The sequence below is a fragment of the Nocardia sp. NPDC127526 genome, assembly GCF_042672265.1.
Lineage (GTDB): Bacteria > Actinomycetota > Actinomycetes > Mycobacteriales > Mycobacteriaceae > Nocardia.
Genome location: NZ_JBHXVO010000002.1, coordinates 599,813 through 646,397, shown reverse-complemented (window position 1 = coordinate 646,397; position 46,585 = coordinate 599,813). Strand labels below are relative to the sequence as shown.

General features: G+C 68.8%; 44 protein-coding genes (1 of these 44 only partly in view). 33 read left to right on the top strand and 11 right to left on the bottom strand.

The window, feature by feature from the left end:
* Positions 1–1,721, top strand: a 1,721-nt coding sequence (locus tag ACFVIV_RS06115) for an ATP-binding protein (protein WP_379193676.1), incomplete at its 5' end; no start/stop codon positions are given.
* A gap of 114 nt (positions 1,722–1,835) precedes the next feature.
* Here ACFVIV_RS06115 and ACFVIV_RS06110 read toward each other — a convergent pair.
* Positions 1,836–2,720: an alpha/beta fold hydrolase gene (locus ACFVIV_RS06110; RefSeq protein ID WP_379193675.1), complete on the bottom strand. Its 885-nt coding sequence runs from the start codon at positions 2,718–2,720 to the stop codon at positions 1,836–1,838.
* 58 nt (positions 2,721–2,778) lie between these two features.
* Positions 2,779–3,888: a mechanosensitive ion channel family protein gene (locus tag ACFVIV_RS06105; RefSeq protein WP_379193674.1), complete on the bottom strand. Its 1,110-nt coding sequence runs from the start codon at positions 3,886–3,888 to the stop codon at positions 2,779–2,781.
* A gap of 322 nt (positions 3,889–4,210) precedes the next feature.
* On the opposite strand from ACFVIV_RS06105, the gene pyrR reads away from it, so the two are divergent.
* The 9 genes from pyrR to ACFVIV_RS06060 all read left to right on the top strand — a co-directional run bounded on the left by pyrR (position 4,211) and on the right by ACFVIV_RS06060 (position 14,529).
* The gene (gene pyrR / locus ACFVIV_RS06100) at positions 4,211–4,849 is read left to right on the top strand and encodes a bifunctional pyr operon transcriptional regulator/uracil phosphoribosyltransferase PyrR (RefSeq protein WP_379193673.1); all 639 of its coding nucleotides are present in this window, start codon (positions 4,211–4,213) and stop codon (positions 4,847–4,849) included.
* Positions 4,846–5,811, top strand: coding sequence for an aspartate carbamoyltransferase catalytic subunit (locus ACFVIV_RS06095; RefSeq protein ID WP_379193672.1), 966 nt, complete (start codon positions 4,846–4,848; stop codon positions 5,809–5,811). The genes pyrR and ACFVIV_RS06095 overlap by 4 nt, the downstream gene beginning before the upstream one ends.
* Complete coding sequence (locus tag ACFVIV_RS06090) at positions 5,808–7,136, top strand: dihydroorotase (RefSeq protein WP_379193671.1); 1,329 nt, start codon at positions 5,808–5,810, stop codon at positions 7,134–7,136. The genes ACFVIV_RS06095 and ACFVIV_RS06090 overlap by 4 nt, the downstream gene beginning before the upstream one ends.
* A complete protein-coding gene (locus ACFVIV_RS06085) occupies positions 7,137–7,637 on the top strand; it encodes a transporter (RefSeq protein WP_379193670.1) in 501 nt (166 codons plus the stop codon). It begins immediately after the preceding gene.
* The gene (carA, locus tag ACFVIV_RS06080; RefSeq protein WP_379193669.1) at positions 7,634–8,749 is read left to right on the top strand and encodes a glutamine-hydrolyzing carbamoyl-phosphate synthase small subunit; all 1,116 of its coding nucleotides are present in this window, start codon (positions 7,634–7,636) and stop codon (positions 8,747–8,749) included. The genes ACFVIV_RS06085 and carA overlap by 4 nt, the downstream gene beginning before the upstream one ends.
* Positions 8,749–12,090, top strand: coding sequence for a carbamoyl-phosphate synthase large subunit (gene carB / locus ACFVIV_RS06075; RefSeq protein WP_379193668.1), 3,342 nt, complete (start codon positions 8,749–8,751; stop codon positions 12,088–12,090). The genes carA and carB overlap by 1 nt, the downstream gene beginning before the upstream one ends.
* Positions 12,091–12,094: 4 nt before the next feature.
* Positions 12,095–12,919 (top strand): orotidine-5'-phosphate decarboxylase, encoded by an 825-nt coding sequence (gene pyrF, locus ACFVIV_RS06070; protein ID WP_379193667.1) that lies wholly within the window; start codon positions 12,095–12,097, stop codon positions 12,917–12,919.
* 80 nt (positions 12,920–12,999) lie between these two features.
* Positions 13,000–13,629: a LysE family translocator gene (locus tag ACFVIV_RS06065; RefSeq protein WP_379193666.1), complete on the top strand. Its 630-nt coding sequence runs from the start codon at positions 13,000–13,002 to the stop codon at positions 13,627–13,629.
* Between the two features lie 57 nt (positions 13,630–13,686).
* Positions 13,687–14,529 (top strand): patatin-like phospholipase family protein, encoded by an 843-nt coding sequence (locus ACFVIV_RS06060; RefSeq protein WP_379193665.1) that lies wholly within the window; start codon positions 13,687–13,689, stop codon positions 14,527–14,529.
* Positions 14,530–14,540: 11 nt separating this feature from the next.
* Here ACFVIV_RS06060 and ACFVIV_RS06055 read toward each other — a convergent pair whose 3' ends face one another.
* The gene (locus ACFVIV_RS06055) at positions 14,541–15,179 is read right to left on the bottom strand and encodes a class I SAM-dependent methyltransferase (protein ID WP_379193664.1); all 639 of its coding nucleotides are present in this window, start codon (positions 15,177–15,179) and stop codon (positions 14,541–14,543) included.
* A 902-nt stretch (positions 15,180–16,081) separates the two neighbouring features.
* On the opposite strand from ACFVIV_RS06055, the gene mihF reads away from it, so the two are divergent.
* The 7 genes from mihF (at position 16,082) to ACFVIV_RS06020 (ending at position 24,509) form a co-directional block, all read left to right on the top strand.
* On the top strand, positions 16,082–16,405 hold the full coding sequence (mihF, locus tag ACFVIV_RS06050; RefSeq protein ID WP_033086940.1) for an integration host factor, actinobacterial type: 324 nt from the start codon (positions 16,082–16,084) through the stop codon (positions 16,403–16,405).
* A 7-nt stretch (positions 16,406–16,412) separates the two neighbouring features.
* Positions 16,413–16,994, top strand: coding sequence for a guanylate kinase (gene gmk, locus ACFVIV_RS06045; protein ID WP_379193663.1), 582 nt, complete (start codon positions 16,413–16,415; stop codon positions 16,992–16,994).
* A 122-nt stretch (positions 16,995–17,116) separates the two neighbouring features.
* The gene (rpoZ, locus tag ACFVIV_RS06040) at positions 17,117–17,383 is read left to right on the top strand and encodes a DNA-directed RNA polymerase subunit omega (RefSeq protein WP_029924434.1); all 267 of its coding nucleotides are present in this window, start codon (positions 17,117–17,119) and stop codon (positions 17,381–17,383) included.
* A 70-nt stretch (positions 17,384–17,453) separates the two neighbouring features.
* Positions 17,454–18,674, top strand: a complete 1,221-nt coding sequence (gene coaBC / locus ACFVIV_RS06035; protein ID WP_379193662.1) for a bifunctional phosphopantothenoylcysteine decarboxylase/phosphopantothenate--cysteine ligase CoaBC — start codon at positions 17,454–17,456, stop codon at positions 18,672–18,674.
* Between the two features lie 232 nt (positions 18,675–18,906).
* Positions 18,907–20,121 (top strand): methionine adenosyltransferase, encoded by a 1,215-nt coding sequence (metK, locus tag ACFVIV_RS06030; RefSeq protein ID WP_379193661.1) that lies wholly within the window; start codon positions 18,907–18,909, stop codon positions 20,119–20,121.
* The gene (locus ACFVIV_RS06025; RefSeq protein ID WP_379193660.1) at positions 20,122–23,010 is read left to right on the top strand and encodes a hypothetical protein; all 2,889 of its coding nucleotides are present in this window, start codon (positions 20,122–20,124) and stop codon (positions 23,008–23,010) included.
* A 68-nt stretch (positions 23,011–23,078) separates the two neighbouring features.
* Complete coding sequence (locus ACFVIV_RS06020) at positions 23,079–24,509, top strand: carotenoid oxygenase family protein (protein ID WP_379193659.1); 1,431 nt, start codon at positions 23,079–23,081, stop codon at positions 24,507–24,509.
* Positions 24,510–24,518: 9 nt separating this feature from the next.
* Here the strand turns inward: ACFVIV_RS06020 and ACFVIV_RS06015 are convergent, their stop codons facing one another.
* Positions 24,519–25,358: an NAD(P)H-binding protein gene (locus tag ACFVIV_RS06015; protein WP_379193658.1), complete on the bottom strand. Its 840-nt coding sequence runs from the start codon at positions 25,356–25,358 to the stop codon at positions 24,519–24,521.
* Positions 25,359–25,436: 78 nt separating this feature from the next.
* Between ACFVIV_RS06015 and ACFVIV_RS06010 the strand changes: the two genes are divergently transcribed.
* Positions 25,437–26,024 (top strand): TetR/AcrR family transcriptional regulator, encoded by a 588-nt coding sequence (locus ACFVIV_RS06010; protein ID WP_379193657.1) that lies wholly within the window; start codon positions 25,437–25,439, stop codon positions 26,022–26,024.
* Here ACFVIV_RS06010 and ACFVIV_RS06005 read toward each other — a convergent pair.
* Positions 26,015–26,815 carry an ABC transporter ATP-binding protein gene (locus ACFVIV_RS06005; protein WP_379193656.1) on the bottom strand — a complete coding sequence of 267 codons (801 nt, stop codon included), beginning with the start codon at positions 26,813–26,815 and terminating at the stop codon, positions 26,015–26,017. The genes ACFVIV_RS06010 and ACFVIV_RS06005 overlap by 10 nt on opposite strands.
* Before the next feature lie 86 nt (positions 26,816–26,901).
* On the opposite strand from ACFVIV_RS06005, the gene ACFVIV_RS06000 reads away from it, so the two are divergent.
* The 6 genes from ACFVIV_RS06000 to fmt all read left to right on the top strand — a co-directional run bounded on the left by ACFVIV_RS06000 (position 26,902) and on the right by fmt (position 32,124).
* Positions 26,902–27,597, top strand: coding sequence for an HAD family hydrolase (locus ACFVIV_RS06000; RefSeq protein WP_379193655.1), 696 nt, complete (start codon positions 26,902–26,904; stop codon positions 27,595–27,597).
* 115 nt (positions 27,598–27,712) lie between these two features.
* Complete coding sequence (locus ACFVIV_RS05995; protein ID WP_379193702.1) at positions 27,713–28,408, top strand: PadR family transcriptional regulator; 696 nt, start codon at positions 27,713–27,715, stop codon at positions 28,406–28,408.
* Positions 28,409–28,468: 60 nt separating this feature from the next.
* Positions 28,469–29,479, top strand: a complete 1,011-nt coding sequence (locus ACFVIV_RS05990) for a lipase family alpha/beta hydrolase (RefSeq protein ID WP_379193654.1) — start codon at positions 28,469–28,471, stop codon at positions 29,477–29,479.
* A gap of 210 nt (positions 29,480–29,689) precedes the next feature.
* Positions 29,690–30,598 (top strand): lipase family alpha/beta hydrolase, encoded by a 909-nt coding sequence (locus ACFVIV_RS05985; protein ID WP_379193653.1) that lies wholly within the window; start codon positions 29,690–29,692, stop codon positions 30,596–30,598.
* A 36-nt stretch (positions 30,599–30,634) separates the two neighbouring features.
* The gene (gene def, locus ACFVIV_RS05980) at positions 30,635–31,201 is read left to right on the top strand and encodes a peptide deformylase (RefSeq protein ID WP_379193652.1); all 567 of its coding nucleotides are present in this window, start codon (positions 30,635–30,637) and stop codon (positions 31,199–31,201) included.
* On the top strand, positions 31,201–32,124 hold the full coding sequence (gene fmt, locus ACFVIV_RS05975; RefSeq protein WP_379193651.1) for a methionyl-tRNA formyltransferase: 924 nt from the start codon (positions 31,201–31,203) through the stop codon (positions 32,122–32,124). Before def ends, fmt begins: the two co-directional genes overlap by 1 nt.
* Before the next feature lie 503 nt (positions 32,125–32,627).
* Here fmt and ACFVIV_RS05970 read toward each other — a convergent pair.
* Positions 32,628–32,900, bottom strand: a complete 273-nt coding sequence (locus ACFVIV_RS05970) for a hypothetical protein (RefSeq protein ID WP_379193650.1) — start codon at positions 32,898–32,900, stop codon at positions 32,628–32,630.
* Between the two features lie 12 nt (positions 32,901–32,912).
* On the opposite strand from ACFVIV_RS05970, the gene ACFVIV_RS05965 reads away from it, so the two are divergent.
* Both ACFVIV_RS05965 and ACFVIV_RS05960 read left to right on the top strand, forming a co-directional pair.
* Positions 32,913–34,241 (top strand): RsmB/NOP family class I SAM-dependent RNA methyltransferase, encoded by a 1,329-nt coding sequence (locus ACFVIV_RS05965; RefSeq protein WP_379193649.1) that lies wholly within the window; start codon positions 32,913–32,915, stop codon positions 34,239–34,241.
* A 519-nt stretch (positions 34,242–34,760) separates the two neighbouring features.
* Complete coding sequence (locus tag ACFVIV_RS05960; protein ID WP_379193648.1) at positions 34,761–35,294, top strand: DUF6817 domain-containing protein; 534 nt, start codon at positions 34,761–34,763, stop codon at positions 35,292–35,294.
* A 9-nt stretch (positions 35,295–35,303) separates the two neighbouring features.
* On the opposite strand, the gene ACFVIV_RS05955 is transcribed toward ACFVIV_RS05960, so the two are convergent.
* Both ACFVIV_RS05955 and ACFVIV_RS05950 read right to left on the bottom strand, forming a co-directional pair.
* Complete coding sequence (locus tag ACFVIV_RS05955; RefSeq protein WP_379193701.1) at positions 35,304–36,095, bottom strand: SigB/SigF/SigG family RNA polymerase sigma factor; 792 nt, start codon at positions 36,093–36,095, stop codon at positions 35,304–35,306.
* A 164-nt stretch (positions 36,096–36,259) separates the two neighbouring features.
* The gene (locus ACFVIV_RS05950; RefSeq protein ID WP_379193647.1) at positions 36,260–36,682 is read right to left on the bottom strand and encodes an anti-sigma factor; all 423 of its coding nucleotides are present in this window, start codon (positions 36,680–36,682) and stop codon (positions 36,260–36,262) included.
* A 136-nt stretch (positions 36,683–36,818) separates the two neighbouring features.
* Here ACFVIV_RS05950 and rpe point away from each other — a divergent pair, with 136 nt between their 5' ends.
* Positions 36,819–37,487 carry a ribulose-phosphate 3-epimerase gene (rpe, locus tag ACFVIV_RS05945; RefSeq protein WP_379193700.1) on the top strand — a complete coding sequence of 223 codons (669 nt, stop codon included), beginning with the start codon at positions 36,819–36,821 and terminating at the stop codon, positions 37,485–37,487.
* A gap of 60 nt (positions 37,488–37,547) precedes the next feature.
* On the opposite strand, the gene ACFVIV_RS05940 is transcribed toward rpe, so the two are convergent.
* A complete protein-coding gene (locus ACFVIV_RS05940; protein ID WP_379193646.1) occupies positions 37,548–37,994 on the bottom strand; it encodes a hypothetical protein in 447 nt (148 codons plus the stop codon).
* Between the two features lie 420 nt (positions 37,995–38,414).
* On the opposite strand from ACFVIV_RS05940, the gene ACFVIV_RS05935 reads away from it, so the two are divergent.
* From ACFVIV_RS05935 to ACFVIV_RS05920, 4 genes are all read left to right on the top strand, one after another.
* Positions 38,415–39,044, top strand: a complete 630-nt coding sequence (locus ACFVIV_RS05935) for a riboflavin synthase (RefSeq protein WP_379193645.1) — start codon at positions 38,415–38,417, stop codon at positions 39,042–39,044.
* Between the two features lie 85 nt (positions 39,045–39,129).
* Positions 39,130–40,389, top strand: coding sequence for a bifunctional 3,4-dihydroxy-2-butanone-4-phosphate synthase/GTP cyclohydrolase II (locus tag ACFVIV_RS05930; protein ID WP_379193644.1), 1,260 nt, complete (start codon positions 39,130–39,132; stop codon positions 40,387–40,389).
* A gap of 40 nt (positions 40,390–40,429) precedes the next feature.
* Positions 40,430–40,909: a 6,7-dimethyl-8-ribityllumazine synthase gene (gene ribH / locus ACFVIV_RS05925; RefSeq protein WP_379193643.1), complete on the top strand. Its 480-nt coding sequence runs from the start codon at positions 40,430–40,432 to the stop codon at positions 40,907–40,909.
* A 1-nt stretch (position 40,910) separates the two neighbouring features.
* On the top strand, positions 40,911–41,546 hold the full coding sequence (locus ACFVIV_RS05920) for a PH domain-containing protein (protein ID WP_379193642.1): 636 nt from the start codon (positions 40,911–40,913) through the stop codon (positions 41,544–41,546).
* Between the two features lie 3 nt (positions 41,547–41,549).
* Here the strand turns inward: ACFVIV_RS05920 and ACFVIV_RS05915 are convergent, their stop codons facing one another.
* Positions 41,550–42,680 carry an erythromycin esterase family protein gene (locus ACFVIV_RS05915; protein ID WP_379193641.1) on the bottom strand — a complete coding sequence of 377 codons (1,131 nt, stop codon included), beginning with the start codon at positions 42,678–42,680 and terminating at the stop codon, positions 41,550–41,552.
* 81 nt (positions 42,681–42,761) lie between these two features.
* Between ACFVIV_RS05915 and ACFVIV_RS05910 the strand changes: the two genes are divergently transcribed.
* Positions 42,762–43,520, top strand: coding sequence for a TioE family transcriptional regulator (locus ACFVIV_RS05910; RefSeq protein WP_379193640.1), 759 nt, complete (start codon positions 42,762–42,764; stop codon positions 43,518–43,520).
* Between the two features lie 383 nt (positions 43,521–43,903).
* On the opposite strand, the gene ACFVIV_RS05905 is transcribed toward ACFVIV_RS05910, so the two are convergent.
* Positions 43,904–45,874, bottom strand: coding sequence for a gamma-glutamyltransferase family protein (locus ACFVIV_RS05905; RefSeq protein WP_379193639.1), 1,971 nt, complete (start codon positions 45,872–45,874; stop codon positions 43,904–43,906).
* 253 nt (positions 45,875–46,127) lie between these two features.
* On the opposite strand from ACFVIV_RS05905, the gene ACFVIV_RS05900 reads away from it, so the two are divergent.
* Positions 46,128–46,585, top strand: partial view of an amino acid permease gene (locus tag ACFVIV_RS05900; RefSeq protein ID WP_379193638.1) — the 5' end (the start) only. 1,012 nt of this gene lie beyond the right edge of the window; 458 of the gene's 1,470 nt are visible here — the first part of the coding sequence; its start codon is at positions 46,128–46,130; the stop codon falls past the right edge of the window.

Sequence of the window (46,585 nt, the reverse complement as noted above, 5' to 3'; positions counted from 1 at the left end):
GCACCATGTCCCTCGAACAGCTCGCCAATGGCCTCGACGACCGCTTCCGCCTGCTGACCGGCGGCAGCCGCACCGCCCTGCCGCGACACCGCACCCTGCGCGCGGTGGTCGACTGGAGCTGGGAACTGCTCACCGACGCCGAACGGGCCGTACTGCGCCGCCTGTCGGTGTTCTCCGGCGGCGCGAGTCTCGAAGCGGCAGAACGGGTCTGCACCGACGAGACGGTCGAGTCCTGGGAGGTGCTCGATCTGCTGACCGCGCTGACCGAGAAATCGCTGGTCCTCACCGAGGACGGCCCGGCGCCGCGCTTCCGCATGCTCGGCACCATCAAGGAATACGCCCAGCAGCGTCTCGCCGAAGCGGGCGAAGCGGATTCGGCGCGGCACGCGCATCTGGGCTACTTCACCGACCTCGTCGAGGTCGCCGACACCTATCTGCGCCGCGCCGAGCAATTGGAATGGCTCGCCACCCTGGAAGCCGAGCACGACAATATCGCCGCCGCCATGCGCGGCGCGATCGCGGCACAGGAGGCGGACGCCGCCATGCGGCTGGCCGCGGCCGCCGGCTGGTACTGGTGGCTGGGCGGGCACAAGGCCGAGGGCGACGAGCTGATCATGGCGGCCACCGCCCTGCCCGGCGAGGTGGCCGACAAGAGCCGGGCCATGGTGTACGCCTTCGTCGTCCAGTTCGTGGCCTCCGGCCGCCAGGGTGACCAATTCGAGGCCGAGGAGTGGATCCGCAAGGCCTACGAATACAGCCGGCGGGTGCCGAGCAACCATCCGGTGCTGAAGATCGCCGCCCCGCTGGAACGCATGCTGCAGGGACCGGACGAGATCCTGCCCGCGTGGGAATCGCTGGCGGGCGACGAGGATCCCTGGGTGCGCGCCCTGGTGCGCCTGCACCTGGGCAAGATGCGCATTCAGCTCGGCGACACCGGCCGCGAGGCCGATGACTGTCTCGCACAGGCGCTCACCGAATTCCGCGCCATAGGCGACCGGTGGGGGATCTCCTTCGCCCTGACCGAACTGGCCGATCGCATTGCCATGCGCGGCGAATTCGCCGCCGCCTGCGAGTACTACGGCCAGGCGATCGCGGTCGTCACCGAGGTCGGCGCCATCGAGGACATTGTGCGCATGCGCTCCCGGCAGGCCCAATTGTATTGGCTCATGGGCGATTCCGAATCGAGCGCGACGGCCCTGGCCGAGGCGCAGCGCGCGGCGGACCGGGTCGCCTGGCCGAATGTGCTCTCCGACCTGGCACTGTCGAAGGCCGAGCTGGCCCGCTGGAGCGGCGACACCGACCAGGCCCGCCGCCACCTCGACCTCGCGCGCACCGCGCTGGGCGAGCACGCCGACCGGGCCCTCATCCGCGCGGTCGTGCACGACCTGCTCGGCTACCTCACCGAGGATCTCGCCGCAGCCCGCGCCCACCGCGCCGAATCCTTCCGCTCGGCAGCCGAGGCGGGGCACGCACCCCTGATCGCCGGTGTCCTCGTCGGCGTCGCGGATCTGGCGCTGCGCGAAGAGCGGTACGGTCAGGCCGCGCGCCTGCTCGCGGCGAGCGCCGCGGTGCGCGGCCTGACCGATCGCTCCCAGCCGGACGTGGCCCGGATCGAGCAGGTCGTACGAGACCACCTCGGCGACAACGGATTCGAGGAGGCCGTGCGAGAGGGTGCGCAGGCGAGCCCGGGCGAACTTGTCGAGGCAACGCTCGCCCCGTGAGTCGGTCGGGCTCGCCCGGTGAGTCGGTCAGGCTCGCTCCGTGGGCCGGGGGCACGCTCGTTTCGTGAACGGGGGCCGTGAACTCGTCGGCCTCGTGTCACATTCCGTGGACGGTCAGCTGCCGTTCACATGACTGCGCACGAAATCGACCACGGCATCGGTGAATTCGTCATTGGCGTCGCTGGCCGCGGTGTGGGCGGCCGCACCGATCTCGGCGTATTCGGCGTCGGGCGCCAGGGCGCGGAAGGCGGCCACCCCGGCCTCGCTCACCACGTCGGAGAGCGCGCCGCGCACCAGCAGCACCGGAATCTCCAGATTGCGCGCGGCGTCTTCGAGGACATTGCTGTGCAGGTCGATATCCTCGCCGCGGCCGGACATCATGGCCGGATCCCAGTGCCAGTACCAGCGGCCGTCGGCGCGCTGCCGCAGATTGCGTTGCAGCCCTTCGGGACTGCGCGGGCGGCGGCGATGCGGCAGGTAGGCGGCCACGGCGTCGGCAGCCTCCTCGAGGGTGGCGAAGCCCTCGGGATGCCCGCTGAGGAAGTTGAGCACCCGCTCGACGCCCGCCCGCTCCGGGCGCGGCACCACATCGACGAGCACCAGCCCGGTAATGCGCTCGGGCCGCGGATGCGCGGTGGCGAGCAGCCCGGTGAGCCCGCCCATGCTGGCGCCGACCACGAAGGCCGGACGGCCGAGCTGGTCGATCACGCCCATCAGATCCTCGACCATGGCCTCGCGGCGGTAGTTGCCGTCCGGGGCCCAGTCGCTGTCGCCGTGCCCGCGGGCGTCGAGCAGCACCGCGCGCATGCCGGCCTTGGCCAGCGCGAGTCCGGAGTCCTTCCAGGAGTGCCGGGTCTGGCCGCCGCCGTGCAGGAACACCACGAGCGGCCCGTCCTCCGGGCCCCAGCTGTCACCCGCTAGCGAGATGCCTCCGAAGCCACGGAAGGTCATCGTGGTGGGGTCGTTCCAGGCGGCGTCGTTGCTCACGCCTTCGAGCATCGCACACGGCGATATACGGTGTATAGACGATCTCGGTCGCCGGGATCGAGCGCGTGGCTCAGGGCTCGGTGCGCCGCGCGAGATCGGCGTTCACCTCGGACGCGGTGGTGAGCGAGAGGTCCGGGTCCAGGCTGGCCAGCGCCGCGGTCGTCGGCGACTGGATGTGCAGCACCCGCATCGGGTACGGAATGACGATGCGCTCCTGGCGGTAGCGCCGGTGCAGGGCCTTGATGAATTCGCTGACCAGCAGGTACTGATCCTCGTAGTTGCGGGTGCGCAGCACCACCCGGAATTCCACGCCGGAATCGCCGAAGGTGTGGAACCGCACCCGCGGATCGGCGCTGGCGAAGCCGCAGTCGAGCTCCTTCATCACCCGCCGCGCCACATCCAGGGTCACCTCCTCGACGAAGTCGAGATCGCTGTCGTAGGCCGCGCTGACCTCCACCGTGATGGCCATGTCCTGCTCGGGCCGGTGGTAGTTGGTGAGGATGGCCTCGGCGAACTTGCGATTGGGCACGATGATGTAGTTGCCCGGAATGTCCTGGATGGTGGTGGTGCGCCAGTTGACGTCGCTGACCCAGCCCACCTCGCCGGTGTCGAGCTTGACGAAATCGCCCGGATTCACCGTCTTCGAGGCGAGGATGTGCACGCCGGCGAAGAGATTGGCGAGCGTGCCCTCGAGCGCGAGCGCGATGGCCAGCGCGCCGATGCCCAGCGCGCCGAGCAGCGGGGTGATCTTCACGCCCACGCTGTCGAGGGTGATCAGCAGCCCCAGCACCAGCACGATGGTCTTGGTGATGGTGGAGAACAGGCTGACCGATCCGGCCACGCCGGTGATCCGGCGGGTAATGGAGATGACGACCTCCGCGGCCAGTCGTGAGACCGCGAACGTAATGGCCAGCATCATGGCCGCCGTCAGGATCCGGCGCACCAGATCGGGGGAGATGGGCAGTCCGGTCGGCAGCGAGACCGCGATCATGAGGCCGACCAGTGAGCAGACCGGGACCGCGATATCGCGGGCGAGCCCGAAGGCCATGCGGTACATCGCCCGGGTGCGCGTGGAGGTCTTCGCCTCCAGGCGATCGACCAGCCGGCGCAGGGTGATGCCGATGAGCGGGCCGGCTATCGCGATGGCGGCGGCGATGGCCCAGACCACGGGTTTGTTCATGTGAGATTCCTCCCAGCATCGGGCGATGGCGGTGGACCTCTTGCAAACCAAACGTTCGGATCATAGCTGTGAGGTAGCTGACACTGCGGCGCTACCCGCAGCAAATCTCGAACACGAATGCGCTGGTGCCGGGCGTGCGGACCGCGATCGGGACGAACTGGCAGGTCGCCGATATGAACACCGGAACAGCTCCGCGCGGCCACCGCGGCCGCCGGTTGCCACAGGGGTGCGGTGAGCTCGCCCCCGAGCGGCGCTGATAGGCTTCCGAGCCGAAAAGACATCCTTTAACGGACCGTCCGGTGAGGCGGGGAAGGAGGTCGGCATGGCTGTGCCCGAAGACCGGGCGGCCAAGTCGAGCGCTGCCGAATACTCGCAGCGGCACGACCCTGAACAGGTCCAGGCCGGACGCGAGCTGCTGTCCGATTCCGATGTGGGCCGGACCATCGCGCGCATGGCGCACCAGATCATCGAGAAGACCGCGCTCGATTCCGGCGATCCCCATGCCGCTCGCGTCGTTCTCATCGGAATCCCCACCCGCGGAACCACTCTCGCCACGCGGCTGGCCAACCGGATCGAAGAGTTCTCCGGTGTCCGCCCCGCCATGGGCTCCCTCGACATCACCCTCTACCGCGACGATCTGCGCTCGCGCCCGCATCGCCCCCTCGAACGCACCTCGGTGCCCGAGGGCGGTATCGAGGACGCGCTGGTCGTGCTGGTCGACGATGTGCTGTTCTCCGGCCGCACCGTGCGCTCCGCCCTGGACGGGCTGCGCGATCTGGGCCGCCCGCGCGCGGTGCAGCTGGCCGTGCTCATCGATCGCGGCCATCGCGAACTGCCCATTCGCGCCGACTACGTCGGCAAGAACGTGCCCACCGCGCGCACCGAGGACATTTCGGTGCTGCTGCGCGAGCACGACGGGCGTGACGGTGTGTATCTGCGACAGGAGGGCGAGGACCAGTGAAGCATCTGCTGTCGGTCACCGATCTGGACCGCGCCGCCGCCACCGGATTGCTGGACGAGGCCGAACGATTCGAGCAGGCGCTGCTCGGCCGCGAGGTCAAGAAGCTGCCGACGCTGCGCGGCCGCACCGTCATGACGGTGTTCTTCGAGAACTCCACCCGCACCCGCGTCTCCTTCGAGGTCGCCGGGAAGTGGATGAGCGCCGACGTCATCAATGTGAGCGCGTCGAGTTCCTCTGTCTCCAAGGGGGAGTCGCTGCGCGATACCGCGCTGACCCTGCACGCCGCGGGCGCGGACGCGCTCATCGTGCGGCATCCGGCCTCCGGCGCCGCGCATCAGATCGCGCGCTGGTTCGCCGAGATGACCGACAAGAGCGGCGGTTACAACGGTCCCGGCCCGTCCATCATCAATGCCGGCGACGGCATGCACGAGCACCCGACCCAGGCCCTGCTGGACGCGCTGACCCTGCGGCAGCGCCTCGGCGACCTCGAGGGCAAGCGCATCGTCCTGGTCGGCGACATTCTGCACAGCCGGGTGGCGCGCTCGAATGCCTTCCTGCTCAGCACCCTTGGCGCCGAAGTGGTCCTGGTGGCCCCGCGCACGCTGCTGCCGGTGGGCGTGGACGCCTGGCCGGTGCGGATTTCGCACTCCCTCGACCCCGAACTGCCCGGCGCGGACGCGGTCATGATGCTGCGCGTGCAGGCCGAGCGCATGAACGGCGGCTTCTTTCCCTCGGCGCGGGAGTACTCGATCAACTACGGCCTGAACGAGCGCCGCCTCGGCATGCTCGACGAGCACGCGGTGGTGCTGCACCCCGGCCCCATGCTGCGCGGTATGGAGATCGCCTCCGCGGTCGCCGATTCGCCGAAAGCGGCTGTGCTGCAACAGGTCAACAACGGAGTCCACATGCGCATGGCGGTGCTGTTCCGCCTGCTGGTCGGAACGGATGAGGTGGTGGCATGAGCGACGTGCTGATCAAGAGCGTCCGTCTCTACGGTGAGGGCGACCCGGTCGACGTGCTGCTCGCCGACGGCGAGATCCGGCAGATCGGCACCGATCTGGGCATTGTCGAGGCCGAGATCGTCGACGGCGCCGGCAAATACCTGCTGCCGGGCTTCATCGACCTGCACACGCATCTGCGCGAGCCGGGCCGCGAGGACACCGAGACCATCGACTCCGGTTCCGCCGCAGCGGCTCTGGGCGGCTACACCGCGGTGTTCGCCATGGCCAATACCAATCCGGTCGCCGACTCCGCCGTGGTCACCGACCACGTGTGGCGGCGCGGCCAGGAGGTCGGCCTGGTCGACGTGTACCCGGTGGGTGCGGTCACCGTCGGCCTGCAGGGCAAGCAGCTCGCCGAAATGGGCACCATGGCCCAGAGTGTCGGCGCGGTGCGCATGTTCTCCGATGACGGCCACTGCGTCTACGACCCGCTGATCATGCGCCGTGCCCTCGAGTACGCGAACTCCCTGGGCGTGCTCATCGCCCAGCACGCCGAGGAGCCGCGTCTCACCGAAGGCGCGGTGGCGCACGAGGGTCCGACCGCCGCCCGCCTGGGCCTGGCCGGCTGGCCGCGCGCCGCCGAGGAGTCCATCGTGGCCCGCGACGCCCTGCTGGCCCGCGATGCCGGCGCCCGCGTGCACATCTGCCACGCCTCCACCGCCGGCACCGTCGAACTGCTGAAATGGGCCAAGGCCCAGGGCATTTCGATCACCGCCGAGGTCACCCCGCATCACCTGCTCCTGGACGATTCGCGCCTGGAGACCTACGACGCGGTCAACCGCGTGAACCCGCCGCTGCGCGAATCCTCCGATGTGGCCGCACTGCGGCAGGCCCTGGCCGAGGGCGTCATCGACTGTGTCGCCACCGATCACGCCCCGCACGCCGAACAGGACAAGTGCTGCGAGTTCGCCGCCGCCCGTCCCGGCATGCTGGGCCTGGAGACCGCGCTGTCGATCATCGTGGAGACCATGGTCCGCCCGGGTCTGCTGGACTGGCGCGGTGTGGCGCGCGTCATGAGCGAGAACCCGGCGCGCATCGTCGGCCTCGATGACCAGGGCCGTCCCCTCGAGGTCGGTGAGCCCGCCAATCTGGTGCTCATCGACCCGGATGCGGAATGGACCGTCCGCAGCAAGGATTTGGCGAGTATCGCCAACAACACGCCGTTCGAGTCCATGACCCTGCCCGCGAAGGTGTCCGCCACCTTCCTGCGCGGCGCGATCACGGCCCGCGACGGCAAAGTCCTTGCCGGGGAGGCTCGGCGGGCGGGGAACCGAGGAGGACCGTAAATGGAGCTGGAGCGATGGCTGTGGGTCGTCGGGCTGCTCGCGCTGTTCGTGCTGACCCTGTGGGGCATGTACCGCGCGTGGACCGGCCGGGCGAAGCGGCAGGCGGCCTCGATCGGTGAACTGCCGGCCGTGCCCGCCGACTGCGGTGCGCAGCTGCTGGAGCCGACCACCGGCCTGTACCTCGGCAGCACCCTGGCCCCGAGCTGGATTCAGCGAATCACGGTGGGCGACCTGGGTTTCCGGGCCACGGCGGAACTGACTCGATTCGAGCGCGGCATTCTGCTCGAGCGCGACGGCGCGACCACGATCTGGATTCCGCAGGAGTCCATCACCGCGGTGCGCGCCGAGCGCGGGCATGCCGGAAAAGTAATGACGGAAGATGGTGTGCTGGTAATTCGCTGGAAATTGGCGACCGGAACCGAGGTGGACACCGGGTTCCGGGGCGACGACAAGACGGTGTATCCGGCATGGACCGGTGCGATGACGGGAGAAGAGGCATGAGCGGCAATACGGCGGTGATGGTGCTCGAAGACGGCCGCGTGTTCCGCGGGACGACCTTCGGCGCCGTCGGGCAGACCCTGGGCGAGGCGGTGTTCTGCACCGCGATGACCGGGTACCAGGAGACCCTCACCGACCCCAGCTACGACCGCCAGATCGTGGTGGCCACGGCCCCGCAGATCGGCAATACCGGCTGGAACGACGAGGACGACGAATCGCAGCAGATCTGGGTCGCCGGCTACGCCGTGCGCGACCCCGCGCGCCGCGCCTCCAACTGGCGTGCGAAGCGCACCCTGCAGGCCGAGCTGGAGAACCAGAACATCGTCGGCATCGCGGGTATCGACACCCGGGCCCTGGTGCGGCACTTGCGCACGCGCGGTTCCATGAAGGCGGGCATCTTCTCCGGCGAGCAGCTCTCCGACTACGACGAGCTCCTCGCCCGCGTCAACGGCCAGCCCTCCATGCTGGGCGCGGACCTGGCCGGTGAGGTCTCCACCAAGGAGATGTACACCATCGACCCGGCCGGCGACGCCCGATTCACCGTTGTCGCAGTCGATCTCGGCATCAAGGCCAACACCCCGCGCATGTTCGCCGAGCGCGGCATGCGGGTGCACGTGGTCCCGTCGAACGTGACCCTGGACCAGATCAAGGAACTCGACCCGGATGGTGTGTTCCTGTCCAACGGCCCGGGCGACCCGGCCACCCAGGACGATGCCGTCGCCCTCACCCGGGGCGTGCTGTCGGAGGGCCTGCCGCTGTTCGGCATCTGCTTCGGCAACCAGATCCTGGGCCGCGCCCTGGGCCGCAAGACATACAAGATGAAGTTCGGCCACCGCGGCATCAATATCCCGGTCGTCGAGCACCACTCCGGTCGCATCTCGATCACCGCGCAGAACCACGGCTTCGCCCTCGAAGGTGAGGCGGGGGAGCAGTTCGACACTCCCTTCGGCCGCGCCGAGGTCTCGCACACCTGCGCCAACGACGGCACCGTCGAGGGCCTGAACCTCATTGACGGCAAGGCGTTCTCGGTGCAGTACCACCCCGAGGCCGCCGCCGGACCGCACGACGCCGCCTACCTGTTCGACCGCTTTGCCATGCTGATGGAAGGAGCCTGATGCCACGCCGCACCGATCTCAACCACATCCTGGTGATCGGCTCGGGCCCGATCGTCATCGGCCAGGCTTGCGAGTTCGACTACTCCGGCACCCAGGCGTGCCGCGTGCTCAAGTCCGAGGGCCTGCGGGTCTCGCTGGTCAACTCCAACCCGGCGACCATCATGACCGACCCGGAGTTCGCCGACTCGACCTATGTCGAGCCGATCACCTGGGAATTCGTCGAGAAGGTCATTGCCAAGGAGCGCCCGGACGCCATCCTCGCCACCCTCGGCGGGCAGACCGCGCTCAACTGCGCTGTCGCCCTGCACGAGAACGGCATTCTGGAGAAGTACAACGTCGAGCTCATCGGCGCCGACTTCGAGGCCATCCAGCGCGGTGAGGACCGCCAGAAGTTCAAGGACATCGTCGCCAAGGTCGGCGGCGAATCCGCGCGCTCCAAGGTCTGCTACACCATGGCCGAGGTCCGCGAAACCGTTGCGGAACTGGGTTTCCCGGTGGTCGTGCGCCCGTCGTTCACCATGGGCGGCCTGGGCTCCGGTATGGCCTACAACCACGAGGATCTCGATCGCATCGCCGGCGGCGGCCTGGCCGCCTCGCCCACCGCGAACGTGCTCATCGAGGAATCCATCCTGGGCTGGAAGGAATTCGAGCTCGAGCTCATGCGCGACCGCAATGACAATGTGGTCATCGTCTGCTCGATCGAGAACGTGGACCCGATGGGCGTGCACACCGGTGACTCGGTCACCGTCGCCCCGGCCATGACCCTCACCGACCGCGAATACCAGAAGATGCGCGATCTGGGCATCGCGATTCTGCGCGAGGTCGGCGTCGACACCGGCGGCTGCAATATCCAGTTCGCCATCGACCCCGCCGACGGCCGTCTCATCGTCATCGAGATGAACCCGCGTGTGTCGCGCTCGTCCGCATTGGCTTCCAAGGCAACGGGTTTCCCGATCGCCAAGATCGCCGCCAAGCTGGCCATCGGCTACACCCTCGACGAGATCGTCAACGACATCACCAAGGAGACCCCGGCCTGTTTCGAGCCCACGCTCGACTACGTGGTCGTCAAGGCGCCGCGCTTCGCCTTCGAGAAGTTCCCCGGCGCCGACACCACGCTGACCACCACCATGAAGTCGGTCGGTGAGGCGATGTCGCTGGGCCGCAACTTCTCCGAGGCCCTGGGCAAGGTGCTGCGCTCGCTGGAGACCAAGGCCGCGGGCTTCTGGACCCAGCCCGATGGCGAGTGGACCGATCCGCAGGCCATCCTCGACGATCTGAAGGTGCCGACCGAGGGTCGCATCTACCAGGTGGAGCGCGCGCTGCGCCTGGGCGCGAGCATCGAGGACACCGCCGCCGCCTCGGGCATCGACCCGTGGTTCGTGGCCGAGGTCGCCGGACTGGTGGAGCTGCGCCAGGAGATCATCGACGCCGCCGTGCTGGACGAGCCGCTGCTGCGCACCGCCAAGCACTACGGCCTGTCCGATCGCCAGATCGCTTCGCTGCGACCGGAACTCGCGGGCGAGGACGGCGTGCGGGCGCTGCGCCACCGGCTCGGCATCCGGCCGGTGTTCAAGACCGTCGACACCTGCGCCGCCGAATTCGAGGCCAAGACCCCGTACCACTACTCGGCCTACGAGCTCGATCCCGCCGCGGAATCCGAGGTCGCGCCGCAGCGTGAGCGCGAGAAGGTCATCATCCTGGGCTCCGGCCCCAACCGCATCGGCCAGGGCATCGAGTTCGACTACTCGTGTGTCCATGCGGCGCAGACGCTGTCGGACGCGGGTTACGAGACCATCATGGTCAACTGCAACCCGGAGACCGTGTCGACCGACTACGACACCGCCGACCGCCTCTACTTCGAGCCGCTCACCTTCGAGGACGTGCTCGAGGTGTACCACGCCGAAACCGAGTCCGGCACCGTCACCGGCGTCATCTGCCAGCTCGGCGGCCAGACCCCGCTGGGCCTGGCGCAGCGCCTGACCGATGCGGGCGTCCCGGTGGTCGGCACCTCCGCCGCCGCCATCGACCTGGCCGAGGACCGCGCCGAATTCGGCGATGTGCTTGTGGCAGCGGGTCTTCCGGCGCCCAAGTACGGCACCGCCACCACCTTCTCCGCGGCCAAGAAGATCGCCGCCGAGATCGGCTACCCGGTGCTGGTGCGCCCGTCCTACGTGCTGGGCGGCCGCGGCATGGAGATCGTCTACGACGAGGCCACCCTCGAGGGCTACATCTCCCGCGCCACCGATATCAGCCCGGATCGCCCGGTGCTCATCGACCGGTTCCTGGAAGACGCCATCGAGATCGACGTCGACGCCCTGTGCGACGGCGAGGAGGTCTACCTGGGCGGCGTCATGGAGCACATCGAGGAGGCCGGCATCCACTCCGGCGACTCGGCGTGCGCGCTCCCGCCGATCACCCTGGGCCGCAGCGATATCGAGGCCGTGCGCCGCTCGACGGCCGCGCTGGCCAAGGGCATCGGCGTCAAGGGCTTGCTGAACGTGCAGTACGCGCTCAAGGACGATGTGCTCTACGTCCTCGAGGCCAACCCGCGCGCCAGCCGCACCGTGCCGTTCGTGTCCAAGGCCACCGCGGTGTCCCTGGCGAAGGCCGCGGCGCGCATCGCCCTGGGCGCCACCATCGCCGAACTCCGCAAGGAGGGCCTGCTCCCGGCCGAGGGCGACGGCGGGCACGCCCCGTTCGACGCGCCGGTCGCGGTCAAGGAAGCGGTGCTGCCCTTCCACCGCTTCCGCCGCCCCGACGGCTCCGGCATCGACTCGCTGCTGTCGCCGGAGATGAAGTCCACCGGCGAGGTCATGGGCATCGACGCCGATTTCGGCACCGCCTTCGCCAAATCGCAGGCCGGCGCCTACGGTTCGCTGCCGACCGAGGGCACCGCCTTCGTGTCCATCGCCAACCGCGACAAGCGCGCCATGGTGTTCCCGGTCAAGCGCCTGCACGACCTGGGCTTCCGCATCCTGGCCACCGACGGCACCGCGGAAATGCTGCGCCGCAACGGCATTCCGTGCGAGCGGGCGCGCAAGCACTCGGACCCGGAGCTTGCGGAGGGTCGTTCGAGCACCGAGGACGGCTCCGAATTGGCGCCCAGCATCGTGGACATGATCCGCGACGGCGAGGTCGACATCGTCTTCAACACCCCGTACGGCAACAACGGCCCCCGCGTGGACGGCTACGAGATCCGCACCGCCGCGGTCGGCGCGAACATCCCGTGCATCACCACCGTCCAGGGCGCCGCGGCGGCGGTGCAGGGCATCGAGGCCACCATCAACGGCGGCATCGGCGTGCGGTCCCTGCAGGAACTCCACGCCACCCTGCGGGGCTGATCCGATGACGACATTCGGTGTGCAGCTGCGGGATGCGATGGGCAAGCACGGTCCGCTGTGCGTGGGCATCGACCCGCACCCGCCGCTGCTGCGGGCCTGGGGTCTGACCGAGGACGTGGACGGCCTGGCGCGGTTCACCGACGCCTGCGTCGCCGCCTTCGCCGGGCGGGTCGCCCTGGTCAAACCCCAGGTGGCCTTCTTCGAGACCTACGGATCCGGCGGCCTGGCCGTCCTCGAGGAGGCCATCGCGACCCTGCGGGCCGCGGGCACCCTGGTGCTCGCCGACGCCAAGCGCGGTGATATCGGCTCCACCATGGACGCCTACGCCCACGCCTGGCTCGGCAACGGGCCCCTGGCCAGCGATGCGGTCACCGTCTCCCCGTATCTCGGATTCGGTTCCCTCACACCGGCTCTGGAGCTGGCGCGAATGAACAACCGCGGCGTCTTCGTGCTGGCCGCCACCTCGAATCCCGAAGCGGCGGAACTGCAGCGCATCACCGGCCCGGACGGTCGCACCATCGCCCAGCGCATGGTGGACGACGCGGCCGCCGCCAATGCGGGCACGGAGTTCGGCTCGGTCGGCGTCGTCGTCGGCGCCACCCTGACCGAGGCCCCCGACCTGTCCGCCCTCAACGGCCCGATCCTCATGCCGGGCGTGGGCGCGCAGGGCGGCGGCGCGGAGTCCATCCGGAAGCTGGTCCCCGCGAGCGATCTCGGAGCGGTCGTCCCGAACGTCTCCCGTGAGGTACTCAAGTCCGGCCCCTCGGTCGCCGCCCTGCAAGAGCGCGTGGCCGAACTGACCGACGAATTCGCCTTCCTCCAGCGCTGATTCGCCTGGTCGGCGTCGATCCACCGGAACCCGGGGCACATGGTGTCCCGGGTTCCGGCGTTCCGGCTTAGGCTGTCCCAATGCTGTCGACCGCTCAGATTCTCACCCTGGCCGGAGTGATCGTGCTCGGCTCCATGACCCCGGGCCCGGATTTCCTTGTCGTGGTCCGCAATTCCGCCGTTTCCGGACGCCGCGCGGGCATCGCCACCGCTGCGGGCATCGCGGCGGGTGTGTTCGTGTGGTCCCTGGTGACGGCGGTCGGCATTGCCGGGCTGCTCGCCGCCTCGGCCATGGCCTACACCGTCGTGAAGCTCGTCGGTGCTCTCTACCTGGCCTACCTCGGCATCCGCGCCCTGCTGGCCGCCCGCCGCGGCGACTATGTCCCCGAAGCGAAATCCGGCTCGGCAGGCCCCAGCGCGGCTGTCACCTTCCGGCAGGGCCTGCTCACCAACCTGCTCAACCCCAAGTGCGCGGTCTTCTTCATCGCCCTCGTTCCGCAGTTCCTGCCCGCCGATCCCACCGCCATCGGCACCCTGGAACTCGCGGTGGTGTGCGCCGTCGCCAGTATCGCCTGGTTCGCCACCCTCGCCGTGGGCGTCGGCGCGCTGCGCCATGTCTTCACCCGCCAGCGCGTCCGCCGCGCCCTCGACGCCGCCATGGGCACTCTCATGGTCGGCCTCGGCATCCGAATCGCCGTGCAGAGCAACTGATCCGGGGCGGCTCGCGAAACCGCCAACCGGAGAAGTGCGCTCCGGTACCGTGATTCCATGTCTGCCGCCGTGCCACCCACTGGATCTCGTCATACGCTCGTGCTCGGGGGAGGTGGTGCGGTCGGCATCTGCTGGATGGCCGGATTGCTCACCGGATTGCGGGACGCCGGTATCGATCTCGCGCTCGCGGACAAGATCATCGGCACCTCGGCGGGCGCGGTCGTCGGCGCGGTGCTGGCCGATGACGGCGACCTGAGCCGGCTGGTGATTCCGGTGCCGGGGGAGGCCGCGCCGATCGCGGCGGATCAGTCCGCGTTCATGGAGATTCTGGGGATTCTGTCCACGCCCGGGATCGAGCCGGTGGAGGCCCGGCGGCGGGCGGGAGCGCGCACGCTGGAGATGGATCTCGGCGATCCGGGCGATCACATCGGGCGCATTCGCGATCTGGTCGGCACCGATGCGTGGCCGGCCACCGAACTGCTGGTCACCAGCGTCTGTGCGCACACCGGTGAGCTGCGGGTGTGGACCCGGGCGGACGGGGTGCCACTGGATACCGCGCTCGCCGCCAGCACCTGTGTGCCCGGTGTGTTCCCGCCGATTCCCATCGCGGGGGAACGCTATATCGACGGCGGCCTGCGCACTTCGATCAATGCCGATCTGGCGGCGGGCGCGGAGGTGATCGTTGTGGTCGAGCCGCTGGCCCATCTGTTTCCGCGCGGTGCGCGCGATACCGAACTCGGCGAGGCCACTTCACTGTTCGTGGTGCCGGACGCGGAATCCATTGCCGCGATCGGGTACGACCTGTTCAGCAGTGCCGCGTTCCAGCCCGCCTACGATGCGGCTGTTCGCCAGGCGGCCGAGGAGGCGGCGCGATTGAAGGCGATCTGGCCCATCCGCTGATCGAGGAGCGCCTACTTCGGCGTGGCGATGAGCAGGCGGTGCGGAATCGGCTTCTGGGGCAGGTCGCGGCGCTCGACGGTGCAGCCCGCGGCCTCCAGGGCATCGACCACTTCGGAGACCGGGCGCAGCGTGAAACCGTATGGGGTGAACGGCATTTTGGCCATGGCGTCCGGGTCGCCGATGCCGATGACCAGCCGGCCGCCGGGGCGGACCACGCGCACCAGTTCGGCCACGGCTGCGGGCAGATCCGGGACGAAGTAGATCGTATTGACCGTGATGGCGGCGTCCAGGCCGTCGTCGGGCAGTGGGAGCGAGGTCAGTGAACCCGCGGCGAGGCGTAGTCGGCCGGTGGCGATATCGCCGGGGAATCGCGACCGGGCCCGGGCCAGCATGTCCTGCGAGATCTCGATGCCGTGTACCGCGCCGTCGACGCCGACTCGGTTGAGCAGCAGCGGAAGGCCGGCGGCGCCGCCGAATCCGATATCGGCGGCGGTGGTGCCGGTGGTGAGGTCGGTGGCCTCGACCGCGGCTGTGATCGCGGCGAGATTGCCTCGGTTGAGTAGCAGCGCAACGCCTTTGCCGAGCAGGCCGTGTGGATTGCCGAGTTGGCCGGCGATGGTCGCGAGCAGGCGGTCGCGGACACTGGTCATGGCGGACATCGTAGCGCTGCCGGGGGCGGGGGTTTCACACTTGGGGGCGGGTGGCGGGATGGCTGTGGGGTGGTCAAAGCTGGTAGCTGGTAGGCGATTTCGCGTGTTTGGCGGGTGGTTGGAAGCTTGCTGGGATGCAGGGGCTAGCCCCCGCGCCCCCACAAGGGGCTCCGCCCCTTGGACCCCGAAGACTGTCGGGCGGCTGGCGGGAGGGCGGCTGGCGGGAGGGCGGACGGCGGGGAGGGCGGACGGCGGGAGGGCGGCTGCGCCGGGCGTGGATGGCGGGAGGGGTGAGCGCGGTTCGATGTGAATGCGACTGACCGGTACTTGGGTGGGCGAAATCGAACGCATGTCCTGATCGCTTGTCTCGCGCCCGCACCGCTCCGGAACGCCCGGAAACTCACGCCGCGGTGGTTTCGCCCGCGAGTGGGCGTTCCAGGGGGCGGAAAGGGCACTCCGGGGGGTGTTGCGAGGCCCCGACCTGCGGCGGAATCGGGCATTACTACGACTGTGCATCATGTGGCCCGGAGGTCGTTCAATCGGTCCGCGTGATGCGCGACACGCGGTGCGGAATCGCCCGACACGCCGATAAATCCGAGAAAGTTCCAGGTCGCGTGATTACAGCTCGGTCACGGTTTCTGCGGGTGCCCGCACAACTCCTGCGCCCACCCCTGCCGAACCCGAAAAAGCCCTGGTGGCAAGGATATTCGCGGTTGTGGCGAGCGGATCCGCACGCCCGGTCGAGCCCGGCCCGCAAGGATGTGCTTCCGGCCTGGTCGTGCCCGGAATCTTGCGCTGACCTGGGGGGTGGGTTCGCAATCGCCGGGCGGCGTGGGTACGGTCGCTGAGACCGCTGGGTTACCGGCGGGAGTAGATGCAATGAACGATGAGACGGAGGAACCGTGGCCCTTCCCCAGCTGACTGACGAGCAGCGCGCCGCTGCTTTGGAGAAGGCGGCTGCCGCTCGCCGCGCTCGGGCGGAGCTCAAGGAGCGCTTGAAGCGTGGCGGTACCGATCTGAAGACGGTCCTTGCCGATGCCGAGAAGGATGAAGTTCTCGGCAAGATGAAGGTGTCGGCTCTGCTCGAGGCTCTGCCGAAGGTGGGCAAGGTCAAGGCGGCCGAAATCATGAGCGAACTGGAGATCGCTCCCACTCGCCGCCTGCGCGGACTGGGCGACCGGCAGCGTAAGGCGCTGCTGGCCCGGTTCGACTTCAGCGCCGAATAATCCGAGGGTGGTCGAACACACTCGGAAGGGTCGACTGGTAGTACTGGTCGGCCCCTCGGCCGTCGGCAAGTCCACCGTCGTGCGCTGCGTGCGCGAACGGCTCCCCGAATTGGTTTTCAGTGTGTCGGCCACCACCCGGGCTCCGCGGCCCGGGGAGGTCGACGGACGCGACTACCGATTCGTGTCCCGAGAGGCATTCGACGCCATGATCGCGGCGGATGAGCTTCTCGAATGGGCCGATATCCACGGTGGGTTGCAACGGTCGGGAACCCCGGCCGCACCGGTCCGGGAGGCGCTCGCGTCCGGGCACCCGGTCTTGATCGAGGTGGACCTCGAGGGCGCGCGCTCGATCCGTAAGGCGATGCCGGAGGCCCTGCTGGTCTTCCTGGCCCCGCCAAGCTGGGACGAGCTGGTGTCGCGACTGCGGTCGCGGGGCACCGAATCGCCCGAAGTGATAGAGCGCAGGCTGCAAACCGCCAAGACGGAATTGGCGGCGTGTGACGAGTTCGACATCGTCATCGTGAACGACGAGGTGACCAGCGCCTGCGAGCGGTTGGTATCGTTGTTCGTTAGCACAAAATCGCGGTGAGCCCGTCCGGGTGAGCCGCGACCACCGGCTCCCCGCCTCTCTCGAGCGATCAGCAGGGGAGGGGGCCGGTTCCGATCCGTTCCGACGACAACCCCGCAGGAGCCTCTCTAGTGAGTACGGACATGAAGGCAGCCCCGGCATACGACACTCCGGTCGGCCTGACCAACCCGCCGATCGACGAGCTGCTGGAGCGCACCTCGTCCAAGTACGCGCTGGTCATCTACGCGGCCAAGCGGGCCCGGCAGATCAACGACTACTACAACCAGCTCGGCGACGGCATTCTCGAATACGTCGGCCCGCTGGTGGAGCCGGGTCTGCAGGAGAAGCCGCTGTCGGTGGCCATGCGCGAGATCCACGCCGACCTGCTGGAACACTCCGAAGGCGAGTAAGACCCCAGTAGGACAGCACTGACTACGGCGCTGGAGGCGTAGTGACGAACGAATTCACCCGGGGCATGCGGTGACCCGGGTCATCGTCGGTGTCGGCGGCGGAATCGCCGCGTACAAGAGTTGCGCCCTCGTGCGCCGGTTCACCGAGACCGGCCACGAGGTGCGCGTCATTCCCACCGAGTCGGCGCTGCAATTCGTCGGCAAGGCGACCTTCGAGGCGCTCAGCGGCAATCCGGTCAATACCGGTGTGTTCGCCGATGTGCCGGAGGTGCCGCACGTCCGCCTCGGACAAGAGGCCGACCTGGTGGTCATCGCCCCCGCGACCGCGGATCTCATGGCGCGCGCCGCCGCCGGCCGCGCGGACGATCTGCTCACCGCCACACTTCTGACCGCCCGATGTCCGGTGCTGTTCGCGCCCGCGATGCACACCGAGATGTGGGAGCATCCCGCCACCGTCGCCAATGTCGCGACGCTGCGCGCGCACGGGGCCATTGTCATGGAGCCCGCGCACGGCCGCCTGACCGGCGCCGACACCGGGCCCGGCCGGCTGCCGGAACCGGAGGAGATCTTCGGCCTGGCCATGCTGCTGCAGGAGCGCGCCGACGCGATTCCGCGCGATCTGGAGGGCCGCCGCGTCGTGGTGTCCGCCGGTGGCACGCGTGAACCGCTGGATCCGGTGCGCTTCCTCGGCAATCGCAGCTCCGGCAAGCAGGGCTACGCCCTGGCGCGGCTGGCCGCCCAGCGCGGCGCGCATGTCACGCTCATCGCGGGCAACACCATCGGCCTGGAGCCCCCGGCCGGCGTCGAGGTCGTGCACGTGACCACCGCCGAACAGCTGAAGGTCGCCGTGGACAAGCACGCGCTCGGCGCGGACGCGGTCATCATGGCCGCCGCGGTGGCCGATTTCCGGCCGGTGAACGTGGCCGCGGCGAAAATCAAAAAGGGTGCGGGCGAACCGAATTCGATTGAATTGTCCAAGACGCCCGATATTCTTGCCGGACTGGTGCAATCGCGCCGGGACGGTCTGCTCGCGGGTACCGCGATCGTCGGCTTCGCCGCCGAGACCGGTGACGAGCACGGCGATGTGCTCACCCACGCCAGAGCCAAACTGGCCCGCAAGGGCTGCGATCTGCTCGTTGTGAATGCCGTCGGCGAGGGCAAGGCCTTCGAGGTGGACCACAACGACGGTTGGCTACTCGGTGCCGACGGCACCGAGATCGCCTTGGATCACGGATCCAAGGCCCTGCTGGCGAGCCGGGTGCTGGACGCACTCGGTCCGCTGCTGCGCTGAGAGCCCTCGGCGTCCGTATCGCGCTGAGAGCCCTCGGCGCACCCGCCGCACTCGGCAGGCAACTGTCCGAGACGCGACCGCACCGTCATCAGGGTGCGGCGTGGCGGGAACACTCACGTGGCCCAAGCGGTCATAGGTTTGGAATAGTCTGAGACAAAGGGTTGTGCAGTGGCGCCGCGGCGCTACTGTCGCAGGCCGATACGAGAAACCCGTTCAGGGAGAGGGAACAACTGTGCGCACGTCTGGCAGCCGCCTATTCACCAGTGAGTCCGTGACCGAGGGTCATCCGGACAAGATCTGTGATGCCATCAGCGATTCCATCCTCGACGCGTTGCTCGCGGCCGATCCGCGCAGCCGCGTGGCGGTGGAGACCCTGGTGACCACCGGTCAGGTCCATGTGGCCGGCGAGGTCACCACCTCGGCCTACGCCGATATCCCGACCATTGTGCGCGAGAAGGTCCTGGAGATCGGATACGACTCGTCCGCAAAGGGTTTCGACGGCGCCTCCTGCGGCGTGAACGTCGCCATCGGCGCGCAGTCGCCGGATATCGCCCAGGGCGTGGACACCTCGCACGAGGCCCGCGTGGGCGGCGAGGACGACGAGATCGCGCGTCAGGGCGCGGGCGATCAGGGCCTGATGTTCGGCTACGCCACCGTGGAGACCCCGGAGCTCATGCCGCTGCCGATCTCGCTGGCGCACAAGCTTTCGCGTCGCCTGACCGAGGTCCGCAAGTCCGGTGTGCTGCCGTACCTGCGCCCGGACGGCAAGACCCAGGTCACCATCGAGTACGAGGGTGACAAGCCGGTGCGCCTGGACACGGTGGTCATCTCCACCCAGCACGCCGCCGATATCGATCTCGACAACCTGCTCACCCCGGACATCCGCGAGAAGGTCGTCGACTCGGTGCTGTCGGAGCTGGCGCTGCCGAACCCGTTGGACACCTCCAACATTCGCCTGCTGGTCAACCCGACGGGCAAGTTCGTGCTCGGCGGCCCCATGGGTGACGCGGGCCTGACCGGCCGCAAGATCATCGTCGACACCTACGGCGGCATGGCCCGCCACGGCGGCGGCGCCTTCTCCGGCAAGGATCCGTCGAAGGTGGACCGCTCGGCCGCCTACGCCATGCGCTGGGTCGCCAAGAACGTCGTCGCGGCCGGCCTGTCCGAGCGCGTCGAGGTCCAGGTCGCCTACGCCATCGGCAAGGCCGCCCCGGTCGGCCTGTTCGTGGAGACCTTCGGCACCGAGCAGATCGATCCCGTCAAGATCTCCGCCGCCATCGGCGAGGTCTTCGACCTGCGTCCCGGCGCCATCATCCGCGACCTGGATCTGCTGCGCCCGATCTACGGCCCCACCGCCGCGTACGGCCACTTCGGCCGCACCGACGTGGACCTGCCCTGGGAGCGCGCCGACCGCGCGGACAAGCTGCGCGCGGCCGCCGGTCTGTAATTGGCCCACACGGAACCAGCAGCGGCGAGCCACCCCATCGCGCGGGTGCTCCCGCTGCTGGAACCGGCCCACCTCGACCGGGACTTCGACTACCTCGTCCCACCCGAGATGAACTCCGACGCCCAACCCGGCGTCCGCGTCCGCGTCCGCTTCTCCGGCCGCCTCGTCGACGGCTACCTCCTCGAACGCCTCGAAACCACCCCCCACACGGGCAAACTCATGCCCCTGGACCGCGTGGTCTCCCCCGAACGCGTCCTCACCCCCGAAATCCTCCGCCTCATAACGGCAGTCGCGTCCCGCTACGCCGGCACCCGCGCCGACGTCCTCCGCCTGGCCATCCCACCCCGCCACGCCAAGGTCGAATCCGAGGGCCGGCCCAAACCGCCCGCAAAGCCGAAGTCCCGCCGCAAGAAGCCCACCGGGAACACCGAGATCCAGGCCGTACCCCCGACCCCCGCCTCCGATCCGCTTGCACCAGAAGATCCTTCGCCTGCGAGCTCGGCGGCCACCGCGCCCGATCCAGCGGACGCTCCGTCACATGACACGCCCGCAGTCGGGTCCGGCATTGCCGCGGAGCGCGTTTCGCCCGAGAGCATCGGTTCGGAAGAAGCCGGCGGTGCTGCCGCGACCGCAGCGCAGGTCCCCGCGTCCACCGAAGATCATGCGCCAAGGGATGATTCCGTGGCGCATGAACCGGCGGCCGGCAGCGATGTGGATGCGCGGCCGCTCGCCCACTCGGGTGACGGCGGCGCAGCACCGACCGAGGGCAATACCCGCGATGGTGCAACCGAAGGCGCGGCCGAACGTCTTCTCCGCGCGAATCTCGCCCGCGAGTCCGATGTCGTCGCTGGTGATGTCCGAGGCGCTGTTGCGGGCACAACCGACTCGGCGGATATGCGGCAGCGGGCAGCCGAGGCCGGGCTTGTCGTCGACGTGACTGCGACCGGCCGGGTGACTGCGACACCCGCGTCCGACATGCCTCTGACAGGAGAGAATCCAGCAAGTCCGGCGGTGGTGTCGGCCGCAACGGACCGGTCGCCTGACGGGACGGCGGACGGTCGAGGCAGCGGTGCGGACGGCGACGAACTGGGCGGAGCCGACGCTGCGGGCGGTGGTGGGGCGCCGGCCGGAGCCTCGGAAACGCCCGACTCCGAGGTGGCGGTCTCGAACGCGCGGCCGGAGGACTTTCCGGCTTGGGGGCGGTATGTGCACGGGATGTCGTTCCTGGGTGCGCTGGCGGCGGGGAGGGGGCCGCGGGCGGCGTGGCAGGCGTTGCCGGGGGAGGATTGGGCGCGGCGGCTCGCGGAGATGGCGGCGGTTGTCGCCGAAGGTGGGCGTAGTGCGGTGTTGATGGTGCCGGATCAGCGGGATTTGGATCGGGTGTTGGGGGAATGCGTTGCGCTGGTGGGGGAGTCGGCGGTGGGGCTGGCGGCGGGGCTGGGGCCTTCGGCGCGGTATCGGCGGTGGCTGGCGGCTTTGCGGGGGACCGCGCGGGTGGTGATCGGGACGCGGAGTTCGGTGTTCGCGCCGGTGAAAGATCTTGGGCTGATCGCGATTTGGGATGACGGGGACGACACGTACGCCGAGCCGCGGGCGCCGTATCCGCATGCGCGCGAGGTGGCGATGCTCCGGGCCCATGAGACGGGGGCGGCCTTCGTGGCGGGCGGATTCGCGCGGACGGCGGAGGTGCAGGCGATCGTCGAATCCGGGTGGGCGCATGATCTGCTCGCCGATCGCGCCGATCTGCGCGCGGCCATGCCTCGGATCAAGGCGCCGGGGGACACCGATGTGGCGCTGGAACGGGATCCGATCGCGAAGGCGGTGCGGATTCCAGGTGAGGCGTTCATGGCCGCCAAACGCGCGCTGGCCGAGGGCGCTCCGGTTCTCGTGCAGGTGCCGCGACGCGGGTACATTCCCGCACTGTCGTGCGCGAAATGCCGGACGCCCGCGCGCTGCCGGCACTGCAATGGTCCATTGGCGTTGCCGGACAACGGGTCCAAGACCGGATCAGCCACTTCGCCCGGTGGGAACGGCGCGCGGGCCGGTGGGGACGGAGCGCGGCGTTCGGCCCAGGAGGTCGGCGTGGCCGCGAGTGTGGCCCGGGGCGGGGCGGAGGTCGCGCACAGCCCGACCTGCCGGTGGTGTGGAAAGACCGAGCCCGCCTTCCGCTGTGGGGCGTGCGGGTCGCGGGCGCTGCGGGCGGTCGTGATCGGTGCGGCGCGCACCGCCGAGGAATTGGGGCGGGCCTTCCCCGGGGTGCCGGTGCGCGGATCCGGGGGCGGGAACGTGCTGAGCGAGGTGCCGCCCGGGCCGCAGGTGGTGGTGGCGACCATTGGGGCCGAGCCGACGGTGCCCGGTGGGTACGGCGTCGCGCTGCTGCTCGACGGCTGGGCACTGCTGGGGCGCGCTGATCTGCGGGCGGCCGAGGACACGTTGCGGCGCTGGATGTCCGCGACCGCCCTGGTCCGTCCCAAGGGGCAGGCCCTCGTCATGGCCGAACCCACGCTGCCCACCGTGCAGGCGCTGTTGCGCTGGGATCCGGTGTGGCACGCGCAAATCGAGCTGTCCGGACGCACCGAGGTGCGCTTCCCGCCCGCCGTGCGACTGGCCGCCATCGACGGCACCACCGACTCCATCGCCGAATTGCTCACCGAGGCAAAGCTTCCCGACTTCGTCGAGGTGCTCGGACCGGTCCCCTTGCCGTTCGGTGCGCGAAAGCCGTTCAGCGGCGGGGATTCTCCGGCCGAGGTGGAACGCATGATCCTGCGCGTCGACCGATCGGCGGGCTCCGCTCTGGCCCGTGCGTTGACCGCCGCGCAGGCGGTGCGCAGCACGCACAAGTCCGACGACCCGTTGCGGGTCCAGATCGATCCGATCGATATCGGCTGATCCGCGGCCACCGGCGGCGGCGTTAGGCTGGTGGGAATAGCGCTGTTATTCAGGCAGGAGGCCCTGCGATGGGCAATCGCTATCTCGAGGGCGGTTTCGCCCCGATCCAGCACGAATACACTCTCACCGAATTATCGGTCACCGGAACGATTCCCGATCACCTCGACGGCCGTTACCTCCGCAATGGCCCGAATCCCATCGGCGAGATCGACCCGAATCTCTATCACTGGTTCACCGGCGACGGCATGGTGCACGGCATCCGGCTGCGCGACGGCCTGGCGGAGTGGTACCGCAACCGCTGGGTGCGCGGTCCCATGACCTCGGCCGCGCTTGGTGAGACGCCGGTGGTCGACCCGGGCGACGGGTTCGGAATCGGCGCGAACACGAACGTGATCGGACACGGCGGGCGCACTCTCGCCCTCGTGGAAGGCGGCGCGGCCAACTACGAGCTGTCCGAGGACCTCGACACCGTCGGCGTCTGCGATTTCGACGGCACCCTGAGCGGCGGCTACACCGCACACCCCAAACGCGATCCCGAAACCGGTGAACTGCACGCGGTGTCGTACGCGTTCCGGAACCCGAAGTCGGTGCAATACTCGGTGATCGGGGTCGACGGGCGCGCCCGGCGCACGGTGGATATCGAGGTCGGCGGATCGCCAATGATGCACGACTTCTCGCTCACCGAGAAGTACGTGGTGCTCTACGACCTGCCGGTCACCTTCGATGTGCGCCGGGTGGCCGAAATGGCGGTGCCGCGCTGGATGCGGCTGCCCGCCCGGCTGCTGCTGTCGGCTCTCCTGGGCCGCGTGCGCATCCCCAGCCCGCCCCGTCCGGCCGCGCCGCCCCGCGACCGGCGGCTGCCCTACAGCTGGAATCCGGAGTACCAGGCCCGCATCGGGGTCATGCCGCGCGTGGGAACGACGGCGTCGGTGCGCTGGTTCGAGATCGAACCCTGCTATGTGTTCCATCCCATGAACGCCTACGACGACGGCGACACCATCGTCCTCGACGTGGTCCGATATCCGAAGATGTTCGATACCAGCCAATTCGGCCCCGAGGAGGGCGCACCCGCCCTGGATCGCTGGGAGATCGATCTCACCGCGGGCAAGGTCCGCCAGTCCCGGTTCGACGATCGCGCCCAGGAATTCCCGCGCATCGACGAGCGCCTGATCGGCAAGCGGCACCGCTTCGGATACGTGCCCGCCGCCGGTCCCGGTTTGAATGGCGAATCCACGCTGTACAAACACGATCTGGTCAACTCGACGACCGTCTCCCGGTCGTTCGGCGCGGGAAAACAGTTGGGCGAGTTCGTCTTCGAGCCCGCCGCAGCCGATGCCGCCGAAGACGAGGGCGTACTCATGGGCTTCGTCTACGACGCCGAAACCGATCGCAGCGACCTCGCCATCCTGGATGCCGGAACCCTCGACACGGTCGCAAGCATTCACCTGCCGCACCGGGTACCCGCTGGCTTCCACGGCAACTGGGTCCCGGCGACGTAGGCGGGCAATTCAGCGGAAGGCGGCGATATTGCGCTCGGCCCACGCGGCGAACGGGCGGGGTGCACGCCTCAGCACCTGCTCGACATCGGGGCTGACGCGCACCTCGTCCTCGGTGGGGTGGCCGAGAATGGCGAGGGTGGTGTCCACGACGGCGGGCGGCATGAACTTCAGCATCTGCTCCTGCGCCTCCTCGGGCGTCTGCTCGAGGAATTGCACCGTGTCCCCGAGGATTTCGGAGAGGACCCGGACTCGATCCCGGGGCGTCTCGGCGACCGGCCCGGTGAGGGTGTAGATGCGCCCGGCGTGGCCGTCCTCGCGCAGCGCGGCGGCGGCCATGGCGGCGATGTCCTCCGGGTCCACGAATGGAATCCCTACGTCACCGAAGGGCGCGGCGACGGTCCGTTCGCTGCGCACCTGCTCGGCCCAGGCGAACATATTGGACTGGAAACCGCCGGGCCGCAGGATCGTCCATTCCAATCCGGACTCCTGCACAGCGACCTCGACCGCCTTCCCGAGCTGCCCGTGCGAGGCGCTCTCCGGCCGGGTGGCCACGCCCTGGGATGACTGCAGCACGACGCGGCCCACGCCGGCCTCGGCGGCGGCCGCGAGAATGCCCGGCACATCCGCTTCGAAGGACCCTTGGGCGAACAGCAGGTACAGCTGCTTCGCTCCCTCGAGTGCCGGCGCCAGGCTCTGCACGTCGGTCAGGTCGGCGGTCACCTGCCGCACGCCCTCGGGCAGGTCCGCGGCGGCCCGCCGGGACACCGCCGTCACCTGTTCGCCCGCCTCGGCGAGCATCCGCACCAGTGCGCTGCCGACGTTTCCGGTCGCTCCGGTCACCACGATCATGTGTCTCACTCCTGAGTTAGTTGGCTGACTAACAACGAACCGTAGGCCATGGCCGCGTGATTGTCTATAGTCAGTTGGGTGACTAACTCAGTGACTCGGGCGGGGGGTCCGCGCGGCGGCAAGCGGGAGCGGCTGGCCGCGGCGGCGGCGCAGGTCTTCTACGAGCGGGGCGTGGAGAAGACGACCATCGCCGATATCGCCCGCGTCGCCGAGGTGCCCGTGGGCAATGTCTACTACTACTTCAAGACCAAGGATCAGCTGATCCAGGCGGCCATCGGCGCGCACGACCGGACCATGCGCGAGGTCATCGCGATCCTGGAACAGGATGAGGATCCGGCCGAACGGCTCAAGGGCCTGGTGCGAGGCTGGATCGAGCAACGGGATCTGGCAGCCGAATACGGTTGCCCGTCAGGCACTCTCGCCACCGAGCTGGACAAGCGCGCCGACGGGCTCGATCAGGAACTGGCCGCGGTCATGCGCGGGCTGCTCGACTGGATCGAGACGCAGTTCCGCACCATGGGTCGCGACGACGCGCGGGAGCTGGCGGTGGCCCTGCTCGCCGCGTATCAGGGGATCTCGCTGCTCACCAACACCTTTCGGGATCCGGCCATGATGGAAGCGGAGGGCCGCCGATTGGAGCGGTGGATCGATTCCCTTCAGCTGTAAGCGGATTGCGCCGGACGCACACTCCAGCGGCCGTCGGCGCGCACGATGCGGACCGGGTGTTCGAAGCAGGCGCTGATGTGCTCGGTGGTGACGACCTCGTCCACCGGCCCGGCCGCGACCACGTGCCCGCCGCGCAGTAGCAATGCGTGCGTGGTGCCGGGCGGCAGTTCCTCCAAATGGTGTGTGACCAGGACGGATGCCAGGTCAGGGTGAGCGCGCTGCAACCGGTCGACGCGGTCGAGAAGTTGTTCGCGCCCGGCCAGATCCAGGCCGGTGGCGGGCTCGTCGAGCAGCAGCAGACGCGGGCTGGGCATGAGCGCGCGGGCAATGAGCGCGCGACCGCGTTCGCCCTGGGACAGGATCGGCCACGGTGCGTCGTGTCGATGGGACAGACCGAGCAGATCGATCAGGCGATCGGCGTCGGCGAGCTGCTGGGCCGCTGGCTCCCAACGCGGCACCAGCGCAGCGGTATTCGTGATCCCGGTCAGCACGAACTCGTGCACCGACAGGGGAGTGGGCGGGGTGTGGCGCGGGTCCACATGACCGATGGCGGTGCGCAGCGCACGCATGTCCACCGTGCCGAGCCGGTGCCCGAGAACCGATACCGTACCGCGCGTGGGGTGTTCGAATGCGCCGAGCATGCGCAGCAAGGTGGTCTTGCCCGCGCCATTGGGCCCGAGCAGCGCCCAATGCTCGCCCGGGCGCACGATGAGCGAAACCCCTTGCAGGATCGGGTTTCCCTCGCGCACGAAATCGACCGCATCGACCTGGAGCACCGGTGAGTCCGTCATGTCCACACCCTAGCAAACTCCTCAGACAAGTTGAGGTGTGCGGTCGCCGGCCGGATAGCCGGCGGTGCGCTGTGTAGGGTGGCGACATGGCGATCGAGGCAGTGCTTTTCGATTTTTCCGGCACCCTGTTCCGACTCGAGGAAGCGCAGTTCCGGGAGGTCGAGCTCACCGACAACGACGGCCGCCCGCTCGACACCCACGAGGTCACCGAGATCATGCGGCGCATGACCGCCCCGGTCGGGCAACTCGTCGAATTCGACGAGGCCGGCCAATATGCTTGGGAGAATCGGGATCTCGATCCGGCACTGCATCGCACCGCTTATCTCCAGGTGCTGGAGCGCTCCGGCGTACCCGACGTTCCCGCCAAGCAGCTCTACGAGCGGTTGCTCGATCCCATGGCGTGGACGCCCTACCCGGATACCGGCGAGGTGCTGCGCGCGCTGTACGAGAACGGCCTGGCCGTCGCCGTCGTCAGCAATATCGCCTTCGACCTGCGCCCGGCGCTCACCGGCCGCGGATGGGATCGATATATCGGCGATTTCGCCCTGTCCTTCGAGGTGGGCGCCATGAAGCCCGATGAGCGCATCTTCCGCTCCGCGCTGGAACGCCTCGGCATCGCGCCCGAGAACGCCCTCATGGTGGGCGACAGCCTCGAAGCCGACGGCGGCGCAACGGTTCTCGGCTGCGAGTTCGCCCTGGTGGATCCGCTGCCCACCGTGGATCGGCCCTCCGCCCTGGCCGAGGCCGTCCGCTCCCGCGGCCTCATGGACGGCCGCCTCTAAAGCACCAGGCCAGTCGGTTTGTGTCCTGCTTCACCCTTGTCTTGGATAGATTGTCGATATATCGTCGATACTGTCAAGAACAACGACAAGCCTGAGGAGGCACACCATGGAACCCATGGACATGAACAAGGAACGGGGCCGCGGCCCCTGGCGGCGACTGCGCGCCGAAGAGCAGCAGGGCCCCGAACATCCGCGATACCGCCGCGGCCCGCGCGGTGAGCGCGGCGGCCGTGAGCACGGCCCGCACCGCCACGGTCACGGCCGCGGCTTCGGCCCGGACTTCGGTCCCGGCGGCTTCGGACCCGGTTTCGGTCCCGGCCCGCACTTCGGCCGCGGACGCGGTCGCGGCGGCCGTGGCCGGCGCGGCGACGTGCGCGCGGCGATCCTGCTGCTGTTGCAGGAGAAGCCCATGCACGGCTACGAGCTCATCCAGCAGATCCGCGAGCGCAGCCAGGACGTCTGGCGGCCCAGCCCCGGCTCCATCTACCCCGCCCTCGCACAGCTCGAGGACGAGGGCCTGGTGCTGATCGAGAAGGTGTCCGGTCGCAAGACCGCCAAGCTCACCGAGGCCGGCACGGCCTATGTCGAGGAGCATCGCACCGATCTGGGCGATCCCTGGCAGGACGTGAAGGACGGCGTCGGCGATCAAGCGCTGGATCTTCGCGGACTGGTCGGCCAGCTCATGGGTGCGGTCGCCCAGGTCGCTTCCGTCGGCACTCCGGCGCAGGCGGAGAAGGCGGCCGAGGTGCTCACCGAGGCGCGCCGGTCGCTTTACCGGATCCTTGCCGAAGACGACACACCCCAAAAGTAATGTCGTCGAATTGCCAACTCCGAATAGGGATTTCTGGCACATCTGCGCCATCATTTGGTTATGGGAATTGGGAGGTGGTCGGCGCTGCGACGCCGGATCACATCGGCGGGGGTCGTCGTACTGGGAGTCATGATGGGCGCGGGGGCCGCGCCCATCGGATCGGGCATTGCCACGGCTGATCCGGCCGGGTCGGTCGTGGTGCCCACCCAGTGGGGGCCGCAGCAGACCGATCATCTGACGGCCGCGCGGTATCTGAAGCAGTACCCGAACGCGGCGCCGCAGGGCGTCAACGACTTCGGATGCAAGCCGAGCGCGGAGCATCCGCGCCCGGTGGTGCTGGCGCACGGCACAGACTCCTCGGCCTACTCCGACTATTCCGTCATCGGCGCACAACTCGTGCAGGCCGGCTTCTGCGTTTTCGCGCCGAACTACGGCGGCAAGGCGGGCGCCAAGAGCTACGGCACCGAGGATGTGTTCCAAAGTTCCGCGCAGATCGGCGCTTTCACCGATCAGGTGCTGGCCGCGACCGGCGCCGCGCAGGTGGATATGGTCGGCTTCTCCCAGGGCGCCAGCGTGACTCGCTACTGGATCAACCAGCTCGGCGGCGCGTCCAAGGTCGGCCAGTGGGTGGGCATCGCCTCGCCCAGCTACGGCGGCGTCATGTACGGCCTGGTGACGGTCGCCGACACGGTGCCGATCGTCTACGACCTCGTCGCCCTGGGCAGCTCCACCGCCGCGGTGCAGCAGGCCGCCGGATCGCCGTTCATCACCGCCCTCAACGCCGGTGGCGACACCGTGCCCGGCGTGCGGTACACCACCATCGGCAGCCGGGTCGACGAGATGATCCAGCCGCGCGAGAACATCGCCCTCAAGGGTGCGGGCGCCACCAATCTGGTGCTGCAGGACCTGTGCGCCGACAATCTGACCGGGCACTTCCATATGGTCTACGACCCCTACGTGCAGCAGCTCGTGCTCAATACCCTCGATCCCGCCCACGCCCGGCAGCCGACGTGCGCGCCGGTGGCGTTCGGGACGGGCATCAGGGAAGTGGTCCTCGCCTCGCATTCCTAACGTGACCGACCGCACCGCAGCCACCGAAAATGATCAACGAAACATATCCTCACCTGCGATTTCAAGCAGGTTTTCACGGCTAGGCTCGCTGCTGTGCAGTGGAATGGAGGACGGTCCCGACAGGCGTTGATCGCTATCGCGATAGGTGCGGCCGCCGCGGCGCCCGTGTTGTCGGGGGTGTCCGCGGCCGGTCCCGCCACCGGTTCGGTAATGGCGACACCTCGCTATCCCGGGCCGCCGCAGCCGGATCATCTCGGTGCGAAACGCTTCCTGGAAGAACATCCCGACGCCGTCCCGATGGGTGTCAATGATTTCGGCTGCCGGCCCGGCGCCGACCATCCCCGGCCGGTGATCCTGGCGCACGGGACCGATTCGACGGCGTACTCCGATTACTCGGTCATCGGGCCGCAGCTGGTGGCGGCCGGGTTCTGCGTCTTCGCGGTGAACTACGGGGGAAAGCCCGGTGACGACACCTACGGCACCCAGGACATTTGGACGAGTTCCGCCCAGATCGGCGTCTTCGTCGAGCAGGTGCTCGCCGCGACCGGGGCCGCGCAGGTGGACCTGGTCGGATTTTCCCAGGGCGCCAACGTGACTCGCTACTACATCAACAAACTCGGCGGTGCGCCCAAGGTCGGCCAGTGGGTGGGCATCGCCTCGCCCAGCTACGGCGGCGTGCTGTACGGGCTGGTCCCGGTCGCCGAGGAGCATCCGATCATCTTCGATATCGCCGAGCTGGTGTCCTCGGTGGCGGCGGTGCAGCAGGCGGCCGGATCACCGTTCATGCTCGCCCTCAATGCCGGCGGCGACACCGTGCCCGGTGTGCGATACACCACCATCGGCAGCCGGGTGGATGAAATGATCCAGCCGTTCGACAATATCGCGCTGCGGGGTCCCGGGGCCGTCAACCTGGTGCTGCAGGACCTGTGCCCGATCAATCTGACCGGGCATTTTCATATGGTTTACGACCGCTTGGTCCAGCAGGTGGTGCTCAATACCCTCGATCCCGCGCATGCCCGCCGGCCGGTCTGCGAGTACGTGCCACTGGGCGCCGGCATTGCCGAAACGCTGGAAGCGGGGCAATCGGAATCGGCGGACCTCGGCTCGTCCGTAAAATGAGACGACCGTATCTTCGTTAGCTACCCGGAGCTGCCCGTGACCATCCAGCCTGTCCGCCTGTTCGGCGATCCGATCCTGCGCGCTCGCGCGGCGGAGGTCGAGACGTTCGATCGGGAGGTGCGCCAGCTGGTGACCGACCTGACCGACACCATGTACGAGAGCGGCGGCGTGGGGATGGCCGCCCCGCAGATCGGGGTCGGGCTACGGGTCTTCGTCTACGACACCGGCGACGCGCAGGGGCATCTGATCAATCCGGTGTTCGAGGTGGTCGGCGAGGAGACGCAGACCGGGCCGGAGGGCTGTCTGTCGATTCCCGGTGTGCGCGAGGATGTCACGCGGGCGATGACGGTGCAGGCCAGCGGTGTCGATCTGGACGGCAAGCCGGTGGAATTCGAGGCCACCGGGCTGCTGGCGCGGTGCGTGCAGCACGAGACCGATCATCTCGACGGCGTGCTGTTCCTGCAGCGGCTGGATCCGGCCGCGCGCAAGACGGCGATGCGCATCATTCGCGAATCGGCTTGGTTCACACAGGGAATCACCACGCTGGCGGCATCCGAGATCGGCGGCCGCCGGTCCATCGCCACGCGGGAACGGAGTCGTTGATGCGCGTGGTCTTCGCGGGAACCCCCGAACCGGCGGTTCCGTCGCTGCGGCGACTCATCGAATCCGAGGGCCACGAGGTGGTCGGTGTGGTCACCCGCCCCGACGCGGTGGCCGGTCGCGGCCGCAAGGTGACCCGCTCGCCCATCGGCCGCCTGGCCGACGAGCACGGCATTCCGGTGTTCACCCCGCGCCGCCCCTCCGAACCCGAATTCATCGAGCAGCTCACCGAATTGGCCCCCGACTGCTGTCCGGTGGTCGCCTACGGCGCCCTGCTCCCCGAGTCGGTCCTCGACATTCCCCGCCACGGCTGGATCAACCTGCACTTCTCGTTGCTGCCCGCCTGGCGCGGCGCGGCCCCCGTGCAGGCGGCCATCCTCGCCGGTGACGAGATCACCGGCGCTTCCACCTTCCGCATCGAAAAGGGCCTCGACACCGGCCCGGTGTACGGCATGATCACCGAGAAGATCCGCGTCACCGACACCGCCGGCGATCTGCTCGCCCGCCTGGCCGACAGCGGCGCCCACCTCCTGGAATCCACCCTCGACGGTGTGGAAGCCGGTGCCTTGCAAGCGGTCCCGCAGTCCCTCGACGGAATCTCCTACGCCCCCAAGGTCGATCCGGAAGCCGGCCACATCCGCTGGGACCAGCCCGCCCTGGCCATCTCCCGCCGCATCCGCGCGGTAACCCCGGCCCCCGGCGCCTGGACCGAGGTAGACGGCAAGCGCCTCAAACTGGCCCCCGTCGAACTGATCGAGGAAAACCTCCCCGAACGCTCCATCGAAATCCGCAAAACCGGCGTCTACATCGGCACCGCCACCACCGCCGTCCGCCTGACGGAAGTCCAACCCCAAGGCAAACGCATGATGCCCGCCCTCGACTGGGCCCGAGGCGCCCGCCTCCAACCCGGCGCGGTGGTCGAATGACCCGCCCCACCCGGGCAACCTCCACCAACCAGCCCCCCGGCCGCCCCCGCCGCGACCACAACCCGCGGAAGGACCCCATGCGGCCCGACAACCCCAACCCCCGAAACACCAACTCCCGCAAGAACACCGACGACCGCACCGGTGAGCGGAAAGACTCTCCGGCGCAGGACAACCAACGCCGCGGTGCCGGCGCAGCCGGTCGCCGGGCCGCCGGCGGCGGCGGTCATGCCCGTGGTGGAGCCCGCTTCGGCGATGAGCGCGGCGACGGTGGCAGCCGCTTCGACGCCGACGAGCGAGGCTCGCGCAGCGGACGTCCAGCAGGTGCGGGTCGCGGTGGAAGCCGCGCCGGTGGCAACACCCGCAGCGGCGACCGCGAACGGTACGCAGAGCAAGACGATCGGCGCGGGGGTCGTGCGGCCGGTGGGCGCACGGGCGGCTACGACCGTGACTCGCGCGGCGGAACTCGTTCCGGTGGTACAGGTTTCGGTTCGGATGAGCGAAACTCACGGGATGGCGGCGGTCGACGCGCCGGTTCGGGCCGCGATGGCGGCGACAGGGCGGCGGACCGTGGCACCGGCGGCGCGTCGGGCAGGGGCGGGAACGGCGAGGGTTTCGGTAACGGCGGTCGGCGTGGTGGGGAGCGTGGATCGGCTGGGCCGCAGGCGGATCGGCGTCGCGCTGTCGGTGGCGGACAGGGGAGCCGGGGGCGTGACGGCAAGTCCGGCGCTGGTCGTCCGGGTTCCGGTGGAGGCAAGCGCGCCGAGCACGGCGGGCATGGGACGGATCCCGTGCGGGTGGTGGCGCGGGATGTGTTGCGGGCCGTGCGGGAACGGGATGCCTACGCCAATCTCGTGCTGCCGGGGTTGTTGCGGGAGCGGCATATCAGTGGGCGGGATGCGGCGTTGGCCACCGAGCTCACCTATGGTGCGGCGCGGTCGCAGGGGCTGTTGGACGCGGTGATCGAGGCTTGCGCCGGGCGGTCGGTCGAGGAGATCGACGGGCCGTTGCTGGATGCGCTGCGGTTGGGGACGTATCAGTTGTTGCGGACTCGGATCGGGGCGCATGCGGCGGTCGATACCTCGGTGGCGCTGGCGCGGGCCGAATTCGGGCAGGGGCGGGCCGGATTCGTGAATGCCGTGCTGCGGCGGGTGGCGGAGAAGACGGTCGAGGAGTGGGTGGAGCAGCTTGCGCCTCGGGATCCGCTGGGGCATTTGGCTTTCGAGTACGCGCATCCGGTGTGGATCGCACAGGCCTTCGCGGATGCGCTGGGCGCGCAGGCGGGCGAGCTGCGGGAGGTGCTGGCCGCCGACGACGCTCGACCAGCCGTGCACCTGGTGGCGCGGCCCGGCGATATGACCGCCGAGGAACTCGCGCTCGTCACCGGTGGCGAGGAAGGGCGCTGGTCGCCGTACGCGGTGTACCTCGACGGCGGTGATCCGGCCAAGCTGGAACCGGTGCGCGACGGCATGGCCGCCGTGCAGGACGAGGGCAGTCAGCTGGTGGCGCTGGCGGTTACGCGCGCACCCCTCGAGGGTGCGGACGGCGGCCGCTGGCTCGACCTGTGCGCCGGCCCGGGCGGCAAGACGGCACTGCTGGCCTCCATCGCCGAGATCGACGGCTTCCACGTCGATGCTGTCGAACCGGCCGAACACCGCGCCGACCTGGTCCGCAAGGCCACCCGCAATATGCCGGTCGACGTCCACGTCGTGGACGGCCGCGACACCGGCCTCGAACCCGGCTACGACCGCATCCTGGTCGACGCCCCCTGTACCGGCCTGGGCGCCCTGCGCCGCCGCCCGGAGGCCCGCTGGCGCCGCCAGCCCTCCGACGTCCGCGAACTGGTCGCTCTGCAGCGTGAACTCCTCACCGCCGCATGGGATCTGCTCCGCCCCGGCGGCGTGGTCGTCTACTCCACCTGCTCACCCCACCTCCCGGAAACGGTCTCGGTGGTCGCCGACATGGCCCGCCGCACCGGCGCCGAACAACTAGACACCCGCGACCTCCTGCCCGGCGTCCCCGAACTCGGCGACGGCCCCGGCGCCCAACTCTGGCCCCACCGCCACGGCACCGACGCCATGTTCCTCGCCGCCCTCCGGAAACCGCTGAAAGCCGAGTAGGCGCCCGACCTGAAACAATGCCGACCGGGTACCGGTTGCGCGGTGTCCACCGGACGCCGCCATCGGTATCCGGTGGCGCCGCCACCGGCCGGATGTATGCGAGCTGCAGACTCTGCAGCGCGAGTTGCTCAGTGCCGCACGGGAACTGGTTCGGCTCATCGGCGTGCCGCGTTCGAGGTGGTGGCAGTTGTCGCCGGTATGGTCCGCGCCACCAGCAGTTGTGGTCGCACCGACACCTCGTCGCCCTCCGGAACTGAAACGATGCCGACCGGGAACTGGTGGCGGGGGCTTCTCGGGAAATGCCGCCACCGTTCCCGGTGATCATGTGTCCAGGCTGGATGGGCTGTCGCCGAGCGGCTGGGGCGGCGGGCGGGTCGGGTCTTGGGGATTGGCAAGGTAATTCGAGGGTTGACCTGTGGTTCAGGTCTCGCCGATGATGGGTTCGGGCCTACGACAGGCGGCAACCCCGTACGGGTGCCGACCCCCACTCTTGGAGAGGACCCGCGCGTGAATAGCAGTGTGTCGGCTGTGCCCGAAGCGATTACCCGGTTCTTGCGGGAACATGGGGCGGATCGGATTCCGCATCCTGGCGGCACGCTGATGGAGCATCTCCATCGTGTTGCCGGACTGCTGGCGTCCTGGGGCGGTGGTCGCGATCTGCAATATGCCGGGGTGTGTCATGCCGCGTACGGCACCGATGGGTTCGGCCAGTCGCTGCTGGATCTTCGGGATCGCGCGACGTTGCGAGCGCTTATCGGGGAGAAGGCCGAAGCGCTGGTGTATCTGTATGGCAGTTGTGATCGCGCGGCGGTCTATCCGCGGATCGATGCCACGCCGGTGGTGTTCCGGGATCGGTTCACCGGATGCGACCATGAACTCGCCGAGCCGGAGCTGCGGGAGTTCTTGGAGCTCACCGTTGCGAACGAGCTCGATGTCATGACCCACAACGCCGAACTGGCTGCGGCGCATGGTGCGGCGCTGTACCAGTTGTTCGAGCGGTGCAAGGATCACCTGTCGGCGCCCGCGTGGCAGGCCTGCCGGATGCTGCGCTGAGACCGGGGATCACTCGCGGGCTGATTGCTCCCGCAGGCGCGCAAGGGTTTTCGACAGGATTCGGGAGACGTGCATCTGGGAGATGCCCATTTGCTGGGCGATCTGGGTTTGGGTCATCGATTCGAAGAAGCGCATGGTGAGGATGCGGCGTTCGCGTTCGGGGAGGCCGGCCAGCAGGGGGCGGATGGCGACGTATTCCTCGACGCGGTCGAACTGGGATTCCTCCTCGCCGAGGGTATCCAGCAGGGAGGCCTCGGTGTCGCGGCCCACGGAGACCGCGTCGATGGAGCTGGGCTGGTAGGCGTTTCCGGCGATGACGGCCTGGGTGACCTCGTCGGGATCGATGCCGAGTTCGGCGGCGATCTCCTTGGCGGTGGGGGAGCGGCCCAGCTGCTGCGACAGGGCGTCGATGGCGGCGCCGATGCGCAGGTGGGTTTCCTTGACGCGGCGGGGGACTCGCATGGCCCAGGTGTTGTCGCGGAAGTAGCGCCGGACCTCGCCCATGATGGTGGGCACCGCGAAGGACAGGAAGTTGGAGCCGCGGGCGACGTCGAAGCGGTCGACGGCGTGCACCAGGCCGACGCGCGCCACCTGGGTGAGGTCGTCGAACGGTTCGCCGCGCCCGCTGAACTTGCGAGCAATGTGGTCCGCCAGCGGAATACAGCGATTGATCAGTTCCGCGCGTAAGGCCGTGCGGCGCGGCGAGGCCGGGTCCGCGGCGGCCAGCTGCTCGAACAGCGCTGCCACATCGTCGTATCCGGAGACGCTGCGCGCGACCTCTTCGGCCTCGTCCGCATCGATGGCCTCATCGGTGTCGGCCTCCCCGTTCTCGGCACCGTTCTCGCCGTCGGTGGCGTCCTGGGAGTCGGCGGCGTCCTCGGTCCGCGCGGGCTCGAGATCCGGTTCCTCGGCGGGATCGGGCCGTGCTGCTTCGGGGGATGGGATCACGATGTCCTCGTCGGTCACTACGCCTTCCCCCGGCCCCGCCGGAATTCCACACTCGTCGGGTAGCCGGAGATCGCCGGATCGAAATCGCCCTGGGTCGCGGTGACCTCGTCGGAGAGCGTCCGCAGCACATGCCAGCCGAAGCTGCGCTGATCCGGCAGGCCCTCCGCGGCGGCGGTCCCGCTGACCCGCACCACCAAATCCTGCTCGCCGACGGTGAACACGCACTGCAGTGTGGTGCCGGGCGCGGCGAGCGCGATGAGGGTGGAGGCGGCCTCGTCCACGGCGAGCCGGATATCGGCCACTTCATCGAGTGTGAAATCGCTGAGCAGCACCAGGGTTTCGGCGAGTCCGCGCACGATGGGCAACTGGGAGACGGATGCGGCGACACCGATCTCGACCGGTGTGGCACGCAGGCCTTGTTCCGCCGAAATGTTGATCACCTGCAATAGGCTACCCATTCCGGCGCGCGGCAATCAGCGCAATGGTCGCTATCGGGGTGTCCCCGCGTCGCGATACGATGCCGTTAGACTGCCGCCTGTGTGCACCTCTTCCTCCCCTTTCGCGCGGCCCGCGCCGATGATCGCCCCGTCCATCCTGTCCGCCGACTTCGCGCGTCTCGGCGATGAAGTGAAGGCCATCGCGGGGGCCGACTGGGTGCATGTCGATGTCATGGACAACCACTTCGTGCCCAACCTCACCCTGGGCCTGCCGGTGGTGGAGTCGCTGTTGAAGGCCACCGACATTCCGCTCGACTGCCACCTCATGATCGAGGATCCGAAGCGGTGGGCGCCGGGCTACGCGGAGGCGGGCGCCTACAACGTCACCTTCCACGCGGAGGCAACCGATGATCCGCTGGGCGTGGCCCGCGATATCCGCGCTGCCGGTGCGAAAGCGGGTCTTTCGGTCAAACCGAACACCCCCATCGAGCCGTACCTCGAGATCCTGCGCGAGTTCGACACCCTGCTGGTGATGAGCGTCGAGCCCGGTTTCGGCGGACAGTCGTTCATTCCGCACGTGCTCGACAAGGCCCGCACCGTGCGCCGCCTGGTCGACGCCGGCGAGCTGCGCCTGGTGGTCGAGATCGACGGCGGCATCAATATGAACACCATCGAGCAGGCCGCCGAGGCGGGCATCGACTGCTTCGTCGCCGGTTCGGCCGTATACGGCACCGCCGACCCGGCCGCCACCGTGGAAGCGTTGCGGCAGAAGGTGATCGCGGTGGAGTCCGCACAGGCTGCCGAATAGGCTCCGCTCACCCCGGAACAGGCTCCGCCCACCCCGTTCTCGTCGGAATGACGGAGGAGCTCAGCGACCGAGGATGGCCTCGACCACGGATTCCAGCGGCGGCACGGCCGTCACCGAATCCGGTGATTGGATCCAGGTGCGATATCCCGTCCGCTCGTCATCGGCGGACGGGAGCACGACCTGCGCTCCCGAGCACGCGACGGTGGCGTAGAGCCGGAACAGCGCCGCCGAGACCGCGGTGCTCAGTAGGTCCGGGCGCGCGGGACCGGTGATGAAGGTCCAGCGCCGCGCCCGCGGATGATGGACGACGGGCCCGGCCAGGTCGGCTTGTGCCAGCCGCTGCTGCACCCGCTCGCCGAGTTCGGCGGGCATGGTGATGGCCCCGTACCTAGTGCCTATCTCCAGCAGAATGTGCCGTGACGTCGGATCGATCGATGCCGGCAGATGAAATTCGCGCCGATACTGCACACAGCGAACTTCCAGTGTCGAATCGAGAAGCGTGGTCACGCTGCACTCCCAATGATGTTGTCTTCCAACCGGATTTGACCCACGCGGGGTCCAACCTTCCCTAGGTGCGACTTGCTGCGACGCGTACCCTGGCCCGAATGGCGGCCCTGGACGCCGGTGACCGTTCTGCGCTGAACTGCTCGCGGAGAAGTTGAACTGTAGGAATCAGCTGCATAACAATCTTGCGACCATTTCTGCTGATGCGCAAGATTTTGGTGTAAGCGAGTCGCGAATTGGGTAAACGCCGCCTTCCGCTGTCTCCCGGTACCGGACGCTCCGTCGAACGAGGCCGTATGTCGCCTACGACCGCGCGTCGTTAGGCTGGTGGCAGCAGCCGCTCACCGCGGGAATACCGCCGGTGGTCCGGGCTGTTGGCGCAAGCGGCGGGCCCGGCAGGCGGGCCGGAGGGAGAGGCAGGGCATGTTCACAGGCATCGTGGAGGAGCTGGGCGAGATCGTCGCCACCGAGCAGCTGGCCGATGCGGCCCGGCTCACCATTCGCGGCCCCCTGGTCACCTCCGATGCCGGGCACGGTGATTCGATCGCCGTCAACGGCGTCTGCCTGACCGTGGTCGATGAGAAGGTCGACGGCGACACCTTCACCGTGAACGTCATGGCCGAGACCCTGAAGCGCTCCAGCATCGGCGGCCTGGACGTCGGCTCCCGGGTGAACCTGGAACGCGCCGCCGCGGTCAACTCCCGGCTCGGCGGCCACATCGTGCAGGGCCATGTCGACGGCACCGGCACCGTGCTCTCCCGCACCCCCTCGGAGAACTGGGAAGTCGTGCGAATCTCGCTGCCGGACAGCATCGCCCGCTATGTCGTGGAGAAGGGCTCCATCACCGTCGACGGCATCTCGCTCACCGTCTCCGGTCTCGGCCTCGCCGACGCGCCGGCCGCGGACGGCGCCCGGGACTGGTTCGAGGTCTCGCTCATTCCCACCACCCGCGCTCTCACCACCCTCGGCTCGGCTCCGGTCGGCGCCACCGTGAATCTCGAGGTCGATGTGATCGCCAAGTACGTCGAACGGCTCCAGCAACGCGGCGAGTAGGCGGCGCGCCCGGAGGCGACGCAAATCGGACACCGGACCTGCCTTACTGTAGGTAGGCACCTAATCGAGATGGAGCACAGCAGACGTGACCAGGTTCGACACCATCGAGCGCGCAGTCGCCGACATCGCCGCCGGTAAGGCGGTCGTCGTCGTCGACGACGAGGGCCGGGAGAACGAGGGCGACCTCATCTTCGCGGCGGAGAAGGCGACCCCCGAGCTCGTGGCCTTCATGATCCGATACACCTCCGGTTATATCTGTGTGCCGCTCACCGGCGCCGACTGTGATCGGCTGGGCCTGCCGCCGATGTACGCGGTCAACCAGGACAAGCACGGCACCGCGTACACCGTGTCGGTGGACGCGCGCGAGGGCATCAGCACCGGCATCTCGGCCGCCGACCGCGCCACCACCATGCGCGTGCTGGCCGACCCGAACGCCAAGTCCGATGATCTGACCCGCCCGGGTCACGTGGTTCCCTTGCGCGCCAAGGACGGTGGCGTGCTGCGCCGCCCCGGCCACACCGAGGCCGCCGTGGACCTGTCGCGCATGGCCGGGCTCAGCCCCGCCGGCGTCATCTGCGAGATCGTCTCGCAGAAGAACGAGGGCGATATGGCGCGCACCGAGGAGCTGCGCGTCTTCGCCGACGAGCACGATCTGGCGCTCATCTCCATTGCCGACATGATCGCCTGGCGGCGCAAGCACGAGAAGCATGTCGAGCGTGTCGCCGAGGCCCGCATCCCCACCGAGTTCGGTGACTTCAAGGCCATCGGCTACAAGAGCGAATACGACGACACCGAGCACGTCGCCCTGGTCATGGGCGATATCGCGGGCGCCAATGGCAAGGGTGAGGAAGTCCTGGTCCGGGTGCATTCCGAATGCCTCACCGGTGACGTCTTCGGCTCGCTGCGCTGCGACTGCGGCCCGCAGCTCAACGCCGCCCTGCAGATGGTGGCCGACGAGGGCCGCGGCGTGGTCCTCTACATGCGCGGGCACGAGGGCCGCGGCATCGGGCTGCTACACAAGTTGCAGGCCTACCAGGTGCAGGACGAGCAGCAGCTGGACACCTACGACGCCAATCTCGCCATCGGCCAGCCCGCCGACGCCCGTGACTACGGCACCGGCGCGCAGATCCTCGCCGATCTGGGCATCTCGTCCATGCGGCTGCTGACCAACAACCCGACCAAGCGCGCGGGCATCGAGGGCTACGGCCTGTCCATCACCGAGCGCGTGCAGATGCCGGTGCGCGCCAACTCGCACAATCTGCACTACCTGCGCACCAAGCGCGATCGCATGGGCCACGACCTGGTCGGCCTGGACGATCTCGACCTGGGCGAAACCGCCAACTGATTCCCACCGCACTACTGACTACCGAGAGGGGCGGCTACCGATGAGCGGTACCGGCGTACCGACATTCGAGCTCGCGGATGCCAAGGATCTGAAACTTGGCATTGTCGCGTCGCGCTGGCACACCGTGATCTGCGATGCGCTCGTCGCCAATGCCGAGAAGACGGCGCGCGAGGCGGGCGTCGCCGATATCACCGTGGTCCGGGTCGCCGGCGCCATGGAACTGCCCGTCGTGGCCCAGGCGCTGGCCCGCAGCCATGACGCGGTGGTTGCCCTCGGCGTCGTGATCCGCGGCGAGACACCGCATTTCGAGTACGTGTGCGATTCGGTCACCGCCGGTCTGACCCGGGTGTCCCTCGACGAGAGCACGCCGGTCACCAATGGCGTGCTCACCGTCAACACCGAACAGCAGGCCATCGACCGCGCCGGCCTGCCCGGTTCCATCGAGAACAAGGGCGAGCAGGCCTCGGCCGCGGCCCTCGACGCCGCGCTGACCTTGCGCGAACTCAGCCAGACCGTCTGATATGCCGGTCGTCCGGATCTGGAAGCGCGACGGCGGCTCCGAGGAGCCGCCCCGCAAGCCCGCGCCGACGGATCCGGCGACCGACGTCCCGCCCGCCACCGAGTCGAAGTCCGGAGAAGCCGAAGTGCCTGCCACGGAACAGAAGTCGGATCACGAACCCGAATCGGCGGCGGACCGCCCCGGGCCGGGCGGCGAGTGGGATCTGGAGGTCAAGCCCCGCCACGCCATCATGACCGCCCGCATTGTGGCGGCCGTGCTGTTCCTGGTCTTCCTGCTGGCGGGCATCTTCCTGCGCATCGACGCCACCGGCGTGAACTTCCGCGTGACCGATCAGGTCGCCATGGCCGTGATCGGCCTGTTCCTGGCCGGTGGCGTGCTCATGCTCACCCGCCCGCGGGTGCGGGTCGGCGCGCAGGGCGTCGCGGTGCGCAATATCCTGGGCGATAGTGTCTTCCGCTGGCAGGATATTCGCGGCATCTCCTTCCCGGACAAGAAGTCCTGGGCGCGACTGGAACTCGTGCACGACGAGTACATCCCCATGATGGCCATCCGCTCCAATGACAAGATGCGCGCCGCCGCGGCCATGGACCGCTTCCGCGAGCTGGGCGCGAAATACACCGAGGGACAGCCGGACTGACCCTCAGCCGGGGATGTGCAGGACCGCGGCGGTCCCCGCCAGGTTCGCGGCGTCGAGAGGGAAGTAGCCCTGCTGCGGGGTGGTGTCGGTGCGGGTGTTCGCGGCGGGGATCGCGGTGCGCGGGATCAGACCCCATGTGGTGAAACGGCTTTGGAGGAAGTCCTCGTAGGTGCCCGGGGCGGGTTCGGGCAGTTCGAGCACCGCACTGCGGCCCAGGCTGCCGGCGATGAAGGCGTACCGCTCGCCCAGTAGGGCTCCCACGACCGCGCCCGCGCTCTGCCACCCCAGGTCCATCGGTCCCATGGCCATGGTGCTGAGGTGCCGTTGCAGGTGGAGGTTGTGGGCGAAGACCAGCGTCGGCCCGCGGCGCGCCTCGAGCTCGCGGATCTCCAGGAGATTCTGCGCCATGAGCGCATCCCGGGTCCCCGACAGGCGCGACCAGCGGGTGTCGTCGTCGAATCCGCGCAGCGCGGCCTGCTTGTGATAGCGCAGCAGGCCGAGGCCAGCGGTGAGATAGGTCCCGGCCCTGACCCATTCGGCGGGCGAGGTGGCCGCGATCAGTTCCGGGGCGCGGGCGTAGAGCTGGACGAGCATGTCATCGGCCAGGACGCGCAGCTTGTCGGCTTCGGCTGTCGCACCGGGCGATTCGGCCGCGTCCAGTACGGCCTCGGTGCGGTTCCAGCGTTCGTCGGCGCCGGTGAGGCTCGCCAAATCGAAATCCAGTTTCAGATAGTCGCGGGCGTATTCGAGATGGCGGCGCGGGCTGGGGACGTTCATGGTCTCCATGGCGGCGTCGAAGCCGTGGAAGGTCAACTGCTCTGCCGGGGGCCGGTTCTCGTTGTGCTCACGCATCCAGGCGACCAGTCGCCGATTGGCGTCGAACTCGCCGAAGCCGTGCGAGAACCCGGTCTCGAGCACCGAATCGAGGGTTCCGATGCCTTCCCGGACGTAGTCGTCCACGGTCAGCGCGGCGACCCGATCGGTTTCCAGGGCAATGGATCGGAACCCGTGTGCGACCAGCTGCGCGAACAGCTCGTTGCGCAGCAGCGCGGATGCCGGTTCCCGATGCGTGGATTCACCCAGGCCCAGCAGTTCACAGGAGGCGGGAACGAAGTCTCGAATGTCTCGGCTCATGTGTCTCAATCGTATCGTTGAAGAATCGGTGGAGACTTCCTTCGTATCGAGCATGCAGATTCCAGGTAAAGTCTCAAACCAGTGAGAACCTTGCGACCATCCGATCTGGCCCGCGAGCACGGCCTGTCGGCCCAAGCGGTCCGCAACTACGAGCAGGCCGGGTTCATCCCGCCCGCCGAGCGAACGCCCAGCGGCTACCGGGTCTACACCGAGGTGCACGCCGCCGCGCTCCGCGCCTTCCTTGCCCTCGTTCCGGCCTACGGTCACGCGGCGGCCGGTGAGATCATGACCGCGCTGCACCGCGACGACCCGGACCGAATGCTGCTGATCATCGATCGCGGCCACATCCAGATGCAGCGCGACCGGGAGACACTCGACGCGGTGCGAAACACGATCGGCCACCTGACCGCGTCGGAACTCGGCGCGGAGCCGGGGTCGCCCGCTGAGCGGCCGGTGCGAACCGCTGTCGCGGAGCCTGCGCCCACTGCCGCGGCCCTGACCATCGGCGAACTCGCGCACAGGCTCCGGCTCACCGCGGCAACATTGCGCGCCTGGGAGGACGCCGGGATTCTCGGCCCGGCGCGTGATCCGGCGACCGGGTACCGCCGCTACCGCGCCACCGACATCCGCGACGCCGAACTCGCGCACCTGCTGCGCCGCGGCGGCTATCCGCTGGACCACATCGCCGCCGTGGTCCAGCAGATCAAAACCGCCGGTGGCACAGACGCATTGGCCGCGGCCCTCGGTGATTGGCAGCGCAGACTCACTCGGCGCGGCCTGGCCATGCTGGACGCATCCGCCGAACTCGGCCGATACCGGAGCATGCGCGGCGATACCTGAGAAGACGCGGGTAGCCTGCGCCCTGCTCGGTCGAATGCGCTCTCGACCAACCGCCTGGTCGAAAGTCTCTGACGAGCGGGCCTTCTGGCTACTCGCTCAGCATTCGCCTATGGAGCCGGAGGTGGTGTACGCGGTCTTTCTCCGCGCCGTCGACGAGGGCAGCGACGATCCGCGAAACCCGTGCGCCGGAGTGAGGTTCGTGGAAGACGGCGAGCCGCTGGCACATGCCGCCGGACTACCTTCCCGGCTGCGGAGCGACCAGGCGCATCATCCCCGGTTTGCCGTGGTCGGATTCGCTCCCGCCGGCCTATCGGCGCTGCCCGGAATGCCTGGCAGCGCACCCGCTGTAGCCGACGTAGCGGCCTGGTGCGTGGCAACCGTCGTCAGCCATTGTCGCCGAGGACCGCCCCTTCACGCCGGGGGTCCGCGCCGCCGATCAGGCCGTTGCCGTCGCGGACCAGGGCGGACAGGCCGCTGACTTGTGCAGCGACCGACACCTGGTGGCCCATCTCGCGGAGTTTCTGGACCAGCGGGTCGTGATCGCCGTTATCGCTGGGGTCGATGGCGGGGTGTTCCCCGCCCACATTGGTGGTGGGGCTGTTGCCCGCGCCGAAGGAGACCGAGGAGACGGCCTGCTGCGGGTTCAGGCCCCAATCCAGCATGGAGATCAGGGTTTTGATGACGAACTGAATGATGACCGAGCCGCCGGGGGAGCCGGTCACGTGGGTGAGGGGGCCGCGGGCGCCGTCGGGGGTGAGGTCGAAGACCAGGGTGGGGGCCATGGAGCTGCGGGGGCGTTTGTTGGGTTCCAGGCGGTTGGCGACCAGCGCGCCGTCCTCGCCGACGGGTTCGGCGGCGAAGTCGGTCAACTGGTTGTTGAGGATGAAGCCGTCGACCATATTGAAGGAGCCGAAGGCGGATTCGACGGTGGTGGTCATGGCGGCGGCATTGCCGTACCGATCGATGATCGAGATATGGCTGGTGCCGTGCTCGGGCGGCTGCGGGCCGGAGCCGAGGGGGACCGGGCCGAAGTCGCCGGGCTTGGCGGTGCCCATGCTGCGCAGCGGATCGATCAGATTGGCGCGTTCCTTCAGATACTTCGGGTCGAGCAGCGCTTTCGGTGAATTACCCGGCAGCGGAATGAAATCCGAGTCGGCGATGTACTTGTTGCGGTCGGCGTAGGCGAGCCGCTCGGCCTCGGAGATGAGGTGCACGGCCTCCGCGGTCGGCTTGCCGCCATTGCGCGCCGGATCGGTGTCGCCGGAGGCATTGGCGGGAGCGAGGGCGGCGAGATCGAAGTTGGACAGGATGCCCAGCGCCGCCGCGACCGTAATGCCGCCGGAGGACGGGTTGGGCATGCCGCAGATCTCGTGGGTGCGGTACGGCGCGCACACCGGCTCGCGCTTCTTCGCTTGGTAGGCAGCCAGATCCGCCGCCGAGACCACGCCGGGCGTGCGGCCGCCGGAGGCGTCGGCCACGGCGGCCACGATGGCGTCGGCGATGGCCCCGGTGTAGAAGGCGTCCGCCCCGTCCGCGGCGAGCGCGCCGAGGGTCTTGGCGTAGGCCGGATTGGTCAGCGTGGTCCCGGCGGGTTTCGGGCTGTTGTCGCCCTGCAGGAAGTAGGCGCGGGCGGCCTCGTCGCGCGCGAGATCCGTTGCGGATTCCGCGATCTGGCCCGCCAGCCGAGGGCTGATCTCGAAGCCCTGATCGGCCAGGGCGATGGCCGGGCCGAACAGATCCCGCCAGGGCTGCTTGCCGTGCTCGCGGTGGGCCAGTTCGAGCAGCCGCAGCACCCCCGGAACCCCGATGGAGCGGCCGCTGGCGCGCGCATTGGGTTGCGGTGCGGTGCGGTCGGTGTCGCTGATCCAGCGCAGATAGTCCTGGGTGGCGCCGCTGGGCGCGGTCTCGCGGCCGTCATAGGTCTCGAGCGTCTTGGTCGCGCCGTCGTAATAGAGAAGGAAGGCGCCGCCGCCGATGCCGGAGGCCTGCGGTTCGACCAGGCCGAGCACGGTCTGCGCCACGATGAGGGCGTCCGCGGCGGTGCCGCCGTCGCGCAGCACCCGGCAGGCCGCCTCGGTCGCCAGGGGATTGGCGGTGGAGACGGCGAAGGTATCGGTGCGCACCGGGGTCATGCCGGTGCGGTACCCGGAGGCGATCTCCGGGCGCAGGCTCAGGTTCGGGGTGGTGGTGCCGGTTGCGGCGGTGGTGCGCGGGGTGATGGCGACGCCATTGGGTCCGGTCACACACGAGGCCGCACCGGATTCGGTGTCCGAGCCACAGGCGGTGGCGAGTCCGAGGGTGATCAGCAGGGCGGCGGCCGCGCCGCCCCAGGTGTGCCGTCGCGTGCGCCTCATGATCGGACTCTAGCGCCGGGACGCGGGCCGGGCGGGGGCTTTGCGGGTCCGAATCGGGTCCGATGTCCGCATGCGGCGGACCTGGGCGGATGGAGCGTCGCGCCCGCTATCTAGACAAACTGTGCTGTCAGACAGCATGACAGGTGCTGTTTTGTCAAGAGTTGCCCAGCTCGGAGCGCCGATATGGTTCTCAGCACATGGCAAGGTACTCTCTGTTCGCCTCAATACACGATTGCGGAGGGTTAACCGGCGAATGACCGAGATCCGGACAAAGGCCACGAACCTTACTGCCGAGGACAGTGGCTATCACAAAGCCCTCAAGCCTCGGCAATTGCAGATGATCGCCATCGGCGGCGCCATCGGCACCGGCCTGTTCCTGGGAGCCGGCGGACGCCTGGCCAATGCCGGGCCGTCGCTGTTCCTGGTGTACCTGATCTGCGGTGTCTTCGTCTTCTTCATCCTGCGCGCCCTCGGCGAGCTGGTGCTGCACCGCCCGTCCTCGGGTTCGTTCGTCTCCTATGCGCGCGAATTCTTCGGGGAGAAAGCGGCTTTCGTCGCCGGGTGGATGTACTTCCTGAACTGGTCCATGACCGGCATCGTGGACACCACCGCCATCGCCACCTATCTGCACTACTGGGGGCCGTTCGAGCCCATCGCCCAGTGGATCCTGGCGCTCGGCGCGCTGGTCATCGTGCTCGCCATCAACCTGGC

Coding starts and splice junctions, on each gene's coding strand:
- ACFVIV_RS05905 (WP_379193639.1), bottom strand. CDS start 45,874: ATGAGGCGCACGCGACGGCACACCTGGGGCGGCGCGGCCGCCGCCCTG.
- ACFVIV_RS05935 (WP_379193645.1), top strand. CDS start 38,415: ATGTTCACAGGCATCGTGGAGGAGCTGGGCGAGATCGTCGCCACCGAG.
- ACFVIV_RS05985 (WP_379193653.1), top strand. CDS start 29,690: ATGGCGACACCTCGCTATCCCGGGCCGCCGCAGCCGGATCATCTCGGT.
- ACFVIV_RS05920 (WP_379193642.1), top strand. CDS start 40,911: ATGCCGGTCGTCCGGATCTGGAAGCGCGACGGCGGCTCCGAGGAGCCG.
- rpe (WP_379193700.1), top strand. CDS start 36,819: ATGATCGCCCCGTCCATCCTGTCCGCCGACTTCGCGCGTCTCGGCGAT.
- ACFVIV_RS05995 (WP_379193702.1), top strand. CDS start 27,713: ATGGACATGAACAAGGAACGGGGCCGCGGCCCCTGGCGGCGACTGCGC.
- ribH (WP_379193643.1), top strand. CDS start 40,430: ATGAGCGGTACCGGCGTACCGACATTCGAGCTCGCGGATGCCAAGGAT.
- ACFVIV_RS06060 (WP_379193665.1), top strand. CDS start 13,687: ATGTCTGCCGCCGTGCCACCCACTGGATCTCGTCATACGCTCGTGCTC.
- ACFVIV_RS06065 (WP_379193666.1), top strand. CDS start 13,000: ATGCTGTCGACCGCTCAGATTCTCACCCTGGCCGGAGTGATCGTGCTC.
- ACFVIV_RS05970 (WP_379193650.1), bottom strand. CDS start 32,900: ATGCCCGCCGTGCTCGGCGCGCTTGCCTCCACCGGAACCCGGACGACC.
- fmt (WP_379193651.1), top strand. CDS start 31,201: ATGCGCGTGGTCTTCGCGGGAACCCCCGAACCGGCGGTTCCGTCGCTG.
- carA (WP_379193669.1), top strand. CDS start 7,634: ATGAGCGGCAATACGGCGGTGATGGTGCTCGAAGACGGCCGCGTGTTC.
- carB (WP_379193668.1), top strand. CDS start 8,749: ATGCCACGCCGCACCGATCTCAACCACATCCTGGTGATCGGCTCGGGC.
- ACFVIV_RS06085 (WP_379193670.1), top strand. CDS start 7,137: ATGGAGCTGGAGCGATGGCTGTGGGTCGTCGGGCTGCTCGCGCTGTTC.
- ACFVIV_RS06020 (WP_379193659.1), top strand. CDS start 23,079: ATGGGCAATCGCTATCTCGAGGGCGGTTTCGCCCCGATCCAGCACGAA.
- ACFVIV_RS06055 (WP_379193664.1), bottom strand. CDS start 15,179: ATGACCAGTGTCCGCGACCGCCTGCTCGCGACCATCGCCGGCCAACTC.
- ACFVIV_RS06110 (WP_379193675.1), bottom strand. CDS start 2,720: ATGCTCGAAGGCGTGAGCAACGACGCCGCCTGGAACGACCCCACCACG.
- ACFVIV_RS06005 (WP_379193656.1), bottom strand. CDS start 26,815: ATGACGGACTCACCGGTGCTCCAGGTCGATGCGGTCGATTTCGTGCGC.
- rpoZ (WP_029924434.1), top strand. CDS start 17,117: ATGAAGGCAGCCCCGGCATACGACACTCCGGTCGGCCTGACCAACCCG.
- ACFVIV_RS05990 (WP_379193654.1), top strand. CDS start 28,469: ATGGGAATTGGGAGGTGGTCGGCGCTGCGACGCCGGATCACATCGGCG.
- ACFVIV_RS06015 (WP_379193658.1), bottom strand. CDS start 25,358: ATGATCGTGGTGACCGGAGCGACCGGAAACGTCGGCAGCGCACTGGTG.
- ACFVIV_RS06000 (WP_379193655.1), top strand. CDS start 26,902: ATGGCGATCGAGGCAGTGCTTTTCGATTTTTCCGGCACCCTGTTCCGA.
- pyrF (WP_379193667.1), top strand. CDS start 12,095: ATGACGACATTCGGTGTGCAGCTGCGGGATGCGATGGGCAAGCACGGT.
- ACFVIV_RS05915 (WP_379193641.1), bottom strand. CDS start 42,680: ATGAGCCGAGACATTCGAGACTTCGTTCCCGCCTCCTGTGAACTGCTG.
- ACFVIV_RS06105 (WP_379193674.1), bottom strand. CDS start 3,888: ATGAACAAACCCGTGGTCTGGGCCATCGCCGCCGCCATCGCGATAGCC.
- pyrR (WP_379193673.1), top strand. CDS start 4,211: ATGGCTGTGCCCGAAGACCGGGCGGCCAAGTCGAGCGCTGCCGAATAC.
- ACFVIV_RS06090 (WP_379193671.1), top strand. CDS start 5,808: ATGAGCGACGTGCTGATCAAGAGCGTCCGTCTCTACGGTGAGGGCGAC.